Source organism: Streptomyces rhizoryzae, from assembly GCF_023155275.1.
Classification (GTDB): Bacteria; Actinomycetota; Actinomycetes; order Streptomycetales; family Streptomycetaceae; genus Streptomyces; species Streptomyces rhizoryzae.
This window is the reverse complement of the sequence record NZ_JALMUV010000031.1, coordinates 1-56,854: the sequence shown is the minus strand read 5'-3', so window position 1 is coordinate 56,854 and position 56,854 is coordinate 1. Positions and strand designations below refer to the sequence as shown.

The window sequence follows — 56,854 nt, the reverse complement described above, 5'->3', positions numbered from 1 at the left end:
GCTGGACCGGCTGGGGGACGAGCTGGCCTCCCTGGTCCCCGCACTCGCGGCCGTCGACAGCAAGGCGGAGACCACCGCTGCGGAACCCGACCGGCCGCGCGGCGTCCGCAACTCGCTTGGCGACGTCCACGGCACGGCCGTCCAGGCCGGGCGGTACGACAGCCGGCAGAGCGGCGGTTACCGCACCACGACGGGGAGCGGCGGTACCGTCGTCAACGGGGCCACCGGCCCGGTGAACATCGGTGGCGCACAGCACAACGCCCCGGTGTTCTTCGGCGACGGCGCCAATTACGCGGCAGGCGATTTCAACGGCGACGTGCAGCAACGGTTCGGCGAACATCGCGGGCATGAGGGCGACGGCCGGTGAGTGGGGGATCCTTCTTCTCACGGCCGACGGGTCCTGTCCAAGCCGGCGGCCAGCAGACCAATGTCTTCATCAACAACCAACCAGCGGCGGACCGGCCGCGCCAGCGGGATCCCCGGCGCTTCGCTGAGAACGAACTGACCGGTCTCGACCGGCGCTTCGTTCCCCCACCCGGCCTCGGCGCCGCCCGCGAGCTGCTGCGCCGCAACCGCGCGGTGCTGCTCACAGGCGCCCGGGGCAACGGCACCCGCAGCGCAGCGAAGATCCTGTTGCACGAACTCGTCGGGCCGCGAGGACGCTTCCACGAGCTGAGCGCGGCCGTCGAGGACGATGACGGGGACCCACTGCCCGGCCCGGGCGACGTCTCCGACCTCGACCGGATGCTGCTGGATCTGTCAGCTGCCGACGATGCCCTGTTCCGCAGAGTGGAACAACGGCTGAACGCCATCCTCTCCGCCGTGGAGGACCACCGCGCTTATCTCGTGGTGGTCCTCCCCGGTTACCCGGGCCGACCGCGGTCGGGGGAATTGCTGCACCTCGTGTCCGAGATCGGGCGGCCCCGGGAAAGGCCGGTCCTGCGACGGCACTTACGGGCGAATGGGGTGCCGGTCGCCGAGGCGGCGCTCGATTCGCCACAGCTCACCATCGCCTTGACCCGTTCCCGAATGGAGGAGATCGCCAAGCTGGCCGCCCTGTTCCAGCAGGCCCGCGAGCGGGAGCCGGAGGCGGACTTCGCACGGTGGCAGTCGTCGGCCCTCGGCGCGTGGGGCGACCGCACTCCAGAGGTGGCCGAGCAGGTGGCCAACGAGCTCACCACAGCTCCGCAACGCGCCCTGCTGCTGGCTACCGCCATGCTGCACGGTGCCCGTGCGGACGCCGTGCACTGTGCCGCCGGGGCCCTCCTGCAGGCCACGGACCACCCCGGCGACGATACCCAGCTCCTGGAACGGACCGGCCTCGACAACCGGCTGGCAGACATCAAGGCGGTACCCGATTCCGACAGGCGGGTGCGCTTCAGCGCCCTCGCCTACGAACCCGCGGTCCGCACATACTTCTGGAACAACCACCCGCCCGTGCGCGAACCGGTGACCCGGTGGGTGAGCATCTGCCTGAATTTCCCGGCGCTCGACGGGGACGACCGCGACCGCTTGGTCCGCCACTACGCCGAACTTGCGCTGCGCACCGAGCCCCTCGACACTCTGCTCGATCTGGTCGAGCAGTGGGCCACGCAGCCGCAATACGAGCAGGTGGGTGCGCAGGCGGCCACCGTGGGGCTCGAAACCGCCGTGCTGGACGCCCAGCACGGCATGAGGACCCGCCGGAAGATCTACCACTGGGCCCGCGGTGACCTGCCCGTGCGGCTGGCTCGCGTCCTCATCACGGTCTGCACCGACACCCTCGCGATCCATCACCCCGACCAAGCCATGGTCCGCCTGCACCACCTCGCCCGCCACCGGTCACCGACCGCCGCCCTCGCGCGGGAGGCCCTGCTCGGACTGGCCAGCCAGGACAACCGCCTCTACCGTCGTCTGCTCGACCGCGTCACCATCGGCCTGACGGAGCGCCCCTACCATCGGGACGATCAGCTGTTCCTCCAGCTCGCCGACCCCGCCCGGCTCACCGATACCGAGCACCGCACGCAACCCTTCCTCAAGGACGCCTCCGTGCGCGCCCAGCTGACCGAGTGCTGGCGAGCGGTGCTGTCACGCTGGCCGCCCGCTGAGTGGACCGCCCCTGTTCAACGCTGGCTGGCGGGCTGCACGGCCACCGGGCAAACCGACCTGCTGACGCGGATCATCGCGCGAGCCGCACCGGAAACGCTGGCCGGCCGCCTCTACGTCCTCGCCCTCGACTGGGCCGACCAGCCCGACGCCGCTGCCCTCCCAAGCACCCGAGCCACCCGCCTGGCGGTGGCCGACGCCCTTTGGCAGGAGCTGGACCGCCGGGCAACCGCGCCCTCCACCACCGCTGCCCCGGCGTGATGCCGCCCGGTAATCCCGTACTCAGGAGAGACCACACATGAGCTCCGGCCACAAGACCGTGACCGCGCTTCTTGCCCTCATCGGTGCTTTGATTCTCGTCATCGTCGGACTCGTCGCCGCGTGGCCGATGTGGGTCTGGCCCGTGGCGGCCGTACTGCTGGCAGGTACGGCACTGCTGACCGCACGGGCACTGGCACCGAAAGCCGGCCCATACTTGCCACCGGAAGAGCTTCTTCCCCTCCCCCGGGTGTCCCGTCAGGAGCAGCGGGTGACCGATGTGGCGTTACCCAGTGCAGTCGCCGACTACGACTTCCTCTTCTCCGCCACGGTGCGCTGGGACATTCTGGACCCGGCGGACGATGCCCCGCACGTCAACCCTGGCGGGCTCGCCGTGGACGCTGTCCTGGAACGCGCCCGGGCGATCACCGCTCTGGAGCAGCCGCACCGCAGCTCCCTCGTGCAGCATCAACTCAACGGAGCACTCGGCACCATGCGCCACGACGCGAGTGGGCGAGTGGCGGCCATGGCCGCAGATGTCACCCTGTCGCTCTCCCCTCGTGATCAAGAACGCCTGGACAAGCTCTCCAAGGTCCGCAAGGACGAAGACCTGTGGAAGCACGAGCGGAAGTACGAACTCGACCGCCGCAGCTACCTCGGTGAGGATGTCCTGAAGGATCCGGGCCGCGCAGTGGTCTGGTGGCTCGCCAAGAACAATGACCACATCGAGGAGACCGTCGACCGGATCGGGGTGCTCGCCCAGTTGTCTGCAGCGGCCAACAACCGCGAGGTGCCCGAACCGTTCCGCGCTTACGTGGAGCGAGAGCCGGACACCACCCCGACACCGTCGGACGAGGACGAGCCGTCGGCTCCGTTCATCCCCCGGCCCTCGGGCGCGCACCCGCTCAACGGGGCCCCCGTGGGCGACTACCTGAACGGTCTGATGCACGCCGCCGGGGTCACGGAGCCCGGTACATCGGCCATCGCCCGCCGTTTCGCGAACATCCTGGAGACCGACGGATACCGCAGCGCCGCCGAGGAGATCCGGCGCCGCTTCGTCCCGGCCGCTCCGACTGCCGACGACCCCACACCGGACGCCGGGACGGGCACCTAACACTGAGGCCATGCCGAAGGCCCCGGCCCGCCGAAGCGGGCCGGGGCCTTCGGGAGGTGGTGCGGGTGCGTGCCTTACAGGCCCGCGGCCTTGCGGAGGGCCTCGACGCGGTCGGTGCGCTCCCAGGTGAAGTCCTCCAGCTCGCGGCCGAAGTGGCCGTAGGCGGCGGTCTGGGCGTAGATCGGGCGGAGCAGGTCGAGGTCGCGGATGATCGCGGCCGGGCGGAGGTCGAAGACCTCGGCGATGGCCTGCTCGATCTTGTCGGTGTCGATCGCGTTGGTGCCGAAGGTCTCGACGAACAGACCGACCGGCTCGGCCTTGCCGATGGCGTAGGCGACCTGGACCTCGCAGCGCGCGGCCAGGCCGGCGGCGACCACGTTCTTGGCGACCCAGCGCATGGCGTACGCGGCGGAGCGGTCGACCTTGGACGGGTCCTTGCCGGAGAAGGCACCGCCACCGTGGCGGGCCATACCGCCGTAGGTGTCGATGATGATCTTGCGGCCGGTGAGGCCGGCGTCGCCCATCGGGCCGCCGATCTCGAAACGGCCGGTGGGGTTCACCAGCAGGCGGTAGCCCTCGGTGTCCAGCTTGATGCCGTCCTCGACGAGCTGCCCCAGGACGTGCTCCACCACGAACTCGCGGATGTCGGGGGCGAGCAGCGAGTCCAGGTCGATGTCGCTGGCGTGCTGGGAGGAGACCACCACGGTGTCGAGGCGGACGGCCTTGTTGCCGTCGTACTCGATGGTGACCTGGGTCTTGCCGTCGGGGCGGAGGTAGGGGATGGTCCCGTTCTTGCGGACCTCCGAGAGCCGGCGCGAGAGGCGGTGCGCCAGGTAGATCGGGAGCGGCATCAGCTCGGGGGTCTCGTCGCAGGCGAACCCGAACATCAGGCCCTGGTCGCCCGCGCCCTGCCGGTCCAGCTCGTCGTCGTCGCCCTCGACGCGGAACTCGTGGGCGGTGTCGACACCCTGGGCGATGTCCGGGGACTGCGCGCCGATGGACACCGAGACGCCGCAGGAGGCGCCGTCGAAGCCCTTCTTGGACGAGTCGTAGCCGATCTCCAGGATCTTGTTGCGCACGAGGTTGGGGATATCGGCGTACGCCTTCGTCGTCACCTCGCCGGCCACATGCACCAGGCCGGTGGTGATCAACGTCTCCACGGCGACCCGGGAGGTCGGGTCCTCCTTCAGGAGCGCGTCGAGGATGGTGTCGCTGATCTGGTCAGCGATCTTGTCGGGGTGGCCCTCGGTGACGGACTCCGAGGTGAACAGGCGGCGGGACACATCGCTCCCTGGGGTTGCAGCGGCTGCTGGCTGATCATTTAGCGGAACGGCCGAGAGCTGCGCTCGGCCGGACCACTGCCAGTTTATCGGTCGAATGTGGCGCCCGGGCACGCAGTCTCGATTTCCGGAACCCCCGTGACCTGGGACACCACTGCCGTACGGTAGTGACGATCACCTCGGGAAACGGCCCGGTCAAGAGGGCACGCCGATTTTCCGGGGCCCGCCCAGGGGCGGACGGGCCCGTTCCGCGCGCCCGCGCGGGCGTCGGCGCTCAGCCGCGCGGCTGCGCCAGACGGGGCACGACCAGGTCCCACACGGTGTCGGCGAGGGCCTCCTTCGGACCGTACGGGACGGGGGTCTCGGTGCCGTCCGTGGCCAGAATCACGGCTTCGTTCTCGGCCGATCCGAAGGTCTTGTGCTCGCCGACCTCGTTGACGACGAGGAGATCGCAGCCCTTGCGGGCGAGCTTGGCGCGTCCGTTGGCCAGGACGTCGTCGGTCTCCGCGGCGAAGCCGACGACCAGCTGGCCCGGTCGGGCCCGGTCGGCCGAAAGTTCCGCAAGGATGTCCGGATTCCGCACCAGAGCGACCGGTTCCGGCTCCTGCCCCTCCTGCTTCTTGATCTTCCCCGGGGCGTAGACGGCGGGCCGGAAGTCGGCGACCGCAGCGGCCATCACCACCGCGTCGGCGTCCGCCGCGGCCTTCAGCATCGCCTCGCGCAGCTGCCGGGCGGTCCCCACCCGGACCACGTCCACACCGGCCGGGTCGGGCAGCTCGGTGTTGCCGGCGACCAGGGTGACCCGGGCGCCGCGGGCCGCGGCGGTGCGGGCCAGCGCGTAGCCCTGCCGGCCGGAGGAGCGGTTGCCCAGATAGCGCACGGGGTCCAGCGGCTCCCGGGTGCCGCCCGCGCTGACCACCACGTGGCGGCCGGCCAGGTCCTGCGGCAGGCCCCGGGCGCCACGGGCCAGCACCTGGCGGCAGAGGTCGAAGATCTCGGCGGGGTCGGGGAAGCGGCCCTTGCCGGTGTCGGCGCCGGTCAGCCGGCCCACCGCCGGGTCGATGACCAGCGCGCCGCGGCGCCGCAGGGTGGCGACGTTCTCCTGGGTGGCCGCGTTCTCCCACATCTCGGTGTGCATCGCGGGCGCGAAGACCACCGGGCAGCGGGCCGTGAGCAGGGTGTTGGTCAGCAGGTCGTCGGCGAGGCCGTGGGCGGCCTTGGCCAGCATGTCGGCGGTGGCCGGGGCGACCACGACCAGGTCGGCGGCCTGGCCGATGCGGACGTGCGGGACCTCGTGGACGGTCTCCCAGACCTCGGTGGAGGCCGGGTGGCCGGACAGCGCCGACCAGGTGGCCGCGCCGACGAAGTGCAGCGCCGAGGCGGTCGGCACGACCCGGACGTCGTGGCCGGACTCCGTGAACCGGCGCAGCAGCTCGCACGCCTTGTAGGCGGCGATCCCGCCGCTGACCCCCAGGACGACCCTGGGCCGCTCCCGCTTCTCCATCGTCTCCCCGCTCCCCGCGGCCAGTTCCGAACGCATGTCCCTCAACCTATGCCCTGCCGGCACGCCAAGGGCCCGGCAGGTGCCCCCAGCCGATCGCTGGGAGGTGGCCCTGCCGGGCCCTTGGTGAGAAAGCCGGGCCGCTTACTGGCCGACCGGACCCTCGATGGACTCCGAGGTCAGCAGACCCGCGTTGATCTCGCGCAGCGCGATCGACAGCGGCTTCTCGTGGACGTGGGTGTCGACCAGCGGGCCGACGTACTCCAGCAGGCCCTCGCCGAGCTGGGAGTAGTACGCGTTGATCTGGCGCGCGCGCTTGGCGGCGTAGATCACGAGGCTGTACTTGGAGTCGGTGGCCTCGAGAAGCTCATCAATGGGCGGGTTGATGATGCCCTCGGGTGCGGTGATGGAAGAGGACACTCTCTACCTTCCGAAAGGGGATGCAGCAGGTGGCAGCGCCGCGGGCGCTGAAATCCGTGGCGCCGGCGGCGGGACCGGGTCAGTCGCCGGTGGTCCGGTCCTCAGGGCGGCGCAGCATCAAGGCTAGCAGCTCACGGCTGACGTCCTCGACGGAGGTGTTGACAAGCGTCACGTCGAACTCCTTCTCCGCCGCCAGCTCCACCCGGGCGGCGTCCAGGCGCCGCTCGATGACCTCGGGGGCCTCCGTGCCCCGGCCGGTGAGCCGGCGGACCAGCTCCTCCCAGCTCGGCGGGGCCAGGAAGACGAGGTTGGCGTCCGGCATGGACTCGCGGACCTGGCGGGCGCCCTGGAGGTCGATCTCCAGCAGGACCGGCTCGCCGGCCGCCAGCCGGTCCAGCACCGCCCGGCGGGGGGTGCCGTACCGATTGCCCGCGAACTCGGCCCACTCCAGCAGCTCGCCGTTGGCGATGAGCTTGTCGAACTCCTCGTCCTCGACGAAGAAGTACTGGACGCCGTGGCGCTCCCCGGGGCGCGGTTTGCGGGTGGTGGCCGAAACCGAGAGCCAGATTTCGGGGTGGACCTTGCGCAGATGCGCGACGACCGTGCTCTTGCCGACCCCCGAAGGGCCGGAGAGCACGGTCAGGCGCGGTTGTCTGGCCGGGGGTACGGGGGTCGTCCCCCGGGAGACTGCAGAACTCATGCAGCGATTATTCCAGCTACCCGGCAGTGCCGGGAAACTCAGGAACCGGTGCTGCCGAACTCGCGCTCGAGGGAGGCGATCTGGTTGGTACCGAGACCGCGGACCCGGCGGCTCTCGGAGATCCCCAGCCGCTCCATGATCTGCTTCGCGCGGACCTTGCCGACGCCGGGCAGGGACTCCAGCAGCGCCGAGACCTTCATCTTGCCGATGACGTCGTTCTTCTGGCCCTGCTGGATGACCTCGTGGAGGGAGGCACCGGAGTGCTTGAGCCGATTCTTGACCTCGGCGCGCTCCCGGCGAGCCGCGGCGGCCTTTTCGAGCGCGGCAGCGCGCTGTTCAGGGGTAAGGGGCGGAAGAGCCACGCCTACGTCACCTCGGATGTCGAACTGTCGGATACGGACCGGTGTGGAACCTAGTCGCCCCGCCACAGCGGAGCAACGAGCAACGCGCTTACGTGCAGTGCTCTCGTCGGAGACTAGCGGCCGATGGCGCCGGAGTCAGCGAGAACAGACGAAAAGTCCTGGTCAGACTCAGCTGACCAGGACATTTCGGGACCAAATGACCGCGTTATGCGAGGGCCGCGCGCACTTCGTCGGCGCAGCGGGCGGCCGCGGCACGCAGTGCGCCGGCGTCCGGACCGTGCCGGAGCACCCCCCGGCTGACGCTCGGGACCACGTTGCGGACCGCCGCTCCGAAGACCGTGGGCAGGTCCGCGGGGGTGGCGCCCTGCGCCCCGATGCCGGGGGCCAGCAGCGGGCCGTTGATCGCCAGGTCGAAAGCGGAGAGGTCGCCGAGGGTGGCGCCGACGACCGCGCCGAAGGAGCCCAGCGGCCGCGCGCCGGCGTTCTCGGCGGCGAGGTGGCCGAGCACGGTCGCGGCGACCGTGCGGCCGTCCGCGCGCACCGCCCGCTGGACCTCGGCGCCCTCCGGGTTGGAGGTCAGGCCGAGCACGAACAGCCCGGCGCCGTTCTTCCGCGCCAGCTCCACGGCGGGCCTGAGCGAGCCGTAGCCGAGGTACGGGGAGACGGTCAGGGCGTCCGCGAACAGCGGCGACTCCGGGCGCAGGAACGCCTCGGCGTAGGCGCTCATCGTGGAACCGATGTCGCCGCGCTTGGCGTCCATGAGGATCAGCGCGCCGCGCTCCCGGGCCTCCTCGACGGCGGTCTCCAGGACGGCGACGCCGCGCGAGCCGAACCGCTCGAAGAACGCCGCCTGCGGCTTGAACACCGCGACCTGCTCGCCGAGCGCCTCCACGACGGTGCGGGTGAACCGCGCCAGGCCCGCGACGTCGTCGTTCAGGCCCCAGTCGGCCAGCAGCGAGGCGTGCGGGTCGATGCCGACGCAGAGCGGACCACGCGCGTCCATGGCGCGGCGCAGGCGGGCGCCGAAGGGGTCCAAGGTCACCGGGTCACCTTCTTGTGGTCGGCGCCGACCGCGTCGGCGAGGGTGGCGTACGGGCTGGTGCGCAGGCGCGCGGCCAGGCCCTTGTGGAGCGCGCGGCACCAGAACGGGCCCTGGTAGATGAAGGCGCTGTAGCCCTGGACGAGGGTGGCGCCGGCCAGGATGCGCTCCCAGACGTCGTCGGCGGTCTCGATGCCGCCGACGCCGATCAGGGTGATCCGGTCGCCGACCCGGGCGTACAGGCGGCGCAGGACCGCGAGGGAGCGCTCCTTGAGGGGGGCGCCGGACAGGCCGCCGGTCTCGGCGGTCAGCTTCGGGTCGGAGGCCAGGCCCAGGCCGTCGCGGGCGATGGTGGTGTTGGTGGCGATGATGCCGTCCAGGCCCAGTTCCACGGCGAGGTCGGCGACCGCGTCCACGTCCTCGTCGGCGAGGTCGGGGGCGATCTTGACCAGCAGCGGGACCCGGCGGCCGGGGACCGTGCGGTCGGCGGCCTCGCGGACCGCGGTGAGCAGCGGCCGCAGGTGGTCGGTGGCCTGGAGGTTGCGCAGCCCCGGCGTGTTGGGCGAGGAGACGTTGACGACCAGGTAGTCGGCGTACCGGGCGAGGCGCTCGGTGGAAGTGACGTAGTCGCCGACCGCCTCGGACTCCGGGACGATCTTGGTCTTGCCGATGTTGACGCCGACGGTGGTCCGGAAGACCGGGTTGCGGGCCGCCAGGCGGGCGGCGACCGCGGCCGAACCGTCGTTGTTGAAGCCCATGCGGTTGATCAGCGCGCGGTCCGCGACCAGGCGGAACAGGCGCTTCTTGGGGTTGCCGGGCTGCGGCTGGGCGGTGACCGTGCCGATCTCGACGTGGTCGAAGCCGAGCATGGCCATGCCGTCGATGGCGGCGGCGTTCTTGTCGAAGCCGGCGGCCAGGCCGAACGGGCCGTGCATCCGGCGGCCCAGGGCCTCGGTGCGCAGCTCCTTGTGGCGGGGGGCGAGGACGGCCGCGGCGAAGGTGCGCAGCACCGGGACGCGGGCGGCCAGGCGGATCCAGCGGAAGGCCAGGTGGTGGGCCTTCTCGGGGTCCATGCGCTGGAAGAACAGCTGGAAGAACAGGCGGTACATGGTGGTGGCGGGCCTTCGCGGGAGTCGGTGGAGGGGCTCATGAAGAGGGGGACACCGCGTGGTGTCCCCCTCCTGGGCCCTTACTCCTCGCGGGCCGCCGTCAGGCGCCTGGCGTGCTCCTGGAGGGAGCACACCCCGACGTCGCCGCGGGACATCGCCTCGATGCCCTGTACGGCCGCGGCCAGCGCCTGGACGGTGGTCAGGCAGGGGATGCCGCGGGCCACCGAGGCGGTGCGGATGTCGTAGCCGTCGAGCCGGCCGCCGGTCCCGTAGGGGGTGTTGACGATCAGGTCGACCTCGCCGTCGTGGATCAGCTGGACGATGGTCTTCTCGCCGTTCGGGCCCTCGCCCTCGGACTGCTTGCGCACCACGGTGGCGTTGATGCCGTTGCGGCGCAGCACCTCGGCGGTGCCGGAGGTGGCCAGCAGCTCGAAGCCGTGGGCGACCAGTTCGCGGGCCGGGAAGATCATCGAGCGCTTGTCGCGGTTGGCGACGGAGACGAACGCCCGGCCCTTGGTGGGCAGCGCGCCGTACGCGCCGGCCTGCGACTTGGCGTAGGCCGTGCCGAAGACCGAGTCGATGCCCATGACCTCGCCGGTGGAGCGCATCTCCGGGCCGAGGACGGTGTCCACGCCGCGGCCGGAGGCGTCCCGGAACCGCGACCAGGGCAAGACCGCCTCCTTGACGGAGATCGGCGCGTCCATCGGCAGCGTGCCGCCGTCGCCGGTCTTCGGGAGCATGCCCTCGGCGCGGAGTTCGGCGATGGTGGCGCCCAGCGAGATCCGGGCGGCGGCCTTGGCCAGCGGGACCGCGGTGGCCTTCGAGGTGAAGGGCACGGTCCGCGAGGCGCGCGGGTTGGCCTCCAGGACGTAGAGGATGTCCCCGGCCATCGCGAACTGGATGTTGATCAGGCCGCGCACGCCGACGCCCTTGGCGATGGCCTCGGTGGAGGCCCGCAGCCGCTTGATGTCGTAGCCGCCGAGGGTGATCGGGGGCAGTGCGCAGGCGGAGTCGCCGGAGTGGATACCGGCCTCCTCGATGTGCTCCATGACGCCGCCGAGGTAGAGCTCGTGGCCGTCGTAGAGCGCGTCCACGTCGATCTCGATGGCGTCGTCGAGGAACCGGTCGATGAGGACCGGGTGCCGGTCGATCAGGCCGGCGTGCCGCTCCAGGTACGCGCCGAGCGAGGGCTCGTCGTAGACGATCTCCATACCGCGGCCGCCGAGCACGTAGGAGGGGCGGACCATGACCGGGTAGCCGATGCCGGCGGCGATGGCCTTGGCCTCGTCGAAGGAGAAGGCGGTGCCGTACTTGGGGGCCGGCAGCCCGGCCTCGGTCAGCACCCGGCCGAACGCGCCGCGCTCCTCGGCGAGGTCGATGGCCTCCGGCGAGGTGCCGACGATCGGCACGCCGTTGTCCTTCAGCGCCTGCGCCAGGCCCAGCGGGGTCTGGCCGCCGAGCTGGACGATGACGCCGGCGACCGGGCCGGCCTGTGACTCGGCGTGCACGATCTCCAGCACGTCTTCCAGCGTGAGCGGCTCGAAGTACAGGCGGTCGGAGGTGTCGTAGTCCGTCGAGACGGTCTCCGGGTTGCAGTTGACCATCACGGTCTCGTAGCCGGCGTCGCTGAGCGCGAACGAGGCGTGGACGCAGGAGTAGTCGAACTCGATGCCCTGGCCGATGCGGTTGGGCCCGGAGCCGAGGATGATCACCGCGGGCTTCTCGCGGGGCGCGACCTCGGTCTCCTCGTCGTAGGACGAGTAGAAGTACGGGGTCCGGGCCGCGAACTCGGCCGCGCAGGTGTCGACGGTCTTGTAGACCGGGCGGAGGCCGAGCGCGTGCCGCACCTCGCGGACCACGTCCTCGCGCAGCCCGCGCAGCTCCGCGATCTGGGCGTCGGAGAAGCCGTGCCGCTTTGCTTCCGCAAGGATGTCGGGGCCGAGCTGGTCGGCGGCCGCGACCTCGTCGGCGACCTCCTTGATCAGGAAGAGCTGGTCGACGAACCACGGGTCGATCCGGGTGGCCTCGAAGACCTCCTGCGGGGTGGCGCCGGCCCGGATCGCCTGCATGACGGTGTTGATCCGGCCGTCGGTGGGCACCTGGGCGCGGGTCAGCAGCTCGGCCTTGTCGCCGGGGTCGCCGGTGAAGGCGAACTGGCCGCCCTTCTTCTCGATCGAGCGCAGCGCCTTGTTGAGCGCCTCGGTGAAGTTGCGGCCGATGGCCATCGCCTCACCGACCGACTTCATGGTGGTGGTGAGGGTGGCGTCGGCGGCCGGGAACTTCTCGAAGGCGAACCGCGGGACCTTGACCACGACGTAGTCGAGCGTGGGCTCGAAGGACGCCGGGGTCTCCCGGGTGATGTCGTTGGGGATCTCGTCCAGGGTGTAGCCGACCGCCAGCTTCGCGGCGATCTTCGCGATCGGGAAGCCGGTGGCCTTGGAGGCCAGCGCCGAGGAGCGGGAGACCCGGGGGTTCATCTCGATGACGATGACCCGGCCGTCCTCGGGGTTGACCGCGAACTGGATGTTGCAGCCGCCGGTGTCCACGCCGACCTCGCGGATCACGGCGATGCCGATGTCCCGCAGGATCTGGTACTCGCGGTCGGTCAGCGTCATCGCCGGGGCGACGGTGATCGAGTCGCCGGTGTGCACGCCCATCGGGTCGAAGTTCTCGATGGAGCAGACGACCACGACATTGTCGTTCTTGTCGCGCATCAGCTCCAGCTCGTACTCCTTCCAGCCGAGGATGGACTCCTCCAGGAGCACCTCGGTGGTCGGGGAGAGCGTGAGGCCCTGGCCGGCGATGCGGCGCAGCTCCTCCTCGTTGTGCGCGAAGCCGGAGCCGGCGCCGCCCATGGTGAAGGACGGACGGACCACGACCGGGTAGCCGCCCAGCTCCTCGACGCCCTTGAGGACGTCGTCCATGGAGTGGCAGATGTACGAGCGGGCGGACTCGCCGTGGCCGATCTTGCGGCGGACGGCTTCGACGACCTCCTTGAACTGGTCGCGGTCCTCGCCCTTGTGGATCGCCTCGACGTTGGCGCCGATCAGCTCCACGCCGTACTTGTCGAGGGTGCCCGCCTCGTGCAGCGAGATGGCGGTGTTGAGCGCCGTCTGGCCGCCGAGGGTCGGCAGCAGCGCGTCGGGGCGCTCCTTGGCGATGATCTTCTCGACGAACTCCGGGGTGATCGGCTCGACGTAGGTGGCGTCGGCGATCTCCGGGTCGGTCATGATCGTGGCCGGGTTGGAGTTGACCAGGATGACGCGCAGGCCCTCGGACTTGAGGACCCGGCACGCCTGGGTGCCGGAGTAGTCGAACTCGGCGGCCTGACCGATGACGATCGGGCCGGAGCCGATGACCAGGACGGACTGGATATCGGTGCGCTTAGGCACGCTCGCCCTCCATCAGGGATACGAAGCGGTCGAAGAGGTACGCGGCGTCGTGCGGGCCGGCGGCCGCCTCGGGGTGGTACTGGACGCTGAAAGCCGGCTGGTCCAGGAGCTGGAGCCCCTCCACCACGTTGTCATTGAGGCAGACGTGGGTGACCTCGGCACGGCCGAACGGGGTGTCGGAAATCCGGTCGAGCGGCGCGTCCACGGCGAAGCCGTGGTTGTGCGCTGTGACCTCGACCTTGCCGGTGGTGCGGTCCTGCACCGGCTGGTTGATGCCGCGGTGGCCGTACTTGAGCTTGTACGTGCCGAAGCCCAGCGCGCGGCCCAGGATCTGGTTGCCGAAGCAGATGCCGAACAGCGGGGTCCTGCGGGAGAGCACCTCGCGCATCACGCCGACGGCGTGGTCGGCGGTGGCCGGGTCGCCGGGCCCGTTGGAGAAGAACACGCCGTCGGGGGCGACCGCGTAGACGTCCTCGGCGGTGGCGGTGGCCGGCAGCACGTGCACCTCGATGCCGCGCTCGGCCATCCGGTGCGGGGTCATGCCCTTGATGCCGAGGTCGACCGCGGCGACGGTGAACTTCTTCTCCCCGAGGGCGGGGACGACGTACGCCTCCTTGGTGGCGACCTCCGCGGAGAGGTCGGCGCCCTGCATCTCGGGCTGCTGGCGCACCTCGGCGAGCATGGTGCCCTCGTCGGGCAGCGCGTTGCCGGAGAAGATGCCGACCCGCATCGCACCGCGCTCGCGCAGGTGGCGGGTGAGCGCGCGGGTGTCGATACCGCAGATGCCGACGACGCCCTGGCGGCGCAGCTCCTCGTCGAGGGAGCGGCGGGAGCGCCAGTTGGACGGGACCCGGGCGGGGTCGCGGACGACGTAGCCGGAGACCCAGATCCGCTGCGACTCGGGGTCCTCGTCGTTGACGCCGGTGTTCCCGACGTGCGGGGCGGTCATGACGACGACCTGGCGGTGGTACGAGGGGTCGGTCAGCGTCTCCTGGTAGCCGGTCATGCCGGTGGAGAACACCGCTTCGCCGAAGGTCTCCCCCACGGCCCCGTAGGCACGGCCGCGGAAGGTGCGGCCGTCCTCCAGGACGAGGACGGCGGGGATTTTGGCGGTCCCCTGGGTGGAGGTCGTCATCGTGCGCCTTCCGTTTCGGTGTGCTCGGTGGTGTGGTCGTGGGTGCTCCGGCCGAGGGCCTCGACCCAGGCCGGGTGCTCGCCGGCCCGGTCGGACCGGAAGCCGGAGTCGATCAGTTTCCCGCCGTGCTCCCAGGTGACGACCAGCAGGCCGCCCTCGGGGAGGACCTTGCCGGCGATGCCCGCCTCCAGGCGGGCGCCGCGCAGCGCGGCGGCCGGGACGAAGAAGTCCGCGGCGCCGGGCCGGACGACGGCCAGGCCCTGCTCGGTCAGGGTCAGTTCGGCGCGGCTGCGGGTGCCCAGGCCGTGGGCGACGATCCGGTCGAGCCACTGCCCGGCCGTGGTCGAGCCGTGGTAGCGGCCGCTGAGGGTCAGCCGGGCCCCGTCCGCGCCGGCCGCGCCGTCCGGAACGGCCGGCAGCTCGGGCAGGTCGCCCTGGAGGGTGCCGCGCCACTTCCAGCCCTGGCGCATCAGCCAGTAGACGAAGACGACGAAGATCAGCAGTCCGACGACCCAGGCGATCCGCCCGGCCCAGTCGGTGACCGGGGCGGAGTGCGGGGCCGCGGCCAGATGGAACAGGTGAGGAGTCACGCCAGCTTCCCGTCGACGACCGTTGCGCGGCCCCGCAGGAAGGTGTGGGTGACGCGTCCCGGCAGCTCGCGGCCCTCGTAGGGGGTGTTGCGGCTGCGGGAGGCGAAGCCCGCGGGGTCCACCTCTCCACGGTAAGCGGAATCGACCAGCGTGAGATTGGCGGGCTCACCGGCTGAGACGGGGCGGCCGTGGCCGGCCAGCCCGCCGATCCGCGCCGGGGTGAAGGACATCCGGTCGGCGACGCCGGCCCAGTCCAGCAGTCCGGTCTCGACCATGGTGTGCTGGACGACCGAGAGCGCGGTCTCCAGGCCCACCATGCCCATCGCGGCCGCGGCCCACTCGCAGTCCTTGTCCTCGTGCGGGTGCGGGGCGTGGTCGGTGGCGACGATGTCGATCGTGCCGTCGGCCAGGGCCTCGCGCAGCGCCAGCACGTCGCGCTCGGTGCGCAGCGGCGGGTTGACCTTGAAGACCGGGTTGTAGGTGCGCACCAGCTCGTCGGTGAGCAGCAGGTGGTGCGGGGTGACCTCGGCGGTCACGGCGATGCCGCGGGACTTGGCCCAGCGGACGATCTCGACGCTGCCGGCGGTGGAGAGGTGGCAGATGTGGACCCGGGAGCCGACGTGCTCGGCGAGCAGGACGTCCCGGGCGATGATCGACTCCTCGGCGACGGCCGGCCAGCCGCCGAGCCCCAGCTCCGCGGAGACGATGCCCTCGTTCATCTGGGCGCCCTCGGTCAGCCGCGGCTCCTGGGCGTGCTGGGCGATCACGCCGCCGAACGCCTTCACGTACTCCAGCGCCCGCCGCATGATGACCGCGTCGTCCACGCACTTGCCGTCGTCGGAGAAGACGGTCACGCCCGCGGCAGACTCGTGCATCGCACCCAGCTCGGCGAGCTTGCGGCCCTGGAGGCCGACGGTGACGGCGCCGATCGGCTGGACGTCGCAGTAGCCGGACTCCTTGCCCAGCCGGTAGACCTGCTCGACCACGCCGGCGGTGTCGGCGACCGGGAAGGTGTTGGCCATGGCGAACACCGCGGTGTAGCCGCCGCTCGCGGCGGCCCGGGTGCCGGTCAGGACGGTCTCGGAGTCCTCCCGGCCGGGCTCGCGCAGATGGGTGTGCAGGTCGACCAGGCCCGGCAGCAGGACCTGGCCCGCCGCCTCGACGACCTCGGCGCCCTCGGCGGACAGCCCGCTGCCCACCGCCTCGATGACCTCGCCGTCGATCAGTACGTCCTGCGGCGCGCCGCCGAGCACCTGCGCACCGCGGATCAGGATCTTGCGCATTCTTCTACTTCTCCTCGGTACGGGGGTTGGTGACGGCGGGCTCGTTGCCGCCCAGCAGCAGGTAGAGGACCGCCATCCGGATGGAGACGCCGTTGGCGACCTGCTCGACGGCGGTGCAGCGCGGGGAGTCGGCGACCTCGGCGGTGATCTCCATCCCGCGGACCATCGGCCCGGGGTGCATGACCAGGGCGTGCTGCGGCATCCGGGCCATCCGGTCGGCGTCCAGGCCGTAGCGGCGCGAGTACTCCCGCTCGGTGGGGAAGAAGGCGGCGTTCATCCGCTCCCGCTGGACCCGCAGCATCATCACCGCGTCGGACTTGGGCAGCACGCTGTCGAGGTCGTAGGAGACCTCGCACGGCCAGTGCTCGGCGCCGACCGGCACCAGGGTGGGCGGCGCGACGAGGGTGACCTCGGCGCCCAGGGTGTGCAGCAGATCGACGTTGGAGCGGGCGACCCGGCTGTGCAGGACGTCGCCGACGAGGGTGATGCGCTTGCCGGAGAGGTCCTGGCCGAGGCCGGCGTCCGGGCCGATCAGCCGGCGCCGCATGGTGAAGGCGTCCAGCAGGGCCTGGGTGGGGTGCTGGTGGGTGCCGTCGCCGGCGTTGATGACCGGGGCGTCGATCCAGCCGGAGGTGGCGAGCCGGTAGGGGGCGCCGGAGGCGCCGTGCCGGATGACGACGGCGTCCACGCCCATCGCCTCCAGCGTTTGGGCGGTGTCCTTGAGGGACTCCCCCTTGGAGACGCTGGATCCCTTGGCGGCGAAGTTGATGACGTCCGCGGAGAGCCGCTTCTCGGCGGCCTCGAACGAGATCCGGGTCCGCGTGGAGTCCTCGAAGAAGAGGTTGCAGACGGTGCGCCCGCGCAGCGCGGGGAGCTTCTTGATCGGCCGGTCGGCGACCCGGGCCATTTCCTCGGCGGTGTCGAGGATCAGCACGGCGTCGTCCCGCGTGAGGTCGGCGGCCGAGATGAGGTGACGCTTCATCCGGTTTTCTCCGGGGGTGAGGGAGGTGTACGGGAATGTCCGTTGAGCAGGCATGGGTGCGGGCCCGGGGCCACCGGGTGTCCGTACGCGGGTGCGCTAGCGCTCGCCGGCCGGGGCGGTCTCCCGCACGCCGAGCAGCACGGCGTCGCGGCCGTCCTCCTCGGTCAGCTGGACCTTGACCGCCTCCCGCAGCGACGTGGGGAGGTTCTTGCCGACGTAGTCGGCGCGGATGGGCAGCTCGCGGTGGCCGCGGTCGACCAGGACGGCGAGCTGCACGGCGCGCGGGCGCCCGATGTCACCCAGGGCGTCCAGGGCGGCGCGGATGGTGCGGCCGGAGAAGAGCACGTCGTCGACGAGGAGGACCAGCCGGCCCTCGATGCCGTCACCCGGGATCTCCGTGCGGGCCAGCGTGCGGGCCGGGCCCAGCCGCAGGTCGTCGCGGTACATGGTGATGTCGAGCGAGCCCACCGGGATCGCGCGGCCGGTGATCTCCTCCAGCTTGGCGGCCAGCCGCCGGGCGAGGAAGACTCCGCGGGTGGGGATCCCCAGCAGCACCACGTCGTCCGCGCCCTTGGCGCGCTCGACGATCTCGTGGGCGATGCGGGTGAGCATCCGCGCGATGTCCGGGCCTTCGAGCACCGGTCGCGCGGGGGCTTGCGTGCGCGGGTCGGAATGCGTCGCGTCCATACGAAACGGACCTCCTTCTCCGCCTCACGGGACGGACCTTAAAGGACGTCGAATTACAGGGCTCAGGCTACCAGGAGGCCCCCGGCGGCCCACACACCCCCCTGACGGGTGAGGCTCTGCCCCATTCGGCTTGACGAAGTGAGATTACGCTGCGTAACCTCACAGTGAGTTACCAGCCACGCGGCAGCGCCGCATGTCGATACAGCCGTCTGGGGAGCTTTATGTCCAGCGAATACGCCAAACAGCTCGGGGCCAAGCTCCGCGCCATCCGTACCCAGCAGGGCCTCTCTCTCCATGGCGTCGAGGAGAAGTCCCAGGGCCGCTGGAAGGCCGTGGTGGTGGGGTCCTACGAACGCGGCGACCGCGCCGTTACCGTTCAGCGCCTCGCCGAGCTGGCGGACTTCTACGGCGTGCCGGTGCAGGAGCTGCTGCCCGGCACGACGCCGGGAGGTGCCGCCGAGCCGCCGCCGAAGCTGGTGCTGGACCTGGAGCGCCTGGCCCACGTCCCGCAGGAGAAGGCCGGCCCGCTCCAGCGCTATGCCGCCACCATCCAGAGCCAGCGCGGTGATTACAACGGCAAGGTCCTCTCGATCCGCCAGGACGACCTGCGCACCCTCGCGGTGATCTACGACCAGTCGCCCTCGGTGCTCACCGAGCAGCTGATCAGCTGGGGCGTGCTGGACGCGGACGCCCGCCGGGCCGTGCAGCACGAGGAAATCTGAGGATCCTGCCCTCCGCTTCACACGCAGAAACGTACCGCCGCTCCGGGATCTCCCGGGGCGGCGGTCGTCGTCTGCGCACCCTCCGCGCCACCGGGCCCCGCCCCGGACGCACCACGGGCCCGGAGCGACGGTACTGCGTCGCTCCGGGCCCGTCGGGGTCTCCGGGACCGCGGCCGGCCGGCGGCCGGTCAGCCGCCGCGCGGGCGGCTCAGCGCGTCTCCTCGCGGCGCAGCCCCGGCTTGAGCTCCTTCAGCCGGGCCAGCAGGCCGTTGACGAAGGCCGGGGAGTCGTCCGTGGAGAATTCCTTGGCCAGCTGCACGGCCTCGTCGATCGCCACCGCGTCCGGCGTACCGTCCACCCACAGCAGCTCGTAGGCACCGAGCCGGAGGATCGAGCGGTCGGCCGCCGGCATCCGGTCCAGGTCCCAGTCGACGGAGTAGGTGGAGATCAGCTCGTCGATGCGGGCGACGTGGTCCGCGTACCCCTCGACCAGTTCGAGGGTGTACTCGTGCACCGGCGGCTGCCGGGGGTCGGTCCGGGCATGGCGCATCCAGTCCGCGAGCACGGACTGCACATCAGCACCGCGCTGGTCGGCCTCGAAGAGGATCTGGAAGGCGCGCTTACGGGCCTTGGTGCGGGCAGCCACGGTTAGCTGTTCACCCGGCCGAGGTAGTCGCCGGTACGGGTGTCGACCTTGATCTTCTCACCGGTGGTGATGAAGAGCGGGACCTGGATCTCGTAGCCGGTCTCCAGCTTGGCGGGCTTGGTGCCGCCGGTGGAGCGGTCGCCCTGGACGCCCGGCTCGGTCTCCGAGATGGTCAGCTCGACCGCGGCCGGCAGCTCGACGTAGAGGACCTGGCCCTCGTTCTGCGCGACGACCGCCTCGAAGCCCTCCAGGAGGAAGTTCGCGGCGTCACCGACGGTCTTGCGGTCGACGTGCAGCTGGTCGTAGGTGTCCATGTCCATGAAGACGAAGTAGTCGCCGTCCATGTACGAGAACTGCATGCCGCGCTTGTCGACGTTGGCCGTCTCGACCTTGACGCCGGCGTTGAAGGTCTTGTCCACCACCTTGCCGGAGAGCACGTTCTTGAGCTTGGTACGGACGAAGGCCGGGCCCTTACCGGGCTTGACGTGCTGGAACTCGACGACGGACCAGAGCTGGCCGCCTTCGAGCTTGAGCACCATGCCGTTCTTGAGGTCGTTCGTGGAAGCCACGGTTGCGGAATCTCCTGGACTACAGGTGGTGGGTACCTCGAAACCGCCCGCAGCGAGCCGGGTGGCTCACAGGGCGAGCAGCTCCTTGGTCGTGATCGTGAGTAGCTCGGGTCCGCCGTCCGCCTCGGGGCGGACGACGAGGGTGTCGTCGATCCGGACACCCCCACGGCCCGGGATGTGGACCCCTGGCTCGACGGTGACCGGCACGCAAGCGTCCAGTTTACCCATGGCGCCGGGCGACAACTGAGGGTCCTCGTCGATTTCCAGTCCGACCCCGTGCCCGGTCCACGGGCCGAGGCCCTCCCCGTGGCCCGCCGCCTCCAGGACCTGGCGGGTCACCCGGTCCACGTCGCGGCACTCCACACCCGGGGCCAGCGCCTCCCGGCCGGCCTTCTGCGCGGCGAAGACCAGGTCGTACAGCTCGATCTGCCAGTCCGCCGGGGTGGTGCCGATGACGAAGGTCCGGCCGATCTCGCAGCGGTAGCCGCGGTAGTTGGCGCCCAGGTTGACGGTGAGGAAGTCGCCCTCCTCGACCCGGCGGTCGGTGGGCAGGTGCCCGTGGCGGCCGGAGTTCGGGCCGGTGGCGACCGAGGTGGGGAACGCCGGGCCGTCCGCGCCGTGATCGACCAGCCGGCGCTCCAGCTCCAGCGCGAGGTGCCGTTCGGTGCGGCCGACCAGGATGGATTCGAGCAGCTCGCCCAGCGCCTGGTCGCTGATCTCCGCGGCGATCCGCAGGCAGGCGATCTCGTCGTCGTCCTTGACCAGCCGCTGCGCCTCGACCGCGCAGGCCAGGTCGGTCAGGCGGAGGCGGGGCGCGACCCGGGAGAGCGCGCGGTGGCGGGTAACGGTGAGGTGGTGCTCCTCGACGGCCAGGGTCTCGGCGCCCGCCTCGTCGGCCAGCCCCGCGGCGGCCGCGACCGGGTCGCCGCCGCGGGCGGGCAGCACCGAGACCCGGACGTCGTCGGCGGGCCGGCCCTCGGTGGGGTCGCCGGTCAGCGGGCGCGCGCACAGCAGCACGTCGGCGCCGGGGCCCAGCAGCAGGGCCGCGCCGAGCGGGGCGCTGCCGGTGAGGTAGCGGACGTTGGCGGGGCGCGAGATCAGGGCGGCGGTGGATCCGGTTGCGGCGCAGCGGTCGCGCAGCCGCGCGCGTCGGACCGCGTACAACTCGGACATATCGCCAGCCTACGACCGCTCTCCCGGAGCGGCCGTCCGGGACGGCCGCCCGGGGGACGGGCCGGGCCGCGGGCGGGTGGCCGCTACCAGCTGGGCGGGCTGGTGAGGCTGCGCGCCACCACCTCGTCCAGCGCCCGCACGGTGGTGGCCACGTCGTGCTGGGAGTTGTCGATGATCGGCAGGCCGGAGCCGTACCAGCCGGCCATCCGGCCGTGGATCCGGGCCACCTCCTCGTCGGAGAGGCGGCGGTTGCCGGAGCGGCGGGCGTTGCGCTCCAGGACGACCTCCAGACCGGGCAGCAGCACGATCGGCAGCAGACCGGGGCCGACATGGCGCTTCCAGCCGCCGAGGCCGACGACCGGGCGGTCCGGGAAGACGGCGTCGTCGAGGATGCAGGAGATGCCGTTGGCGAGGAAGTTGCGGGCGGCGAAACCGCAGGTGCGGCGGGCCAGGCGGTACTGCGCCTCGGAGTGGTCGTTCCAGCCGGACTGCGGATCGGCGAAACCGGAGCGCACCCACTCCCGGACGTCGTCCAGGCTGATGTGCGCGGTCGGCACCCGCCGGGTGTCGGCCCAGTGCCGGGCGACGCTGGTCTTCCCGGCGCCCGCCGGGCCGATCAGCAGCACCGCGACGGCGGCGTGCGCGGCGTCCGGGGCGGTGTTGCCCGGCGGCGGGCTGGGCAGCGGGACGGGGGCGCCGGGCGGCAGCTGGACATGACCGGTGATGTCACCGGTGCTGTGCGGGGCGGGCGGAGCCTGGTGGGGCTGCGGCGCGGGGGCCGGCCAGCCCTGGCCCGGGGCGGGCGGCGGGCCGGTGGGCGCGGGCGGGGCCGCGGGCGGGACCGCGGGGGCGGGCGGCGGGCCGGGCCGGCCGGCCCCGCCGGGGGGCGGCGTCCAGTGCAGGGTCGGGCCGGCCCCCGGGCCGGGAAGCGGGCCGCGGGGCGGTGGCAGCGGAGCCCCCACTGCGTACTGCATCCGGTGGCTCTCCGTCTCGTGCGGTCGACGTGGTGCGGGCGGTGCACCGGGCCGGGGCGGCCGGTGCGCCGGGGCGGCAACTGCGGGGCGGCCACGGGCCGTTGCCGCCCCGCCGCCGGGTGGTCCTGCGCAAACCGTACCCTCCCGGCGGCTGCCAGGAGGTTTCCCTACCCCGGCGTCCGCTCGAATGAACGGCCGAGGGCCCGGCCACCGGGACGGCGCACCGGGTCAGCCGTTCAGTTCCTCGGCGAGCGCGCGCAGTGCCAGGCGGTACGAGCCGATGCCGAAACCGGCCACCGTCCCGCTGGCGACCGCCGCGATGACCGAGGTGTGGCGGAACTCCTCACGGGCGTACGGGTTGGAGATGTGCACCTCGATCAGCGGGGCGGTGCGCTGGGCCGCCGCGTCCCGCATCGCGTACGAATAGTGCGTGAACGCGCCGGGGTTGATGACGACCGGCAGGGCGCCGTCGGCCGCCTCGTGCAGCCAGCGGACCATCTCGCCCTCGTCGTTGGTCTCCCGGACGTCGGTCTCGAAGCCCAGTTCCTTGCCGAGCCGGGCGCACTCGGCGACCAGCCCGGCGTAGGAGGTGGCACCGTAGACGTCGGGCTCCCGGGAGCCGAGCCGGCCGAGGTTGGGCCCGTTGAGGACCAGGACGCGTCGGTTCACCGGGCTCACGCCGCGATCTCGGCGTGCGCCGCGAGCAGCATCGCCGGGTCCGGGCCCTCCAGGACGGTGGGCCTGGCCAGGCCGTCCAGGACGATGAAGCGCAGCCGGTCGCCGCGGGACTTCTTGTCGACCTTCATGGTCTCCAGCAGCTTGGGCCACTGGTCGCCGCGGTAGGTCAGCGGCAGGCCGACGGAGGCCAGCACGGCGCGGTGCCGGTCGGCGGTGGCGTCGTCCAGGCGGCCCGCGATCCGGCCCAGTTCGGCGGCGAAGACCATGCCGACGGAGACCGCGGCGCCGTGCCGCCAGTTGTAGCGCTCGTTCTTCTCGATGGCGTGCGCCAGGGTGTGGCCGTAGTTGAGGATCTCCCGCAGACCGGACTCCTTGAGGTCGGCGGAGACCACCTCGGCCTTGACCCGGATCGCCCGCTCGATCAGCTCGGCGGTGTGCGGGCCGTCGGGCCGCTTGGCGCCCTCGGGGTCGGACTCGATCAGGTCCAGGATCGCGGGGTCGGCGATGAAGCCGGCCTTGATGACCTCGGCCAGCCCCGAGACGTAGTCGTGGACCGGGAGGGTGTCCAGCGCGGCCAGGTCGCACAGCACACCGGCCGGCGGGTGGAAGGCGCCGACGAGGTTCTTGCCCTCGGCGGTGTTGATGCCGGTCTTGCCGCCGACCGCGGCGTCCACCATGCCCAGCACGGTGGTCGGCACAGCGATCCAGCGCACCCCGCGCAGCCAGGTCGCGGCGACGAAGCCGGCCAGGTCGGTGGTGGCGCCGCCGCCCACGCCGACGAGCACGTCGGTGCGGGTGAAACCGGTCTGGCCGAGCGCCTTCCAGCAGTAGGCGGCGACCTCGGCGGTCTTGGCCTCCTCGGCGTTCGGCAGCTGGATGGCGATCGCCTCGTAGCCCTGGTCGGCGAGGTCCGCGCGCAGCGCCTCGCCGGTGGCGGCCAGCGCCTCCGGGTGCAGCACCGCGACCCGCTTGGCCGCCGTCCCGATCAGGGCGGGGAGTTCGCCCAGCAGCTGCCGCCCGACGAGGACCTCGTAGGGATCGGTACCGGCGGTCCCGCCGACCTGGATCCGGGTGGCGTGCTCCGTCATGGCTGTTCCTCCCTGCCGGCGGGGTGCGCGGGGTCCGCCGCGGCCGGCCGTAGCTCCAAAGCGTCCGCGATCGCGTCGGCGACCTCCTCGGGGGTGCGGCCCCCGGTGGCGATCACGGCGCGTGCGACCTCGGTGTAGAGCGGGCGGCGCCGCTCCATCAGTTCGCGCCACTGCTTGCGCGGGTTGACCGCGAGCAGCGGGCGGGGCGCGTCGAGGCCCACCCGCTTGACGGCGTCGGCCAGTTCGACGTCCAGGAAGACCACCGGCAGGCCGGTCAGCAGCTTCCGCGTGGTGTCGTCCATGATCGCGCCGCCGCCGAGCGAGAGCACACCGGGGTGGCTCTCCAGGGCGGTGCGGACCGCCGTCCGCTCCAGCGCGCGGAACCGCTCCTCGCCGTCCTCGACGAAGATGTCGGAGATCGGCTTGCCGGCGGTGGTGACGATATCGGCGTCGGTGTCGCGGTAGCCGACGCCCAGGCGCCCGGCCAGCAGCGCGCCCACGGTGGACTTGCCGGCGCCGGGCGGGCCGACGAGTACGACGACCGGCGCGGTCACTTGATCGCCAGGTTGTCGAGGAAGGCGCGGACGTTGCGCCGGGTCTCCGGCACGCTGTCGCCGCCGAACTTCTCCACCACGGCGTCGGCCAGCACCAGCGCCACCATCGCCTCGGCGACGATCCCGGCGGCCGGCACCGCGCAGACGTCGGAGCGCTGGTGGTGCGCCTTGGCCGCCTCGCCGGTGCTGACGTCGACCGTCGCCAGGGCCCGCGGGACGGTCGCGATCGGCTTCATCGCGGCCCGTACGCGCAGCAGCTCACCGGTGGTCAGGCCGCCCTCGGTGCCGCCGGAGCGGCCGGAGGCCCGCTTGATCCCGTCGCCGGTGGCCAGGATCTCGTCGTGCGCCTTGGAGCCGGGCACCCGCGCCAGGTCGAAACCGTCACCGACCTCGACGCCCTTGATGGCCTGGATGCCCATCAGCGCGGCGGCCAGCCGGGCGTCCAGGCGGCGGTCCCAGTGGACGTGCGAGCCGAGGCCGACCGGGACGCCGTAGGCGAGGACCTCGACGACGCCGCCGAGGGTGTCGCCGTCCTTGTGGGCCTGGTCGATCTCGGCGACCATCGCCTTCGAGGCGTCGGCGTCCAGGCAGCGCACCGGGTCGGCGTCCAGCTTCTCGACGTCGGCGGGGGTCGGGTAGACGCCGTAGGGCGCCTTGGCGGCGGCCAGCTCGACGACATGCGAGACGATCTCGATGCCGGCGGTCTCCTTCAGGAAGGAGCGGGCGACGGCGCCGAGCGCGACCCGGGCCGCGGTCTCCCGGGCGGAGGCGCGCTCCAGGACCGGGCGGGCCTCGTCGAAGCCGTACTTCTGCATGCCGGCGAGGTCGGCGTGGCCGGGGCGGGGGCGGGTCAGCGGGGCGTTGCGGGCCAGACCGGCCAGCACCTCCGTATCGACCGGGTCGGCCGCCATGACCTGCTCCCACTTGGGCCACTCGGTGTTGCCCACCATGATCGCCAGCGGGGAGCCGAGCGACCGGCCGTGCCGGACGCCGCCGAGGAAGGTGACCTCGTCCTGCTCGAACTTCATCCGGGCACCGCGGCCGTAGCCGAGCCGGCGGCGGGCCAGGGCGTCCGCCACCATCTCCGTGGTGACCGGCACGCCGGCGGGAAGGCCCTCCAGCGTCGCCACGAGTGCGGGGCCGTGCGACTCCCCCGCCGTCAGCCAGCGCAACCTGCTCAACGGTGCTCCTCAGTTACTGCTCATGTGCTCATCCGCGTACGGTCTCCTTAGATCCTCCCACGTCGGGCGGGCCGGGCGGCGCGCCGTCCAGGGTGCGGACCGCGGGCGTCCGGGCGGGGCCGTCAGCGGGCCGCGAGCGCCGCCTCGCCGGCCCGGCGCATCGCCGCCAGCGGCGCCGGCGCCCGGCCGGTCATCTGCTCGACCTGGAGGACGGCCTGGTGGACCAGGAGGTCCAGGCCGCCGACGACGGCGCCGCCGCGGCCGGCCCAGGCGGCGGCCAGCGGGGTCGGCCAGGGCTCGTAGAGGACGTCGAAGAGGGTGCCGGGCCGGGCGGGGACGGCTCCGGCCAGCGGGTCGGTGCTGCCGGCCGGGGTGGTGGCGATGACCAGCGGCGCCGCCAGGGCCGCGGCGGCGTCCTCCCAGGGGGCGGTGCGGACGGTGACGCCGAGCCGGTCGCCCCAGCCGCGCATCTCCTCGGCGCGCGCCGCGCTGCGGACGTACGCGGTGACCTCGCCGGTGCAGATCCGGGCGAGCGCGGCGAGGGCGGAGGAGGCGGTGGCGCCGGCGCCGAGGACGGCGGCCCGCTCGACCTGGCCGACCCCGCGCTCGCGCAGCGCGGCGAGCATGCCGGGGATGTCGGTGTTGTCGCCGCGCCGGCGGCCGTCGGGGGTGAACACCACGGTGTTGACCGCCTCGACCGAGGCCGCGGTGGCGCTGATCTCGTCCAGCAGCGGGATCACGGCGCGCTTGAGCGGCATGGTCAGTGACAGGCCGGCCCATTCGGGGCCGAGCTGGGCCAGGAACGCCGGGAGCGCGGCCTCGTCGACCTCGTGGCGGCCGTACTCCCAGCCGGTGAGGCCGAGTTCCCCGTAGGCGGCGCGGTGCAGCACCGGGGAGAGGGAGTGCGCGATGGGCGAGCCGAGGACGGCCGCCTTCTTGGTGTCTGGGCTGTGGGGCACTGCCTTGCCTTCAGTTTCCGTTCTGCTTCTGCTCTTGCTGCCGCTTGTTGAATTCCTGGACGAGCTTCATGTGGTCGTTCAGATTGGTGGTGAAATCGGTCTTCTTGCCGTCCACCGAAATGAAGTAGAGCCACTTCTGGGAATTGTCCGGATTGATCGTCGCCTTCAGCGCGTCCGCGCCGGGATTACCGATCGGTCCGGGCGGCAGCCCCCGGTAGAAGTACGTGTTGTAGGGATCGTCGTAGTGCCGGATCTCCTGCGTACTGATATTGATCTTGCTCTGGTTCTTGAGGTAGTTGAACGTCGAGTCGAATTCCAGCTTCTGGTTCGTGTCCGTATTGGACGGGGCCAGCCGGTTGTAGACGACCGCGGCCATCTTGCGGAAGTCGTCGTGCGTCATGCCCTCGGCCTGGGTGAGGCTGGCGACCGTGAGGAGCTGGAGCGGAGACGTCAGGTTGAATTTCCTGGCGTTCTCCTCGAGATCGTACTTCCGGTATTCCTGGTTGGCCCGCGCGACCATCTGCCGGAGCACGTCCGCCGGTTTGGCGTGGTCGCCGACGCTGTACGTGGACGGGTAGAGGAAGCCCTCCAGCGGGTCCTTGATCTTCGGGGAGTCGTCGGCCCAGGACGGCAGTCCGAGGTTCTTCGCCTGGCTGTGCGCGACGTCCTTGGTGGTGCCCGGCTGGAGCTTGAGCTTCTTGTCGATCAGCTGGTAGACCGCGGCGGCCCGCAGGCCCTCCCGGATGGTCAGGCCGTTGCGGCTCTTGGGGTCCAGCATCAGGTCGATGGCGGCCGCCGCCGACATCTGCTTGCGCAGGGTGTACGTACCGGGCTGGAGGGAGCGGGACTGCTTGTTGTCGGCGGCCGCCTCGGTGAACGCACCGGCGCTCTTGATCACGCCGTCCCGGGCCAGGATCGACCCCATCTCGGACAGCGGCACCCCGTCCGGGATCTCCACCTGCACCTCGCCGCTGCCCGCGCCCTCGAAGTCGGGCGACGAGCCGAAGTGCCGCATGAAGAAGTCGTAGCCGAAGTAGCCGACGGTGCCGACGACACCGGCCAGCGCGAGGGTCATGACCAGGCAGGCGGTGCCGCTGCGCCGCTTGTTCTTGCGCCCCCGGCGCTCCCGGCCGCGCCGGCCGTCCTCCGGGCCGTCCTCGCCGGGGCCGTCGTCCGCGTCGTCCCGCTCCCCGGCGAAGAACGGATGCTCCGGTTCCGGTGCGGGCGGCCCGGCCTCGCCGGCGTCAGGCACCGCCCGCCAGTCGTCCCCGGCGGCGGCCGGGTCCTCGTAGGGCGGCCCGTCCTGGGGGTGGGGCCCGCCGAGGGCTTCCCCGGGAGGGCCGTCCGGCTGCCGGTGGTGCGGCGGCGCCTGCTGGGCGGGGATCTGCTGGGTCTCCTGGAGCCCGTAGCCGTCCTGGCCGCCGTAGGTCTCCTGGCCGGCGTAGCCCTCCTGGCCGCCGTAGTGATCCTGGCCCGCGTAGTGCCGGCCGGTGTCGTGCGGCGCCGGGTAGTCCTGGCCGGACCGGCCGTACGGATCGGCCGGCGGCTGCTGCCCGTAGGGGTCGTACGGGTCGTACGCCGGCCGGCCGGTCTGCTGCGGCGCCCCGTCCCAGCCGCCGTCGCCCCCCGGATACTGCTGCTGGTACTGCTCGGGGTGGTGCGGCTGCTGCCCGGAGTGGTGCGGGTACTGCCCGGGATGCTGCGGGTACTGCTCGGGGTGGTGCGGGTGCTGCTCGTACTGCTGCGGGTGCTGCTCGTACTGCTGCGGGTGCTGCTCGTACTGCTGGGGGTGCTGCTCCTGGGGATATCCGGCGGACTGCTGCCCGGTCCACTGCGGGTGCTGCGCCTGGCCTCCGTACGAACCCCGGTCTCCGTAGAGCGGGTCGTCGGGATGCCACGGTTCGGAGCCGTAGCCCCGGCCATACTCGGTCATCGATCCCCTAGAGCCGAGAGGCGGGGCGCACCGTCCGGGCAGCGCCTGTCGTACCGTTCCGCCTCTGCTTGCACGTGCGGCTGTTCGAACCGCCGCCACAACGCGGGGCACGTTACCGTACCGCGATCAGATGCCCACTTCGACGTTCTCCCCCGGGGGCTGCCCGGAGGTGCGTTCGGTTTCCAGTGCGCTCTGGAGGATCACCACCGCGGCGGCCTGGTCGACCACCGAGCGGCCCTTCTTGCTGCGGACGCCGGAGGCGCGCAGCCCGTGGGTGGCGGTGACCGTGGACATCCGCTCGTCGACCAGCCGGACCCCGACCGGGGCGATGTTCCCGGCCAGCTCCCGGGCGAAGGCCCGGACCTTGGCCGCGGCCGGCCCCTCTCCCCCGCTCAGGGAGCGGGGCAGGCCGACCACGACCTCCAGCGGCTCGTACTCCTCGACGATCGCCTTCAGCCGCCGGTGCGCGGCCGGGACGTCCCGTCCCGGCACGGTCTCGACGGGGGTGGCGAGGACCCCGTCGGGGTCGCACGAGGCGACCCCGATCCGGGCGTCCCCGACATCCACCGCGATGCGGCGGCCGCGTCGCATCTCCGCCACCGCGTCAGGCCGCCTCGGCCACGAGCCGCTCGACGGCCTCGATGGCCTCGGGCACGGCGGCCGGGTTCTGGCCGCCGCCCTGGGCGACGTCGGGCTTGCCGCCGCCCCCGCCGCCGAGCGTCTTGGCGGCCGTGCGGACCAGGTCGCCGGCCTTGATACCGCGCTCGCGGGCGGCCTCGTTGGTGGCGATGACGGTGACCGGGCGGCCGTTGGCCACCGCGAAGAGCGCGACCACGGCGGGCCGGCCGCCCTGGATCCGGCCCCGCACGTCGAGGACCAGCTTGCGCAGGTCGTCGGCGGTGGTGCCGTCCGGGACCTGCCCGGTGGCCAGCGCCACCCCGCGGACGTCCTTGGCGCCCTCGGCCAGCCCGGCCGCGGCCTGCAAGACCTTCTCCGCGCGGAACTTCTCGATCTCCTTCTCGGCGTCCTTGAGCTTGGCCAGGACACCGGAGATCTTCTCCGGCAGCTCCTCGGGGCGGCCCTTGACCAGCTCGGTGAGCTGCGAGACGACCGTGTGCTCGCGGGCCAGGAAGCGGTAGGCGTCCACGCCGACCAGGGCCTCGACGCGGCGCACGCCGGAGCCGATGGAGGACTCGCCGAGCAGCTTCACCAGGCCCAGCTGGGCGGTGTTGTGGACGTGCGTACCGCCGCACAGCTCCTTGGAGAAGTCACCGATGGTGACCACGCGGACCCGCTCGCCGTACTTCTCGCCGAACTCGGCGATGGCGCCCTGCTTCTTGGCCTCGTCCATGCTCATGACCTCGGCGTGCACGTCGAGTTCGCGGGCCAGCACGTCGTTGATCTTCTGCTCGACGTCGGTGAGGACCGAGCCGGGCACCGCGGTCGGCGAGCCGAAGTCGAAGCGGAAGCGGCCCGGGGAGTTCTCCGAACCGGCCTGGGCGGCGGTCGGGCCCAGGGCGTCGCGCAGCGCCTGGTGGGTGAGGTGGGTGGCGCTGTGCGCACGGGCGATGGCCCGGCGGCGCTGCACGTCGATGACGGCGTACGCGGTGGAGCCGAGCACCACCTCGCCGACCTGCACCGTGCCCTTGTGGACGATGACGCCGGGGACCGGCTGCTGGACGTCGCGCACCTCGACGACGGCGCCGTTGTCGAGCTTGATCCGGCCGGTGTCGGCGAGCTGGCCGCCGCCCTCGGCGTAGAACGGCGTGCGGTCGAGCACCACCTCGATGTCGTCGCCCTCGTGGGCGGCCGGGGCGGAGACGCCGTTCACGACCAGGCCGACGACACTGGACTCGCCCTCGGTGTCGGTGTAGCCGGTGAAGACCGAGGAGCCGGCCTGGTCGGCGATCTCGCGGTAGGCCGACATGTCGGCGTGGCCGTGCTTCTTGGCCTGGGCGTCGGCCTTGGCGCGCTCCCGCTGCTCCTTCATCAGGCGGCGGAAGCCGTCCTCGTCCACCGACAGGCCCTGCTCGGCGGCCATTTCGAGGGTGAGGTCGATCGGGAAGCCCCAGGTGTCGTGGAGCAGGAACGCCTTGTCGCCGGCCAGTACGGTGCCACCGGCGGCCTTGGTCTCGGTGACGGCGCTGTCGAGGATGTTGGTGCCGGCCTTGAGGGTCTTGAGGAAGGCGGCCTCCTCGGCGAGGGCGACCGTCTCGATCCGGCGGCGGTCCTCCAGCAGCTCCGGGTACTGCTGGCCCATCGTGCGGATGACCACGTCGAGCAGGTCGCCGACGACCGGGCCGGTGGCGCCCAGCAGCCGCATGTTGCGGATGGCGCGGCGCATGATGCGGCGCAGGACGTAGCCGCGGCCCTCGTTGCCGGGGGTGACGCCGTCGCCGATGAGCATGGTGGAGGTGCGCATGTGGTCGGCGACCACGCGCAGCGAGACGTCGGAGTCGTCGGCGGTGCCGTAGCGGACGCCGGTCAGCTCGCCGGCCTTGTCGATGACCACGCGCAGGGTGTCGGTCTCGTACATGTTGTGCACGCCCTGGAGGATCATGGCGAGCCGCTCCAGGCCGAGGCCGGTGTCGATGTTCTTCGACGGCAGCTCGCCGAGGATCTCGAAGTCCTCCTTGCCGATGCCGGCCCCGCGCTCGTACTGCATGAAGACGAGGTTCCAGATCTCCACGTAGCGCTCGTCGTTGACGGCCGGGCCGCCCTCGACGCCGAACTCGGGACCGCGGTCGTAGTTGATCTCCGAGCAGGGGCCGCAGGGGCCCGGGACGCCCATCGACCAGTAGTTCTCCTTCTTGCCCAGGCGCTGGATGCGCTCCTTGGGCACGCCCACGACCTCGTGCCAGATGCGCTCGGCCTCGTCGTCGTCGAGGTAGACGGTGATCCAGAGCTTCTCCGGCTCCAGGCCGTAGCCGCCGTCCGCCACGGGAGTCGTCAGCAGCTCCCAGGCGTGCTTGATGGCGCCTTCCTTGAAGTAGTCGCCGAAGGAGAAGTTGCCGCACATCTGGAAGAACGTGCCGTGCCGGGTGGTCTTGCCGACCTCTTCGATGTCCGGGGTGCGCACGCACTTCTGGACGCTGGTGGCGGTCTTGAAGGGCGGCTTGACCTCGCCGAGGAAGTACGGCTTGAAGGGGACCATGCCCGCGGGGACCAGCAGCAGCGTCGGGTCGTCCGCGATGAGCGACGCCGACGGCACGACGGTGTGCCCGCGCTCTTCGAAGAAGCGCAGCCAGCGGCGGCGGATTTCAGCCGACTCCATCAGTGGTCCTCATTTCCGGTCGGTCCGGTCAGTCCGGGGGTTCTCGTGGTTCGGTACGGCGTGTCGAGCACCGCGCGGCGCGGTGCGGGCAGCTCACGCACCTCGGCGGGCTCGGAGAGTCCGAGGGCGTCCTGTAGTTGCTCCTCACGGTCCGCCATTCCGGCCCGTACGTCCAATGCAAATTGGCGCAGCCGGTGTCCGGTCTCGACGGCCTTCTCCGCGGCCTGCGCGGCGAGGCTGTCCGGCTGGAGCCGGCGGAGCTTTTGGTGGACCTTGGTGGTGGCCCAGACCCCGGCGGCGGCGCCGGTGGTGAACCAGAATGCGCGGCGGAACATCGCGGTGATCAGTCCTTGGAGCGACGGGGGCGGCGCCCGCCGCGGCGGGCGCCGGGCAGGGTGCGGCCGACGATGACGGTGCGGTCCGGCTCGGGCTTGCCCTTCTTGCCGATCGCACGCCGTACGCCGTAGCCGAACGCGGCCACCTTGACCAGCGGGCCGCCGAAGGCGGAGGAGACGGTCGAGGAGAGCGCGGAGGCGTTGGCCGTGACCTCCTGGACGTCGGCGGCGATGGCGTCGACGCGGGCGAGCTGGGTGTGCGCGGAGCGGACGGTCGCGGAGGCGTCGGCGAGGAGCGGAACGGCCTGCTCGGACACCTCGGACACCATCTTGGTGGTCGCCTTGAGGGTCTGTGCGAGCCTCACCAGCACGAGGGCGAGGAACGACACGAGGATCGCCCAGAAGACGGCCACGAGGATCCCGGCCACCTCTCCACCGGACACGCTGGCACCACTCTCCGACTGGTCTGGTCTGGTTTCGTCCTGCTCGAACGGCAACGTTGACCTTATCGCGCCGCGGGGCCGCGGCCGTACCGCGATGCGGCTTCCCCGTGCGGCGCCGGAAACGGCGATTGTACGGTGCGTGCCGCCACCGCTACGCACCCGGCCCCGCTCCGTACCCGGCCCCGCTCCGCACCTGCCCCCTGATACGCACCGGCCCGCCGCCTCCCCGTCCGCGGGCGGAGGGGAGTCGGCGGGCTGAGCGGTGCGCCGGCCGAGTGGATCAGCGGGCGTAGTACTCGACGACCAGCTGCTCGTCGCAGATGACCGGGATCTCCTTGCGGTTGGGGTCCCGGTCCAGGCGGAACGCCAGGGCCTGGAGGTTGACCTCCAGGTAGCGCGGGGTCTCGCCGTCGGTGGCGTAGCCGCCCTCGCGGGCCACCTGGAAGGGGTGCTTGTCGCGGCTGCGCTCGCGGACCATCACCACGTCGCCGGGGCGGACGCGGAACGACGGCTTGTCCACCTTGCGGTCGTTGACCGAGATGTGGCCGTGGACCACCATCTGGCGGGCCTGGTAGATCGTCCGGGCCAGGCCCGAACGCAGGACGAGCGCGTCCAGACGGCGCTCAAGCTCGACGATCAGGGCTTCGCCCGTCTTGCCTTCGACCTTCCGAGCGCGGTCGTAGGCACGGACCATCTGGCGCTCGCTGATGTCGTACTGGGCGCGCAGACGCTGCTTCTCCAGCAGGCGGACCTTGTAGTCGCTGTTCTGCTTGCGGCCGCGGCCGTGCTCGCCGGGCGGGTAGGGACGGGCCTCGAAGTACTTGACGGCCTTGGGGGTCAGCGCGATGCCGAGCGCGCGCGACTTCTTGACCTTGGGACGCGACTGGTTCACGTGGAACGTTCCTCCATGTAAGTTAGGTGAGGCTTACCTTAGCGCGAGGAGAACGCATGTTTCGACCTGGGATCCCCCTGCCCGATGCGGAGCGCACCGGGACGGGTCAGCCGCGTCCCGTGGAAGACGCCCAGCGGCCCTCGGCGGCTGAGCGTGTACGTACTCTCGTCGCCTCCCATGGTATGGCGTCGCTGGAGGTCCCCGGAGTCGAGGACCCGGACCCCAGCGGGCTCTCCGGCCCCGTCTGCCGGACCGTGACGCCCGACGGGGACGTGCTGCTGCTCGTCCCCGGGGACTGCGCGGCCGCCCGGGCCGCCGCGCACGCCCAGGACGACGACCTGCCCGCCGTGATGGAGATCACCGATGTGGCACCGGTCGCCGTCCCGCACCGGATCCGCGGCCGCGCCTGGGTCGCCGGCTGGCTCACCCCCGTACCCGGCGCGCAGCGCGCCCGGGCCGCGCGGATGCTGGCCGCGCGGCACCCGGCCGGCGAACTCCTCGGCCTCGGCGAGGCGCTGGCCGCCGCCCCGGAGCCGTCCGGCCGGCCCGCCTGGGCGCTGCTGCGGCTGGAGGTCGGCGAGGGGGCGGTGGACGACCTGTGGGGCGCGGAGCCCTTCGAACCGGAGGAGTTCGCCGCCGCGGAGCCCGATCCGCTCGTCGAGCACGAGGCCGAACTGCTCCAGCACCTGGACAGCGCGCACGCCGCGCAGGTGCGCGGGCTGTGCGCCCTGCTGGGCGAGCGCGGCGCCGGGGTCTGCGGGGCGCGCGACCGGGCCGTGCCGGTGGGCCTGGACCGTTTCGGGCTGCGGGTCCGCTTCGTACCGGAAGCCGGGGGCCGGCGGACCTTCGACGCCCGCTTCGACTTCCCCGAGCCGGTCCGGGACGTGGCCGGACTGCGCCGGGCCCTGCACGCCCTCTTCGACGCCGCGGCGGACTGACCGCCGCGGCGCCCCTCACTCGCCCCGCTCGCCGGCCTCCCCGCGCAGCCGGGCCCGGACCCGCTCGGCGACATCGGCGTAGCGCGCCTCGGCGCCGTGCCGGGTGGGGGTGTAGTAGCGCGTGCCGTGCACCGCGTCGGGGGCGTACTGCTGGGCGGCGATCCCGCCGGGCAGGTCGTGGGGGTAGCGGTACCCCTGGCCGTGGCCGAGTTTCTGGGCGCCCTGGTAGTGGCTGTCCCGCAGGTGCGCGGGGACCGGTCCGGCCTTGCCGGCCCGGACGTCGGCGAGCGCGGCGTCTATCGCCAGGTACGCGGCGTTGGACTTCGGCGCCAACGCGAGCGCGATGGTGGCCTGGCTCAGCGTGATCCGGGCCTCGGGGAAGCCGATCAGCGCCACCGCCTGGGCCGCGGCCACCGCGGTCTGTAGCGCCGTCGGATCGGCCAGGCCGATGTCCTCGCTGGCGGAGATCATCAGCCGGCGGGCGATGAACCGCGGGTCCTCCCCCGCCTCGATCATCCGCGCGAGGTAGTGCAGCGCGGCATCGACGTCGGAGCCGCGGATCGACTTGATCAGCGCGCTGGCCACGTCGTAGTGCTGGTCGCCGGCCCGGTCGTACTTCACCGCCGCCCGGTCCACCGCCTCCTCCAGCGTCCGAAGGGTGATCTCCTGCTCCCCCTTGGCCAGCGCGGAGCCGGCCCCGGCCTCCAGCGCCGTCAGGGCCCGCCGGGCGTCCCCGCCGGCGATCCGCAGCAGGTGCGCCTCGGTGTCCTCGGGCAGCGTGACCGCCCCGGCCAGTCCGCGCGCGTCGGTCAGCGCGCGCCGCAGCAGGCCCCGCAGGTCGTCGTCGGTCAGCGGCTCCAGCGTCAGCAGCAGGGAGCGGGAGAGCAGCGGGGAGATCACCGAGAAGTAGGGGTTCTCGGTCGTGGCGGCGATCAGGGTGACCCAGCGGTTCTCCACCGCGGGCAGCAGGGAGTCCTGCTGGGCCTTGCTGAAGCGGTGGATCTCGTCGAGGAAGAGGACGGTCTCCTTGCCGTAGCCGCCCGAGGCGCGGCGGGCACCGTCGATGACCGCCCGGACCTCCTTGACGCCCGCGGTGATCGCGGACAGCTCGACGAAGCGCTTGTTCGTCGCCTGGCTGACGACGTAGGCCAGGGTCGTCTTGCCGATACCGGGCGGGCCCCACAGGAACACCGACGACGGGCCGGCCGGACCCCCGCTGCCCTCGCCCACCAGCCGCCGCAGCGGCGACCCGGGCTTGAGCAGATGCTGCTGGCCGACGACTTCGTCGAGGGTGCGCGGGCGCATGCGTACGGCGAGAGGGGACCTCGCCGGGTCCTTCTCCTGACGGGCTTCCGCGGCGGCGGTGAACAGGTCGGGCTCCACGTCTACGGAGCCTATGCCACCCCACTGACAACGCCCCGGCCCGCCGGGTGCGGCGGGCCGGGGCGCGAAGGATTCCGGACAGTCCGGGACGGCTCCCGGGCGGCACGGCTCAGAGCAGGCTGCTCCAGTACGACCACCAGCGGGTCAGGATCAGCAGCGCGATCACGCCGTACCAGAGCACCGGGACCACCCAGTGGAACTCCACCACCGCCTCGCGCAGGCCCCGGGGCGCCGGGAGGATGCCGTGCTTGAGGTTGTGGACCGTGGTGTACCAGAACATCAGGACCGTCACGCACCAGGTCAGCGTGCACCACAGGCAGAGCGCGTTGATGTCGTAGAGCGACTGGGTCATCAGCCACATGCAGAAGACCGACGCCAGCAGCGTGCCGGCGTTGAGGCCGAGCCAGTACCAGCGGCGGAAGCGGGCGCCCGCCAGCACGGCCATGCCGATCGCGATCACCACCGCGAAGCCGAGCAGCCCGGCCATCGGGTTGGGGAAGCCGAACACCTCCGCCTGCTTGCTCTGCATCACGCTGCCGCAGGAGATGATCGGGCTGAGGCTGCACGCCGGCTTGAAGTTCGGGTCCTTCAGCAGCTCGAACTTGTCCAGCGTGATGGCCCAGGCGGCCAGCCCGCCGAGCGCACCGGTGATCACCAGGAGCAGGGCGAGGCCGCGGCCGGCGCCGATGGGCTCCGCGGCGCCCCGCACCCGGTCGTCGTCGGTGGACACGTCGTCAAGCGCTGTCGTCGTCATATGGCCGTTCCGTCGGTCCGTGGGAAGGGGCGCCGTCAAGGCGTGGCGCGGCCGGCGGACCCGGCCGCGTCCCTCATTGTGCCGCACCTCCCTGTGGACCCGGGCTGTCCTGGGGGGATCCGGGGTGATTCCGCGGCCGGGGCGTTGACGCCGCGAGTCCCGGAAAGCGCCGGGGGCCCGGACGGCGCGCTGCCGTCCGGGCCCCCGGGGAAGCGGGGCGGGCCGCTCAGCCCAGCGCCCGCCGGACCTCCTCGACCACCGCGTCCAGCGCGACCGGCGTCTGCTCGCCGCTGGCCAGGTCCTTGAGCTGGACCACGCCCTCGGCCAGATCCCGCTCACCGGCCACCAGCGCCAGCCGGGCGCCGGAGCGGTTGGCGGACTTCATGGCGTTCTTCAGGCCCTTGCCGCCGTACGCGAAGTCGGTGGCGACACCGGCCAGGCGCAGCTCGGTGACCTTGCCGAACAGCACCCGGCGGGCCTCCTCGCCCAGCGGGACGGCGTAGACGGAGGTGGCGGCCGGGATGTCGAGGGCGATGCCCTCGGCCTCCAGGGCCAGCACCGTGCGGTCCACGCCCAGCGCCCAGCCGACGGACGGCAGCGCGGGCCCGCCGATCATCTCGGACAGGCCGTCGTAGCGGCCGCCGCCGCCCACCGCGGACTGCGAGCCCAGGCCGTCGTGGACGAACTCGAAGGTGGTGCGGGTGTAGTAGTCCAGGCCGCGGACCAGCTTCGGGTCGTCCTCGAAGGCCACCCCCGCCGCGGTCAGCAGCTCGCGGACCTGCTCGTGGTAGGTCTTGCACGCCTCGCAGAGGTAGTCGCGCAGCATCGGCGCGCCGATCAGCTGCTCCTGGACCGACTCGCGCTTGTCGTCCAGCACCCGCAGCGGGTTGATCTCGATCCGGCGGCGGGTGTCCTCGTCGAGCTCCAGACCGCGCAGGAAGTCCTGGAGCGCGGCGCGGTAGACGGGGCGGCACTCCTTGTCGCCGAGGGAGTTCAGCAGGATCCGGAAGTCGCGCAGGCCCAGCGACCGGTACGCCTGGTGGGCCAGGATGATCAGCTCGGCGTCCAGCGCCGGGTCCTCGGCACCGATCGCCTCCGCGCCGACCTGCGAGAAGTGCCGGTAGCGGCCCTTCTGCGGGCGCTCGTAGCGGTAGTAGGAGCCGGAGTACCACAGCTTGACCGGGAGGTTGCCGCCCTTGTGGAGGTTGGCCTCCAGCGCGGCGCGCAGCACCGAGGCGGTGCCCTCGGGGCGCAGCGCGAGCCGGTCCCCGCCCTTGGTCTCGAAGGCGTACATCTCCTTGGTGACGATGTCGGTGGACTCGCCGACACCGCGGGCGAACAGCTCGACGTTCTCGAAGCCGGGCGTCTCGATGTAGCCGTAGCCGGAGTTGCGCAGCGGCGCGGCGATCGCCTCGCGGACCGCCAGATACGTCGCGGAGTTCGGCGGGATCAGGTCGTAGGTGCCCTTGGGGGCCTGAAAGGTGCTCACGGAAGGTCTCGTCACATTCCTCGTCGCGGAGCGGCGGTCGGGTCGCCGTCTCCGAGGCCGGCGGCCACCTGCCGGAGGAAGGGGTTGGTGGCGCGCTCGCGGCCGATGGTGGTCTGGGGGCCGTGGCCGGAGAGCACCACGGTCGAGTCGTCCAGCGGGAGGCACACGCGCTCCAGCGACTGGAGGATCTCGGCGTGGTCGCCGCCCGGCAGGTCGGTGCGTCCGATGGAGCCGGCGAACAGCAGGTCGCCCGAGAAGAAGACCGGCGGAACGTCCGCCTGCTCGGGCAGCCGGAAGGTCACCGACCCCTTGGTATGGCCCGGTGCGTGCGCGACCGAGAACGCCATCCCGGCCAGTTCCAGGGCGCTGCCATCGGCCAGCTCCTTGACGTCGTCCGGCTCGCCCACGGTCAGCTCGCCCATGAGCTGCTGACCGATGGAGCGGCCGAGGGCCTTCTCCGGGTCGCTCATCATGTAGCGGTCCTCGGGGTGGATCCAGGCGGGGACGCCGTGCGCCCCGCACACCGGGACGACCGACGCGACGTGGTCGAGGTGGCCGTGGGTGAGGATGACCGCGACGGGCTTGAGCCGATGCTTCCTGAGCGTCTCCTCGACGCCGGGGGCCGCCTGGTGGCCCGGGTCGATGATCACGCACTCCTCGCCTGCGGCGGGGGCGACCAGGTAGCAGTTGGTCCCCCAGGCCCCGGCGGGGAACCCGGCAATCAGCACGTTCGTCCTTAAAGATCGGCGGGGGGCGGTCGGCGGGACCGCGCCCGGAACATCTCGGCAGCTCCAGAGCCTACCGGCGGGACTCCCGGCAGGGCGAACCCGTATACGGTACGGCCACGGCAGACGGCAGCGACGGATGGCGTCAGAGAGGGGACGACCGGTGGTCAGCAAGGACCGGCGGCGGCGCGAGCTCGCCCGGCAGAAATACGCCCGCCAGCAGCAGCGGCGGACCGAGTCCGCCCGGCGGACCAGGCGCCGCAACGTCATCCTCGCCGGGGTGGTGGCCCTCGCGCTGGCCGCCGGCGCCGCCGCGTACGCCTCCGTCTCGCTGTCCGGCGGCGACCGCACGCGCTCGGACGGGGCCGCCCCGCCGGCCGACCCGTGCGCCCGTCCCGCCAAGGGCGCCCCGGCGGCGAAGACGTGGCCCGAGGAGCCCGCGATGACCGTCGACACCTCGGCGTCGTACACCGCCGAGCTGTCCACCACCTGCGGCCGGATCGCCTTCGCCATGGACGCGGCCAAGGCGCCGCACACCGTCAACTCCTTCGCGTTCCTGGCCGGTCAGGGCTACTTCGACCACACCCGCTGCCACCGCCTGGTCGACCAGGGGATCCACATCCTGCAATGCGGCGACCCGAAGGGCACCGGCCAGGGCACACCCGGCTACACCCTCCCCGACGAGAACCTCCGCGACCCTCGGATCAAGGGCGGTGTCTATCCGGCGGGCACGGTCGCCATGGCCAACCGCTACGACGGCAAGGACCCCAAGACCCGGAATTCCGGCGGGAGTCAGTTCTTCCTCGTCTACGAGGACAGCCGGCTGCCCGCGGACTACACGCCGTTCGGCCGGATCACCGGCGGCCTGGACGTGCTGCGCAAGATCGCCGCCGCCGGTTCGCACCCCGACCCGGCGCACGGCAGCACCGCGCCCGACGCCACGGTCGTCATCGACCGGGCGGCGGTCCGCAAGAGCTGACCGGCGGCGGCCGGCACGGGTGCGCCTCCCGGCGTCCCCACCGCAAGTCCGGTCGTGCTGGATGCGGACAGCCGACCGCCGGTCGCCTAGATTGGCGTTGTGTAGGGTGCCTGCTCCGACGGCCTGCCACCCTCACCGCAATTCAGCCCGTCGGCCGGCCGGGGCGCTGCCCCGCCGGACAGAAACTGTGGACGATGCCGGGGGGCCGCACGCCCGCGCCGGCATCATGTGGAGGAGGCGCTGTGAGCAGCGACCCATGGGGCCGCGTCGATGAGACGGGGACCGTGTACGTGCGTACCGCCGACGGCGAGCAGGTCGTCGGATCGTGGCAGGCGGGCACTCCCGAGGAGGCTCTCGCCTACTTCGAGCGCAAGTATGAGGGCCTGGTCGTGGAGATCGGCCTCCTGGAGCGGCGGGTCAGGACCACCGACCTCTCGGCGAAGGACGCCCTGACCGCGATCGAGCACCTGCGGACGCAGGTCGACGAGCACCACGCGGTGGGTGATCTCCAGGCCCTGCGCGAGCGCCTGGACGCCCTGGTCAGCACGGTCGAGTCGCGGCGCGAGGAGCGCAAGGCGGCCAAGGCCCGGCAGGCCGACGAGGCGCGGCAGGCCAAGGAGAAGCTGGTCGCCGAGGCCGAGGAGCTGGCGGCCAGCGAGCAGTGGCGGGCGGCCGGTGAGCGGCTGCGCGCACTGGTGGACACCTGGAAGGGCCTGCCCCGCCTGGACCGCAAGACCGACGACGAGCTGTGGCACCGCTTCTCGCACGCCCGGTCGGCGTTCTCCAAGCGGCGCAAGGCGCACTTCGCGTCGCTGGACGCGCAGCGCGAGGAGGCCCGCAAGGCCAAGGAGAAGCTGGTCGCCGAGGCCGAGGCGCTGTCCGGTTCGACGGACTGGGCCGCCACCGCGGCCCGCTACCGCGAGCTGATGCAGGAGTGGAAGGCCGCCGGCCGCGCCCAGCGCGAGCACGAGGACGACCTGTGGAACCGTTTCCGCGGCGCCCAGGACGTCTTCTTCCAGGCGCGCAGCGAGGTCTTCGCCGAGCGCGACGCCGAGCAGCGGGAGAACCTCACCCGCAAGGAGGAGCTGGCCGCCGAGGCCGAGAAGCTGCTCCCGGTCACCGACCTGAAGGCGGCCCGGGCCGCGTTCCGGGGGATCAACGAGCGGTGGGAGGCCATCGGCCACGTGCCGCGCGACGCCCGCCCCCGGATCGAGGGCCGGATGCACGCCGTGGAGCGGGCCATCCAGGACGCCGAGGAGGCCGAGTGGCGGCGGACCAACCCTGAGGCGCGGGCCCGCGCCGCGGGGCTGACCGGGCAGCTCCAGGACGCCGTCGACAAGCTGCGGCAGCAGATCGACGCGGCCCGGGCGGCCGGCAACACCGCCAAGGCCGACAAGCTCGGCCGGGAGCTGGAGGGCCGCCAGGCGCTGCTGGACCAGGCGCTCAAGGGCCTGGAGGAGTTCGGCGGCTGAGGGCCGCACCGTGCCGTACGCGACGGCCCGCCGGGAGGTTCCGGCGGGCCGTCGCGCGTCTCGCGCCCCGGTCAGCCGCGGCTGCGCCGGCCGGTCTCCAGCAGGTCCAGGGCGTGCTTGAGCACCTCGCACGCCTGGATGTGGTTGCCGGACTCCTGGAGCAGGTCCGCCAGCCGCCGGCAGACCAGCACCGCCTCCGGGCCGTAGACCTGGCGGGCCTGGTGGAACGCCTGCTCCAGGACCTCGATGGCCTCCCTGGTCTGCCCGGTCTCGGCGAGGAGTTCGGAGAGTTCCAGCTGGACCGGCAGCAGGCCGTCCCCGCCGCCCGGACCGCGCTCCTGGAGGGCGAGCCGGAGCACCGGCAGCGCGTCCCGGTGGTCGCCGGCCGCGCGCAGCATCCGGGCCAGGCCCAGGCCGGACGCGACCATGGCGGCGCGGACCTCGGAGTCCAGCACCGGGCCGGCGGGAGCCCGGCGGCGCTGTGCCAGCGCGCGGTTGCGGGCCAGGGGCAGCCGGCCGACGCCGTTCTCCTGGGCGCGCTGCGGCTGCGGCCGGTTCTTCGCGCGCAGCCGCTCGTCCAGGGCCCGGTAGAGGGTGTCCAGGTCGATCAGCTCGGGGCCGTCGGCGATGCCGTGCTGGAGGATGCCGAGGAGTTCGCCGGTGAAGGCGGTGTGGCGTTCGCCGTCCGGGGCCAGCGCGACCCGGTCGCGCGGCGAGGCGGTCAGCACGTACGCGCCGTCCACCGCGGCCTGGGCGGCCAGTACGCCGTCGCCGCCGGCGAGCGTGCGGGCGGCCCGGCCGCTGAAGCAGCAGTCCAGTACGACGATCTTGCGGCGGGCGCGGGCGCCCCGGATGGCGCCGCGCAGGTGCTGGTAGGCGACCGCGGTGTAACCGACACTGTCGCGGGAGCCGGTCAGGCCGAGGTAGAGGTCGGCCGACTCGGAGTCCCGCATGCCGTGGCCCGCGAAGTAGACGACGAGGGTGTCGGTGGCCTCGTCGCCGGCGCGGTGCACGGGATCGAGCATCGCGGCGGCGTGCGCCGGGTCGAGCACCACCTCGCAGTGCTGCGCGGGCAGGCCCCAGACCGTGGGGTCGCCGAGCAGTCCGGCCAGGTCGCGGAGGTTGGCGGCGACGGCCGGGAGGGCGTCGAGGTGGCGGTAGGCGGCGGTGCCGAGCAGCACGGCCCGGGAGGCGGCCGGATCAGGCAGTTGGGCCATCGCCCCCGGGCTCCCCGCTTCCCGCGCCCCCCGGACCCGTGCCGCCGCCGTCCGCCGGACCGGCGGTGCCGTCGAGCAGGGCGATGATGCGGCGGACGGTCTCCGCGTCGCCGGGCGCGCCGCGCTCGATGCGGATCTCCACGCCCCGGGAGCGCAGGGTCAGTCCGGGGGCGCGGCGGCGGCTGTCCCGCCACTGGAGGATCGAGACCGCCAGCGAACCGGCCGACACCGCGGTGGTGACGGCCAGTTGGAGCAGGTCGAAGCCGAGGCCCATCTCGCCGGGCCGGGGCGCGCGGCCGGCGGCCAGGGTGCCGCCCACCTGGCGGCGCAGCTCCTCGTCGTTGCGCAGCCACTGGAGCAGGGACCGGAGTTCGGCCTCCGCGTCGCCCCCCGGCTCGGTCTCCGCCCGTACGTCGAGATCAGTCATGATCCCTCCCCCTCTTCCGCTCGGTCCCGGCGTTGACCCGGGAGAACAGTTCCAGTGCTTCCGCGCCGGCGCCCAGCCGCGCCAGGCACACGGCCTGCCAGTACTGGCTGGTCAGCGTGGTCGGATGGTCCGGGCCCAGCGCCGAGGCGCACACCTGGGAGACCGCGGTGAGCATCCGCACCGCCTCCTGGAGGTCGCCGCGCAGGACGAGGTTGACCGCCTCGCGCTGCCGGGACCGGGCGCTGGCCGCGGTCATGCTGCTGAGCATCAGCTGGCGGGTGCCGTCGCTGAGGGTCAGCGGCCGCTGGACGTCCCCGGCGGCGGTCCTCGACTGCGGGATCGCGGCCCAGTCCAGCACCTCCATCCCGGAGGACTCCAGGACCGGCGGGCTGTAGACGAACTCCACGGCCTGCTCGCGGACGCGGTCGGCGACCAGTGCGACCAGCGCGTCCTCACCGCCCGTGGCGGCCTCGCCGAGCACCGCCTCGGCCTCGGCGGCCGTCGGCCGCCGCCCCGGGTCCTGCCGGCACAGCGCGTCCACCAGCCGCGCCAGGGAGTCCGGGACACCGGTGTCCGCCCGCCCGGCCAGCGGCGGGACGCCCGGGCCGACCGCCAGCTCCACCAGCGCGCCGACGTCGACGGCCCCGGTGCCCAGCGGCGGCGTCCCGGTCAGCATGAGGTACAGGCAGGCCCCCAGGCCGTACAAGTCAGCCGGCGAGCCCGGGAGTTGGCCCTGTATCAGCTCGGGCGGCATGTACTGCGGGGTGCCCAGCAGCGCGCCGGCGCGGGTGATGGCCGGCTCCTCGGCGAGCCGGGCGAGCCCAAAGTCCTGGAGCACCACCCGGCCGGCCCGGGTGACGGAGACGTTGGTCGGTTTCACATCGCGGTGCAGCACCCCGGCCGCGTGGGCGGCGGCCAGCGCCCGGCACATCCCCAGGGCGACGCCGGCGGCCACCGGCGGCGGCAGCGGCCCCTGGCCGGCCACCAGGTCGGCGAGGTTCACCCCGTCCAGCAGCTCCATGACGAAGTACGGCGCGCCCTCGTGGACACCGCTGTCGTAGACCTGCACCACGCCCGGGTGGCTGACCCGGGCCAGTGCCTGGGCCTCCCGCCGGAAGCGGTGCAGGGCCTCCGAACCGTCGTCCAGGCCGCCGGCGGCCAGCAGCCGCTTGACCGCGACCCGGCGCTCCAGCGCGGTGTCCACCGCCTCGTGGACGGCGCCCATCCCGCCCCGCCCGATCAGCCGGACCAGGCGGTACCGGCCGCCGAGCACGTCCTCCCCCATCGTCTGCTCCCCCTCGCCCGTGCCGGGCCGCGTGCGGTCAGGGCCTGCGGGCCGACGTCACCCGGTAGACGTCGTAGACGCCTTCCACGCTCCGGACGGCCTTCAGGACGTGGCCCAGGTGCTTGGGATCGCCCATCTCGAAGGTGAAACGCGAGGTGGCGACCCGGTCCCGGGAGGTCTGCACCGCCGCGGAGAGGATGTTGACGTGCTGGTCGGACAGCACCCGGGTGACGTCCGACAGCAGCCGGGAGCGGTCCAGCGCCTCCACCTGGATGGCGACCAGGAAGACCGAGGACTGGGTCGGCGCCCACTCGACCTCCAGGATCCGCTCGGGCTGCCGGGACAGCGAGTCCACGTTGACGCAGTCCGCGCGGTGCACCGAGACGCCGCTGCCGCGGGTGACGAACCCGATGATCGGGTCCCCGGGCACCGGCGTGCAGCAGCGCGCCAGCTTGACCCACACATCGTCCACGCCCTTGACGACCACGCCCGGGTCGGCGCTGGACCGGCGCTTGGAGCGCGGCCGGATCGGCGTGGACTCGGCGATGTCCTCGGTGGCCTCGTCCTGCCCGCCGAGCGCCTGCACCAGCTTCTGGACGACGCCCTGCGCGGCGACGTGGCCCTCACCGATGGCGGCGTAGAGCGAGGAGATGTCCGGGTAGCGCATCTCGTGCGCCAGGGTGACCAGGGAGTCGCCGGTCAGGATCCGCTGGATCGGGAGGTTCTGCTTGCGCATCGCGCGGGCGATGGCGTCCTTGCCCTGCTCGATGGCCTCGTCGCGGCGCTCCTTGGAGAACCACGCGCGGATCTTGTTGCGGGCCCGCGGGGACTTCACGAAGCTCAGCCAGTCGCGGGACGGGCCCGCGCCGGGCGCCTTGGAGGTGAAGACCTCCACCAGGTCGCCGTTGTCCAGCGTCGATTCGAGCGGGACCAGCCGCCCGTTGACCCGCGCCCCTATCGTGCGGTGGCCGACCTCGGTGTGCACCGCGTAGGCGAAGTCGACCGGGGTGGCGCCGGCCGGCAGCGCTATCACGTCGCCCTTGGGCGTGAAGACGAAGACCTCGTTGCGGGAGAGGTCGAAGCGCAGCGACTCCAGGAACTCGCCCGGGTCCTCGGTCTCCTTCTGCCAGTCCAGCAGCTGCCGCAGCCAGGCCATGTCGTTGACGGTGTCCTGGCCGGCGCCCTTGCCGGTGCCCCTGGGCGCGTCGGTGCGCACCTTGGAGGCGCCGGCGACCGCCTCCTGCTTGTACTTCCAGTGTGCGGCGATGCCGTACTCGGCGCGCCGGTGCATGTCGAAGGTGCGGATCTGGAGTTCCACGGGCTTGCCGTTGGGCCCGATCACCGTCGTGTGCAGCGACTGGTACATGTTGAACTTCGGCATCGCGATGTAGTCCTTGAACCGGCCGGGGACCGGATTCCACCGCGCGTGGATGGTGCCGAGGGCCGCGTAGCAGTCCCGGACGGTGTCGACGAGGACGCGGATGCCCACCAGGTCGTAGATCTCGGCGAAGTCGCGGCCGCGCACGATCATCTTCTGGTAGACGCTGTAGTAGTGCTTGGGGCGGCCGGTGACGGTGGCCTTGATGCGGGCGGCGCGCAGATCGGCCTGGACCTCGTCGGTCACTATCGCGAGGTACTCGTCGCGCTTGGGGGCGCGCTCGGCGACCAGCCGGACGATCTCGTCGTACATCTTGGGGTAGAGGATCGCGAAGGCGAGGTCCTCCAGCTCCCACTTGATGGTGTTCATGCCCAGCCGGTGCGCCAGCGGGGCGTAGATCTCCAGGGTCTCGCGGGCCTTCTTCTCCTGCTTCTCCCGCTTGAGGTAGCGCATGGTGCGCATGTTGTGGAGCCGGTCGGCGAGCTTGATGACCAGCACGCGCGGGTCCTTGGCCATCGCCACGACCATCTTGCGGACGGTCTCGGCCTGCGCGGCCTCGCCGAACTTGACCTTGTCCAGCTTGGTGACGCCGTCCACCAGCAGCGCGACCTGGTCGCCGAAGTCCCGGCGCAGGGTGTCCAGGCCGTACTCGGTGTCCTCGACGGTGTCGTGCAGCAGCCCCGCCATCAGCGTCGCCGGGTCCATGCCCAGCTCGGCGAGGATGGTGGTGACCGCGAGCGGGTGGGTGATGTACGGGTCGCCGCTCTTGCGCTTCTGGCCGCGGTGCCAGCGCTCGGCGACCTGGTAGGCCCGTTCGACCTGGCGCAGCGTGGCCGTCTCGATCTTGGGGTCGTTGGCGCGCACCGCGCGCAGCAGCGGCTCCAGGACCGGGTTGTACGGGCTGGAGCGCTGGACGCCCAGCCGGGCGAGGCGGGCCCGGACGCGGTTGGGCGAGCCGGAGCGGCCGGGCGGGGCGGGCGGCAGCGGCTTGGCCGGCTGCTGCGGCGCGGGGGCCGGGCGGGACCGGCCGGCGGGCGCGGCGGGTCCGTCGGCCGCGCCCGGCCGCTCGGGCTTCGGCGCGTCGGAGGAAGCCGCGGGCTGCGGCTTCGGCTCGTCCGGGCGCACGGCGGGGGTGCCCGCCGGACGCGGTCCGGGGGAGAGCGGCTGGGCCTCGTCTGGCAAGGGCACTCCTCATGCGGGTACGGACCCCGTGGCCTAGAAGCGGCCGGGGTGCCATGGTATCGAGCCCATGGCCACAGCTGCCGGGTGGCCATGGTTCCGTACATGACACAGCAGCGGGGGCACCCGGAATGTTCCGGATGCCCCCGCTGCGCGGACGGCTGCCGGGCGGGTGCCCGGCGGCGGCTCAGACCGTGATCAGAGCCTCCAGCGGAGCACCCTTCAGGCCCGGCTCCAGCCGCTCCCGGCCGGCCAGGAAGCCCAGCTCCAGGAGCACCGCCAGGCCCGCGACCTCGGCGCCGGCCCGGCGGATGAGCTGGAGCGACGCGTCGGCGGTGCCGCCGGTGGCGAGCACGTCGTCGATCACCAGGACCCGGTCACCGGGCGCCAGCGCGTCGGCGTGCACCTCGATCTCGGCGGTGCCGTACTCCAGCTCGTACGCCTGGCCGAGCGTCGCGCCGGGCAGCTTGCCGGCCTTGCGGACCGGTACGAAACCGATACCGGCGGCCACCGCGACCGGCGCGGCGAGGATGAAGCCGCGGGCTTCCAGACCCACCACCTTGTCGGCCCGGAAGCGCGCGCAGAGGTCGGCGAAGGCCCCGGTCAGCGCGCGGAACGCGGCCGGGTCGGCGAGCAGCGGGGTGATGTCCTTGAACATCACACCCGGCTGCGGATAGTCCGGGACGTCCGAGATCCGGCTGAGCAGCAGCTCGCGGAGTTCGGCGGGGGCGGTCACCGGCGCCTCCCGGAGGGACGGCCGCGGCCACCGCGGTTGCGGGCGGTCGGCTGCGGGCCGACGACCGCGGCACCCGCGTCGTCGTCGCCGTCCTCCGCCGCGTCCGGGTCCGCCTGGCGGGCGGCCTCCTTGGCGGCGGCCGAGGCGCGCTTGGCGGCGACCCGCTTGGCCAGCGCCTTCATCTGCGGCTCGCCGTTCTTCAGGTCGGCGACCAGCGGCGTCGCGATGAAGATCGACGAGTAGGCACCGGCGGCCAGACCCACGAAGAGGGCCAGCGAGATGTCGTTGAGCATGCCCGCGCCGAGGACCCCGCCGCCGACGAACAGCAGCCCGGCGACCGGCAGCAGCGCCACCACCGTGGTGTTGATCGAACGGACCAGGGTGCCGTTGATGCTGCGGTTGGCGACCTCGCTGTACGTGAAGCGGGTCTGCTTGGTGATGTCCTTGGAGGCTTCCTTGAGGCTGTCGAAGACCACGACGGTGTCGTAGAGCGAGTAGCCGAGGATGGTCAGCAGGCCGATGACCGTGCCGGGGGTGACCTCGAAGCCGACCAGGGCGTAGACGCCGACGGTGATCGTCAGGTCGTGGACCAGCGCGACCAGCGCGGCGACCGCCATCCGCCACTCGAAGGCGATGGCGAGGTAGAGCACCACGAGGACCATGAAGATCCCCAGGCCCAGCCACGCCTTGTCGGCGATCTGCTCGCCCCAGCTCGGGCCGACCAGCTGGGTGTTGACGTCCTTGACCGGGACCTTGAGGTCCTTGGCGATCTCCTCCTGCACCGGCAGCGACTGCTTGGTGTCCAGACCGCTGATCTGGATGCGCAGCGCACCGCCGCCGAGCTGCTGCACCATCGCCTGGTGGCCGGGGGCCGCGGACTCGGCGTGGTGCTGGGCCTCGGTGGTGGAGACCGAGGTCTTCGGGGTGGTGAAGACCGCGCCGCCGGAGAACTCGATGCCCATGTTCAGGCCGCGCACCGCCAGGCCGACGATGGCCGTGATGGTGATGAGGATCGAGATGCCGTACCAGATCTTCCGCTTGCCGATGAAGTCGTAGCCGACCTCACCGCGGTAGAGCCGGGCGCCGAGGTTGCCGAGCTTGGACATCTCACGCCTCCTTCGTCTGGGTGGGGGCGGTGCGACGACGGCGCAGCGGCGGCCGGGCGCCCAGGCGCCGGGGATCCAGACCGGACCAGGGGTGGCCGTCGTGGAAGAACGTCCGCCGGGCCAGCAGCGTCATCAGGGGCTTGGTGAAGAGGAAGACCACGACCACGTCGAGCAGGGTGGTCAGGCCCAGCGTGAACGCGAAGCCCTGCACCTTGCCGACGGTGACGATGAACAGCACCGCCGCGGCCAGGAACGACACGAAGTCGGAGACCAGGATCGTGCGGCGGGCCCGCGGCCAGCCGCGCTCCACGGCCGGGCGCAGCGTGCGGCCCTCGCGGATCTCGTCCCGGATGCGCTCGAAGTAGACGATGAACGAGTCGGCGGTGATACCGATGGCGACGATGGCGCCGCAGACCGCCGGGAGGTTCAGCGCGAATCCGATGGCCGGGCCGAGCAGCGTCATGATCGTGTACGTCAGGACCGCCGAGACGCCCAGGCTCGCCAGGGCGACCAGCGCCAGCCCGCGGTAGTAGGCGACGAGGTAGATGACGACCAGCGCCAGGCCGATGGCACCGGCGATCAGGCCGGCCCGCAGCTGCTCGCCGCCGAGCGCCGCGGTGACCGTGGTCTCGTCGTCGATCTTGAAGGACAGCGGCAGGGCACCGTACGACAGCATGTTGCCGAGGTCCTCGGCGGACTGCTGGGTGAAACCGCCGGAGATCGTGGCGTTGCCGCCGTTGAGCCGCTCGCTGACGCGCGGGTCGGAGACCACCGCGCCGTCCAGCACGATCGCGAACTGGTTCTGCGGCTGCGCCTTGGTGGCGAGCTTGCCGGTGACGTCCGCGAACTTCTTGCCGCCGTCGGAGGTGAAGTCCATCTGGACGATCCAGCCCTGGCCCTGCTGGCTGTCGAAGACGGCCTTGGCGTCCTTGACGTCGGTGCCCTCGACGCCGACCGGGCCGAGCACGTACTTCTGCGTACCGTCGTCCTTGCAGGCCACGACCGGGTCGCCGGGCTTGGCACCGGCGGCCTGCTCATTGGCCTGGGCCAGGCTCTTCTTGCTGGAGCAGTCCAGCGCGGCGTACTGCTTCTGCAGGGCCGGCGGGATGTCGGCGCCGCCGGGGACCGGCGGGGTGGGCTGCGCGGACGGCTTGTCCGACGCGGAGCCGGACGGCGAGGCGGACGGCTTCTTCAGCGCGTCGGTGACCGCGCGGCCCTGAGTGGTGGCGCTGGCGCTGGGCGTCGGCGAGGCGCTCTGCTGCGCGCCGGACTTGCCGCCGGTGGACTTCTCGCCGCCCTTGCCGCTCTGGGAGGGGCTCGGGGTGGGCTCGGGCGCCTTGGCGCCGGGACCGGTGGTCAGCACCGGCCGGAAGGCGAGCTGGGCGGTGGTCCCGACCTGCTGGCGGGCCTGCTTCGCGTCCGTCCCCTTGGGGATGTTCACGATGATGTGGTTGCTGCCCTGCGTCTGGACCTCGGACTCGGTCACACCGAGACCGTTGACCCGCCGCTCCATGATGCCGGCGGCGGTGTTCATGTTGGTCTCGTTGATCGCGTTGGGCCTGCCCGGCTGGTTCTGCGCCGCCAGCGTGAAGCTGGTGCCGCCCGCGAGGTCGATGCCCAGTCTCGGGGTCAGCGTGCCGGAGTAGAACATGCCTCCGACCAGCGCCGCCATCGCGATCAGGACCAGGATCAGGGTGCGCCCCGGATGCCCCTGGCTCGCGGGCGCCCGCCGGCCCTTTTTCGCTGCTGCCACCTTGTCGTTTCTCCCTGTCCAACCCCTCGGCCTGGGGTGTCTGCCGAGCGGCCACGAAGTGTTGTGGGGACGTGCCCCCGCCGGAGCCTAAACCGTCCGGGAACCGCGGTGCGCCCGATCGGGGGTGCGCCGCGGTTCCCCGCTACGGAACGGACTACTTCGCGTCGGCGCCGCCGGCCTTCTTGCCGTCCTCGGCGGCACCGGCCTCGCCGGCCGCGGCGTCCTCGGCGTCGGCATCCTTGGCGTCCTTGGCGTCCTTGACGTCCTTGGCCTCGTCGGCGGCGGGCTCGGCGGCGTCACCGGTGCCGGCCTTGCCCAGGTCGATCTTGCCGGCCGCGTCACCCTTTTCGGTGGCCTCGTCGGCGGCGGTCAGCGACGAGACGTCGTCCGGCACGGCCGGGTGGTCCTCGGCGGCCGGCTCGGCACCGTCCAGGATGCGGTTGTACTCCTCATCCGCGAGCACCGCGCCGATGGCGTTCTTGGCGTAGATGGCGTGCACGCCGGGGGCGACCTCCAGGAGGACGGTGTCCTCGTGGATTTCCTTGACGGTGGCGTACATGCCGCCGATCGTCCGGACGCCGGTGCCGGGCTGCATCTCATCGCGCATCTGCTGGGCCGCCTGCTGCTTCTTCTTGGCGGACCGCGTCATCAGGAACATGGCCCCGATGAGGACGATGAAGGGGAGGAGAGTCACGATATTGGGCACGGGACGGAAATCCTTCGCACGACCGCGCTCTCGCGGTCTCTTATAGCGGGGTGGAAATACCGTCCATACGGACGGCATCGGCGGAGTCTAAGCGAGTCCGCACCACAGGAACAACGCCCAGCATCGCACCGCAGTTCCTGACCGGGCGAGTCCCCGCGCCGTCAGGCCCCGAACAGGCCGGGCTGGCCGGCGCCGCCCGCCTGCTGCGGCGGTACCAACCCCAGGTGCGCCCAGGCCGCCGGGGTCGCGACCCGGCCGCGCGGCGTACGGGCCAGCAGCCCCTCCCGCACCAGGAACGGCTCGGCGACCTCCTCGACCGTCTCCCGCTCCTCCCCCACCGCGACCGCGAGGGTGGACAGCCCCACCGGACCGCCGCCGAAGAGCTTGAGCAGCGCGGTGAGCACCGCGCGGTCCAGCCGGTCCAGCCCGCGGGCATCGACCTCGTAGACGCCCAGCGCCTGCGCGGCGACCTCGCGGGTGATCACGCCGTCGGCCTTGACCTGGGCGTAGTCGCGGACCCGGCGCAGCAGGCGGTTGGCGATACGGGGCGTGCCCCGGGAGCGGCCGGCGATCTCCGCGGCGCCCTCGGTCTCTATCGCCACGTCCAGCAGACCGGCGGAGCGGTGGAGGACGCGCTCCAGCTCGGCGGGGGCGTAGAACTCCATGTGGCCGGTGAAGCCGAACCGGTCGCGCAGCGGCGGCGGCAGCAGACCGGCCCGGGTGGTCGCCCCGACCAGGGTGAAGGGCGGCAGCTCCAGCGGGATGGCGGTGGCGCCCGGGCCCTTGCCGACGATCACGTCGACCCGGAAGTCCTCCATCGCCATGTAGAGCATCTCCTCGGCCGGCCGGGACATCCGGTGGATCTCGTCGAGGAAGAGCACCTCGCCCTCCTGGAGGGAGGAGAGGATGGCCGCCAGATCGCCGGCGTGCTGGATGGCCGGGCCCGAGGTGATCCGGATCGGGGCGCCCATCTCGGCCGCGATGATCATGGACAGGGTGGTCTTGCCCAGGCCGGGCGCGCCGGAGAGCAGCACGTGGTCGGCGGTGGCCCCGCGCGCGCGGGCCGCCTTCAGCACCAGGTCGAGCTGCTCGCGGACCCGCTCCTGGCCGACGAACTCCGCCAGGTCCTTGGGCCGCAGCGCGGCCTCGACGGCGGTCTCCTCGCCGTCGGCGTCGGCCGCCACCAGCCGGTCGGCCGGCGCACCGGCGGTCTCCTCGGCGGACGGTGCGGTGTCGTCCCAGTTCACTGCGGAATGCCTCGCGGGGTCGGGGCGGCCGGGCCGCCTGCGGGGTGGTCGTGCGGTCGGGGGCGCGGGGCCGGGGCGGCGGGCCGCCGGGGGCCGCTCATCGCGCGCGGTTGAGCGTCTGCAGCGCCGCCCTCAGCAGCTGCGGCACCTGCGGGGTGCCGCCCGCGGCGGCGGCCGCCTCGGCCTGCGGCGCGACCGCCGCGACCGCCTCGTCGGCCTCCCGGGCGGCGTAGCCCAGGCCGACCAGCGCGGCCTGGAGCTGGTCACGCCAGCCGGCCGGCACCGCGGCCCCGGCGGCCGGGCGGGCACCGCCGGTGGGCGCACCGAGCCGATCCTTCAGCTCCAGCAGCAGCTTCTGGGCGCCCTTCTTGCCGATGCCCGGTACGGCTGTCAGCGCCTTCTCGTCGCCGGTGGACACCGCCAGCCGCAGCGCGTCCGGGGAGTGCACCGCGAGCATCGCCTGGGCCAGCCGGGGGCCGACGCCGCTGGCGGTCTGGAGCAGCTCGAAGGTCTGCCGCTCGTCGTCGTCGGCGAAGCCGTAGAGGGTGAGGGAGTCCTCGCGGACGACGAGGGAGGTGGCGAGCCGGGCGGGCTCGCCGACCCGGAGGCCGGAGAGGGTGTTCGGCGTGCACTGGACGGCCATGCCGATGCCGCCGACCTCGACGACGGCGGTGTCCGGTGCCAGGGCCGCGACCGGGCCGGAGACGAAGGCGATCATCGGGTGGTGCCCTTCAGCGTGCGTACGGGAACGGGGGTGCGGCGGGCGGCGGCCCGGGCCTGCTGGAGGCGGTTGACCGCGGGGGCGCGCCAGATGTGGCAGATGGCCAGGGCGAGGGCGTCGGCGGCGTCGGCCGGCTTGGGCGGCGCGGTGAGCCGCAGCAGCCGGGTGACCATGGCACCGACCTGGGCCTTGTCGGCCCGCCCCGAGCCGGTGACCGCGGCCTTGACCTCGCTGGGCGTGTGCAGGGCGACCGGCAGGCCGCGGCGGGCCGCGCACAGCATGGCGACCGCGCTGGCCTGGGCGGTGCCCATGACCGTACGGACGTTGTGCTGGCTGAAGACCCGCTCGACGGCGACGTACTCGGGGCGGTGGGTGTCGAGCCACTCCTCTATACCGCGCTCGATCAGCACCAGGCGGTGCGCGGTGTCGGCGTCCGCCGGGGTCCGCACGACGCCGACGCCGGCCATCGTCAGCGGCCGCCCGGCCACCCCGTCCACCACGCCGACCCCGCACCGGGTCAGCCCCGGGTCCACCCCCAGCACCCTCATCGGCCCGCCCCTCGCCGTCGTTCGGTCGTCTGTTCCTTACGTTCTTGCAGGTTAGTGGGTGCCACTGACAAACCGACGGGCCGGCGGGGTGTGTCCCCGCCGGCCCGTCGCGACCGGTGCGCCTGGCGCGGCCGTCAGGCGTCGACCTTGGCCATGACCTCGTCGGACACGTCGAAGTTGGCGAAGACGTTCTGCACGTCGTCGCTGTCCTCCAGCGCGTCGATCAGCTTGAAGATCTTGCGCGCGGCCTCTTCCTCCAGCTCGACCTGCATGGTCGGGACGAAGTTGGCCTCGGCCGAGTCGTAGTCGATACCGGCCTCCTGGAGCGCGGTGCGGACCGCGACCAGGTCGGTGGCCTCGCTGAGCACCTCGAAGGACTCACCGAGGTCGTTGACCTCCTCGGCACCGGCGTCCAGGACCGCGCCCAGCACGTCGTCCTCGGTCAGCTCACCCTTGGGGACGATCACCACGCCCTTGCGGTTGAACAGGTACGACACCGAGCCCGGGTCGGCCATCGAGCCGCCGTTGCGGGTCATCGCGACCCGGACGTCGGACGCGGCGCGGTTGCGGTTGTCGGTGAGGCACTCGATGAGCACCGCGACGCCGTTGGGGCCGTAGCCCTCGTACATGATCGTCTCGTAGTCGGCGCCACCGGCCTCCAGGCCGGCGCCGCGCTTGACCGCGGAGTCGATGTTCTTGTTCGGGACCGACTGCTTCTTCGCCTTCTGGATGGCGTCGTACAGCGTCGGGTTGCCGTCCGGGTCGGCACCGCCCATCCGGGCCGCGACCTCGATGTTCTTGATCAGCTTCGCGAAGAGCTTGCCGCGCTTGGCATCGATCACGGCCTTCTTGTGCTTCGTCGTAGCCCATTTAGAGTGGCCGGACATCCGCCTGTCTCCTTCGCGTAACCAAATTCAGAAACGATCGCCCCAGATCCTACCGGGAGGGCCGGCGCTCCCCCGAACTCCACCCCTCGGCGGAGCGCTTACGCCCGCTCCCCCGCGGCGGCGGCCGCGCGCACCATCTCCACGAACAGCGCGTGGATCCGGTGGTCGCCGGTCAGCTCCGGGTGGAACGACGTGGCCAGGACGTTACCCTGCCGCACGGCCACCGTGTGACCACCGTACGTCGCCAGGACCTCCGCCGAGGCGCCGACCGACTCGACCCAGGGCGCCCGGATGAAGACGCCCTCCACCGGGCCGCCGCCGATTCCGGCGACCTCGATGGCCGCCTCGAACGACTCGTTCTGCCGCCCGAAGGCGTTGCGGCGCACGATCATGTCGATGCCGCCGAGGGTCTCCTGGTCGTCGCGGCCGTCCAGCAGCTTGTCGGCGACCATGATCATGCCGGCGCAGGTGCCGTAGACCGGCCGGCCCGCCCGCACGAAGGCGCGCAGCGGCTCCAGCATGCCGAAGGAGACCGCCAGCTTGGACATGGTGGTGGACTCGCCGCCCGGGATGACCAGGCCGCCGATCTCGGCGAGCTCCTCGGGGCGGCGCACCGGCCGGGCCGGGGCGCCGGCGTCCGCGAGCGCCCCGAGGTGCTCGCGGACGTCGCCCTGGAGCGCCAGCACACCGATGGTGGGAGTGGTGCTCATGTCGTCTCTGCGTCCTTACCAGCCGCGGTTGGCGTAGCGCTCGGTCTCGGGGAGGGTGTCGCAGTTGATGCCGACCATGGCCTCGCCGAGGTTGCGCGAGACGTCCGCGATGACCTTCGGGTCGTCGTAGAAGGTGGTGGCCTTCACGATCGCGGCGGCGCGCTTGGCCGGGTCGCCGGACTTGAAGATGCCGGAGCCGACGAACACGCCCTCGGCGCCGAGCTGGCGCATCAGCGCGGCGTCGGCCGGGGTGGCCACCCCGCCGGCGGAGAACAGCACGACCGGCAGCTTGCCCAGCTCGGCGACCTCCTTGACCAGCTCGTACGGGGCGCGCAGCTCCTTGGCGGCGGCGAACAGCTCGTTGTTGTCGCAGCCGCGCAGCTTGGCGATCTCGCCCTTGATCTGGCGCAGGTGGCGGACCGCCTCGACGACGTTGCCGGTGCCGGCCTCGCCCTTCGAACGGATCATGGCCGCGCCCTCGGCGATCCGGCGCAGGGCCTCACCGAGGTTGGTGGCGCCGCACACGAAGGGGGTGGTGAAGGCCCACTTGTCGGAGTGGTTGACCTCGTCGGCCGGGGTGAGGACCTCGGACTCGTCGATGTAGTCGACGCCGAGGGACTGGAGGACCTGGGCCTCGACGAAGTGGCCGATGCGGGACTTGGCCATCACCGGGATCGAGACGGCGTTGATGATGCCCTCGATCATGTCGGGGTCGGACATCCGGGCCACGCCGCCGTCCTTGCGGATGTCGGCCGGGACCCGCTCCAGGGCCATGACGGCGACCGCACCGGCGTCCTCGGCGATCTTCGCCTCTTCCGGCGTGACGACGTCCATGATCACGCCGCCCTTGAGCTGCTCGGCCATACCGCGCTTGACGCGCGCGGTTCCGGTCTCGGGGGTCTGGGGCGTGGTGGGCGTGCTGGACACGTTGACCTCACTCAATGCGGGTGGTTGTGCTTCGACGCCTACGTAACCGCTGGTGAGCGCCCCGGGGAAAGGGCCAATTAGAGGCCGGTGGCTTGTCCGGCGTGCGGTCTCAGCATCCGGACATTCCCCGCCCGGTCCGCGGCCGGTCAGCTCCCGGCCGAGCGGTCGTCCAGCACCGCCGGCGGCTCGTCGTCCATCTCGAACGCCATCGGGAACGGCGCGTGCCCGGCCAGCCGCAGGTAGCGGACCACCCGGTGCCGCCGGACCGCCCGCGCGGCGCGCACCGCGTCGTTGTGGAACCGGCGCGCCATCGGCACCCGCCGCACCGCCGCGGTCAGCTCCACCACCGTCCGCTCACCACCCGGCGCCTCCCGCACCGCCGCCAGCTGCCCCTCCTCCCCGAACACCGCGCGCAGCGCCTGGCTCAGCTCGCTCTCCGCGACCTCCCGGTGGTCCTCCTCCGCCTGCCGGGCGTCGTGCGCGGCCTGGTAGAGCACGATCGACGCCGCCGGGTCCAGCACCCCCGAGGTGCCCACCTCCTGCGCCACCGACGCCCGCCGCAGCAGCTGGGCGTCCAGCGCCGCCCGGGCCGCGTCGATGCGCGCGTGCAGACGGTCCAGCCGGCCGGCCGTCCAGCTCAGGTAGACACCGAGGAGAACGATCGCCGCGGCGATCCAGAAGATGGTGGTCACGGGCCGTTACGTTACCGCCCACGGGGGGCGGCGAACGTTGTCGGGTTTCCCGCCGTGCGCCTGTGGCGGGGCGCTTCCCACGTTGTCGGCTTTCCCGCCGTGGGGGTGCCTGTGCGTTGCGCCTCCGGCGCTCTGGGGCCCCTCGCTGCGCGGGGCGGGTCCCCGCTTCGCGGGGATTGGTGCCGCTGCGCGGGGCTGTTCGGCAGCGGTGCCGGGTCTGTGGGGTGGGGGGTGTTC

The 56,854-nt window shown here is 72.4% G+C and carries 54 protein-coding genes (1 of these 54 cut by a window edge); 7 read left to right on the top strand and 47 right to left on the bottom strand.

What is annotated here, in order from left to right; translation table 11 throughout:
- The 3 genes in view from MUU72_RS23165 to MUU72_RS23155 are tightly spaced (at most 37 nt apart) and all read left to right on the top strand, a layout consistent with a single transcriptional unit that may run on beyond the window.
- Window positions 1-367, top strand: partial view of a toll/interleukin-1 receptor domain-containing protein gene (locus MUU72_RS23165; protein ID WP_248015288.1) — the 3' end only. It extends 461 nt beyond the left edge of the window; the window shows 367 of its 828 coding nt (coding positions 462-828); the start codon falls outside the window, past its left edge; its stop codon occupies window positions 365-367.
- A complete protein-coding gene (locus tag MUU72_RS23160; protein WP_248015287.1) occupies window positions 364-2,346 on the top strand; it encodes a hypothetical protein in 1,983 nt (660 codons plus the stop codon). The genes MUU72_RS23165 and MUU72_RS23160 overlap by 4 nt, the downstream gene beginning before the upstream one ends.
- Window positions 2,347-2,383: 37 nt before the next feature.
- Entirely contained in the window at window positions 2,384-3,457 is a 1,074-nt protein-coding gene (locus MUU72_RS23155) for a hypothetical protein (RefSeq protein ID WP_248015286.1), read from the top strand.
- Window positions 3,458-3,531: 74 nt separating this feature from the next.
- On the opposite strand, the gene metK is transcribed toward MUU72_RS23155, so the two are convergent.
- The 13 genes from metK to pyrR form a co-directional block, all read right to left on the bottom strand.
- On the bottom strand, window positions 3,532-4,740 hold the full coding sequence (gene metK / locus MUU72_RS23150; RefSeq protein ID WP_248015285.1) for a methionine adenosyltransferase: 1,209 nt from the start codon (window positions 4,738-4,740) through the stop codon (window positions 3,532-3,534).
- Between the two features lie 271 nt (window positions 4,741-5,011).
- Window positions 5,012-6,277: a bifunctional phosphopantothenoylcysteine decarboxylase/phosphopantothenate--cysteine ligase CoaBC gene (gene coaBC / locus MUU72_RS23145; protein WP_372503243.1), complete on the bottom strand. Its 1,266-nt coding sequence runs from the start codon at window positions 6,275-6,277 to the stop codon at window positions 5,012-5,014.
- Window positions 6,278-6,382: 105 nt separating this feature from the next.
- Window positions 6,383-6,658 carry a DNA-directed RNA polymerase subunit omega gene (gene rpoZ, locus MUU72_RS23140; protein WP_248015284.1) on the bottom strand — a complete coding sequence of 92 codons (276 nt, stop codon included), beginning with the start codon at window positions 6,656-6,658 and terminating at the stop codon, window positions 6,383-6,385.
- Window positions 6,659-6,737: 79 nt separating this feature from the next.
- Window positions 6,738-7,358: a guanylate kinase gene (gmk, locus tag MUU72_RS23135; RefSeq protein WP_248015283.1), complete on the bottom strand. Its 621-nt coding sequence runs from the start codon at window positions 7,356-7,358 to the stop codon at window positions 6,738-6,740.
- 38 nt (window positions 7,359-7,396) lie between these two features.
- Window positions 7,397-7,720: an integration host factor gene (locus MUU72_RS23130; RefSeq protein ID WP_066985710.1), complete on the bottom strand. Its 324-nt coding sequence runs from the start codon at window positions 7,718-7,720 to the stop codon at window positions 7,397-7,399.
- Between the two features lie 205 nt (window positions 7,721-7,925).
- The gene (gene pyrF, locus MUU72_RS23125; protein ID WP_248015282.1) at window positions 7,926-8,762 is read right to left on the bottom strand and encodes an orotidine-5'-phosphate decarboxylase; all 837 of its coding nucleotides are present in this window, start codon (window positions 8,760-8,762) and stop codon (window positions 7,926-7,928) included.
- Window positions 8,759-9,868 (bottom strand): quinone-dependent dihydroorotate dehydrogenase, encoded by a 1,110-nt coding sequence (locus MUU72_RS23120; RefSeq protein ID WP_248015281.1) that lies wholly within the window; start codon window positions 9,866-9,868, stop codon window positions 8,759-8,761. Before MUU72_RS23120 ends, pyrF begins: the two co-directional genes overlap by 4 nt.
- An 80-nt stretch (window positions 9,869-9,948) precedes the next feature.
- The gene (gene carB / locus MUU72_RS23115) at window positions 9,949-13,260 is read right to left on the bottom strand and encodes a carbamoyl-phosphate synthase large subunit (protein ID WP_248015280.1); all 3,312 of its coding nucleotides are present in this window, start codon (window positions 13,258-13,260) and stop codon (window positions 9,949-9,951) included.
- The gene (gene carA / locus MUU72_RS23110; protein ID WP_248015279.1) at window positions 13,253-14,395 is read right to left on the bottom strand and encodes a glutamine-hydrolyzing carbamoyl-phosphate synthase small subunit; all 1,143 of its coding nucleotides are present in this window, start codon (window positions 14,393-14,395) and stop codon (window positions 13,253-13,255) included. Before carA ends, carB begins: the two co-directional genes overlap by 8 nt.
- Window positions 14,392-14,985, bottom strand: coding sequence for a PH-like domain-containing protein (locus MUU72_RS23105; RefSeq protein WP_248015278.1), 594 nt, complete (start codon window positions 14,983-14,985; stop codon window positions 14,392-14,394). Before MUU72_RS23105 ends, carA begins: the two co-directional genes overlap by 4 nt.
- Window positions 14,982-16,268 carry a dihydroorotase gene (locus tag MUU72_RS23100; protein WP_248015277.1) on the bottom strand — a complete coding sequence of 429 codons (1,287 nt, stop codon included), beginning with the start codon at window positions 16,266-16,268 and terminating at the stop codon, window positions 14,982-14,984. The genes MUU72_RS23105 and MUU72_RS23100 overlap by 4 nt, the downstream gene beginning before the upstream one ends.
- Window positions 16,269-16,272: 4 nt before the next feature.
- Window positions 16,273-17,250, bottom strand: a complete 978-nt coding sequence (locus MUU72_RS23095; protein WP_248015276.1) for an aspartate carbamoyltransferase catalytic subunit — start codon at window positions 17,248-17,250, stop codon at window positions 16,273-16,275.
- 96 nt (window positions 17,251-17,346) lie between these two features.
- Entirely contained in the window at window positions 17,347-17,937 is a 591-nt protein-coding gene (pyrR, locus tag MUU72_RS23090) for a bifunctional pyr operon transcriptional regulator/uracil phosphoribosyltransferase PyrR (RefSeq protein ID WP_248015275.1), read from the bottom strand.
- Window positions 17,938-18,158: 221 nt separating this feature from the next.
- Between pyrR and bldD the strand changes: the two genes are divergently transcribed.
- Complete coding sequence (gene bldD, locus MUU72_RS23085; protein ID WP_018539834.1) at window positions 18,159-18,659, top strand: transcriptional regulator BldD; 501 nt, start codon at window positions 18,159-18,161, stop codon at window positions 18,657-18,659.
- 208 nt (window positions 18,660-18,867) lie between these two features.
- On the opposite strand, the gene nusB is transcribed toward bldD, so the two are convergent.
- The 15 genes from nusB to rpsD all read right to left on the bottom strand — a co-directional run bounded on the left by nusB (window position 18,868) and on the right by rpsD (window position 33,358).
- The gene (nusB, locus tag MUU72_RS23080) at window positions 18,868-19,305 is read right to left on the bottom strand and encodes a transcription antitermination factor NusB (RefSeq protein WP_248015274.1); all 438 of its coding nucleotides are present in this window, start codon (window positions 19,303-19,305) and stop codon (window positions 18,868-18,870) included.
- Window positions 19,306-19,307: 2 nt separating this feature from the next.
- The gene (efp, locus tag MUU72_RS23075) at window positions 19,308-19,874 is read right to left on the bottom strand and encodes an elongation factor P (protein ID WP_248015273.1); all 567 of its coding nucleotides are present in this window, start codon (window positions 19,872-19,874) and stop codon (window positions 19,308-19,310) included.
- Window positions 19,875-19,940: 66 nt separating this feature from the next.
- Window positions 19,941-21,047: an aminopeptidase P family protein gene (locus tag MUU72_RS23070; RefSeq protein ID WP_248015272.1), complete on the bottom strand. Its 1,107-nt coding sequence runs from the start codon at window positions 21,045-21,047 to the stop codon at window positions 19,941-19,943.
- An 83-nt stretch (window positions 21,048-21,130) separates the two neighbouring features.
- Entirely contained in the window at window positions 21,131-22,021 is an 891-nt protein-coding gene (locus MUU72_RS23065; protein ID WP_248015271.1) for a Pro-rich N-terminal domain-containing protein, read from the bottom strand.
- Between the two features lie 228 nt (window positions 22,022-22,249).
- Window positions 22,250-22,690 (bottom strand): type II 3-dehydroquinate dehydratase, encoded by a 441-nt coding sequence (gene aroQ / locus MUU72_RS23060; RefSeq protein ID WP_248015327.1) that lies wholly within the window; start codon window positions 22,688-22,690, stop codon window positions 22,250-22,252.
- Window positions 22,691-22,695: 5 nt separating this feature from the next.
- Window positions 22,696-23,787, bottom strand: a complete 1,092-nt coding sequence (gene aroB / locus MUU72_RS23055; RefSeq protein ID WP_248015270.1) for a 3-dehydroquinate synthase — start codon at window positions 23,785-23,787, stop codon at window positions 22,696-22,698.
- Window positions 23,784-24,341, bottom strand: coding sequence for a shikimate kinase (locus MUU72_RS23050; RefSeq protein ID WP_248015269.1), 558 nt, complete (start codon window positions 24,339-24,341; stop codon window positions 23,784-23,786). Before MUU72_RS23050 ends, aroB begins: the two co-directional genes overlap by 4 nt.
- Window positions 24,338-25,522 carry a chorismate synthase gene (aroC, locus tag MUU72_RS23045; RefSeq protein ID WP_248015268.1) on the bottom strand — a complete coding sequence of 395 codons (1,185 nt, stop codon included), beginning with the start codon at window positions 25,520-25,522 and terminating at the stop codon, window positions 24,338-24,340. Before aroC ends, MUU72_RS23050 begins: the two co-directional genes overlap by 4 nt.
- A 122-nt stretch (window positions 25,523-25,644) precedes the next feature.
- Window positions 25,645-26,481 (bottom strand): shikimate dehydrogenase, encoded by an 837-nt coding sequence (locus MUU72_RS23040; RefSeq protein WP_248015267.1) that lies wholly within the window; start codon window positions 26,479-26,481, stop codon window positions 25,645-25,647.
- A 10-nt stretch (window positions 26,482-26,491) separates the two neighbouring features.
- Entirely contained in the window at window positions 26,492-28,414 is a 1,923-nt protein-coding gene (mltG, locus tag MUU72_RS23035) for an endolytic transglycosylase MltG (RefSeq protein WP_248015266.1), read from the bottom strand.
- 126 nt (window positions 28,415-28,540) lie between these two features.
- Window positions 28,541-29,005: a Holliday junction resolvase RuvX gene (ruvX, locus tag MUU72_RS23030; protein ID WP_248015326.1), complete on the bottom strand. Its 465-nt coding sequence runs from the start codon at window positions 29,003-29,005 to the stop codon at window positions 28,541-28,543.
- A 13-nt stretch (window positions 29,006-29,018) separates the two neighbouring features.
- Window positions 29,019-31,688: an alanine--tRNA ligase gene (gene alaS, locus MUU72_RS23025; RefSeq protein ID WP_248015265.1), complete on the bottom strand. Its 2,670-nt coding sequence runs from the start codon at window positions 31,686-31,688 to the stop codon at window positions 29,019-29,021.
- On the bottom strand, window positions 31,688-32,023 hold the full coding sequence (locus tag MUU72_RS23020) for a DUF6167 family protein (protein ID WP_248015264.1): 336 nt from the start codon (window positions 32,021-32,023) through the stop codon (window positions 31,688-31,690). Before MUU72_RS23020 ends, alaS begins: the two co-directional genes overlap by 1 nt.
- An 8-nt stretch (window positions 32,024-32,031) precedes the next feature.
- Window positions 32,032-32,466 (bottom strand): DUF948 domain-containing protein, encoded by a 435-nt coding sequence (locus MUU72_RS23015; RefSeq protein WP_248015263.1) that lies wholly within the window; start codon window positions 32,464-32,466, stop codon window positions 32,032-32,034.
- Window positions 32,467-32,746: 280 nt separating this feature from the next.
- Window positions 32,747-33,358, bottom strand: coding sequence for a 30S ribosomal protein S4 (gene rpsD, locus MUU72_RS23010; protein ID WP_248015262.1), 612 nt, complete (start codon window positions 33,356-33,358; stop codon window positions 32,747-32,749).
- Window positions 33,359-33,540: 182 nt separating this feature from the next.
- On the opposite strand from rpsD, the gene MUU72_RS23005 reads away from it, so the two are divergent.
- The gene (locus MUU72_RS23005) at window positions 33,541-34,296 is read left to right on the top strand and encodes a DUF2470 domain-containing protein (protein ID WP_248015261.1); all 756 of its coding nucleotides are present in this window, start codon (window positions 33,541-33,543) and stop codon (window positions 34,294-34,296) included.
- Window positions 34,297-34,311: 15 nt separating this feature from the next.
- Here the strand turns inward: MUU72_RS23005 and MUU72_RS23000 are convergent, their stop codons facing one another.
- From MUU72_RS23000 to MUU72_RS22985, 4 genes are all read right to left on the bottom strand, one after another.
- On the bottom strand, window positions 34,312-35,679 hold the full coding sequence (locus MUU72_RS23000) for a replication-associated recombination protein A (RefSeq protein WP_248015260.1): 1,368 nt from the start codon (window positions 35,677-35,679) through the stop codon (window positions 34,312-34,314).
- A 109-nt stretch (window positions 35,680-35,788) separates the two neighbouring features.
- The gene (locus MUU72_RS22995) at window positions 35,789-36,433 is read right to left on the bottom strand and encodes a vitamin K epoxide reductase family protein (RefSeq protein WP_248015259.1); all 645 of its coding nucleotides are present in this window, start codon (window positions 36,431-36,433) and stop codon (window positions 35,789-35,791) included.
- Window positions 36,434-36,659: 226 nt separating this feature from the next.
- Window positions 36,660-37,922 carry a histidine--tRNA ligase gene (gene hisS, locus MUU72_RS22990; RefSeq protein WP_248015258.1) on the bottom strand — a complete coding sequence of 421 codons (1,263 nt, stop codon included), beginning with the start codon at window positions 37,920-37,922 and terminating at the stop codon, window positions 36,660-36,662.
- Window positions 37,923-37,933: 11 nt separating this feature from the next.
- On the bottom strand, window positions 37,934-38,650 hold the full coding sequence (locus tag MUU72_RS22985; protein ID WP_248015257.1) for an MBL fold metallo-hydrolase: 717 nt from the start codon (window positions 38,648-38,650) through the stop codon (window positions 37,934-37,936).
- 160 nt (window positions 38,651-38,810) lie between these two features.
- Between MUU72_RS22985 and MUU72_RS22980 the strand changes: the two genes are divergently transcribed.
- Entirely contained in the window at window positions 38,811-39,626 is an 816-nt protein-coding gene (locus MUU72_RS22980) for a peptidylprolyl isomerase (RefSeq protein WP_248015256.1), read from the top strand.
- A 242-nt stretch (window positions 39,627-39,868) separates the two neighbouring features.
- Window positions 39,869-41,098, top strand: a complete 1,230-nt coding sequence (locus MUU72_RS22975; protein WP_248015255.1) for a DUF349 domain-containing protein — start codon at window positions 39,869-39,871, stop codon at window positions 41,096-41,098.
- A gap of 71 nt (window positions 41,099-41,169) precedes the next feature.
- Here MUU72_RS22975 and MUU72_RS22970 read toward each other — a convergent pair whose 3' ends face one another.
- The 15 genes from MUU72_RS22970 to MUU72_RS22900 form a co-directional block, all read right to left on the bottom strand.
- The gene (locus MUU72_RS22970) at window positions 41,170-42,315 is read right to left on the bottom strand and encodes a caspase, EACC1-associated type (RefSeq protein ID WP_248015254.1); all 1,146 of its coding nucleotides are present in this window, start codon (window positions 42,313-42,315) and stop codon (window positions 41,170-41,172) included.
- Entirely contained in the window at window positions 42,299-42,742 is a 444-nt protein-coding gene (locus MUU72_RS22965; RefSeq protein ID WP_248015253.1) for an effector-associated constant component EACC1, read from the bottom strand. Before MUU72_RS22965 ends, MUU72_RS22970 begins: the two co-directional genes overlap by 17 nt.
- Entirely contained in the window at window positions 42,735-44,027 is a 1,293-nt protein-coding gene (locus MUU72_RS22960) for a serine/threonine-protein kinase (RefSeq protein ID WP_248015252.1), read from the bottom strand. Before MUU72_RS22960 ends, MUU72_RS22965 begins: the two co-directional genes overlap by 8 nt.
- A gap of 37 nt (window positions 44,028-44,064) precedes the next feature.
- Entirely contained in the window at window positions 44,065-46,587 is a 2,523-nt protein-coding gene (locus MUU72_RS22955; RefSeq protein WP_248015251.1) for a RelA/SpoT family protein, read from the bottom strand.
- A 184-nt stretch (window positions 46,588-46,771) separates the two neighbouring features.
- Window positions 46,772-47,320 carry an adenine phosphoribosyltransferase gene (locus MUU72_RS22950; RefSeq protein WP_248015250.1) on the bottom strand — a complete coding sequence of 183 codons (549 nt, stop codon included), beginning with the start codon at window positions 47,318-47,320 and terminating at the stop codon, window positions 46,772-46,774.
- A complete protein-coding gene (gene secF / locus MUU72_RS22945) occupies window positions 47,317-48,426 on the bottom strand; it encodes a protein translocase subunit SecF (RefSeq protein WP_248015249.1) in 1,110 nt (369 codons plus the stop codon). The genes MUU72_RS22950 and secF overlap by 4 nt, the downstream gene beginning before the upstream one ends.
- A 1-nt stretch (window position 48,427) precedes the next feature.
- On the bottom strand, window positions 48,428-50,179 hold the full coding sequence (gene secD, locus MUU72_RS22940) for a protein translocase subunit SecD (RefSeq protein WP_248015248.1): 1,752 nt from the start codon (window positions 50,177-50,179) through the stop codon (window positions 48,428-48,430).
- 154 nt (window positions 50,180-50,333) lie between these two features.
- Window positions 50,334-50,885, bottom strand: coding sequence for a preprotein translocase subunit YajC (gene yajC / locus MUU72_RS22935; protein ID WP_308403851.1), 552 nt, complete (start codon window positions 50,883-50,885; stop codon window positions 50,334-50,336).
- A 161-nt stretch (window positions 50,886-51,046) separates the two neighbouring features.
- A complete protein-coding gene (gene ruvB / locus MUU72_RS22930) occupies window positions 51,047-52,132 on the bottom strand; it encodes a Holliday junction branch migration DNA helicase RuvB (protein ID WP_248015247.1) in 1,086 nt (361 codons plus the stop codon).
- A 97-nt stretch (window positions 52,133-52,229) separates the two neighbouring features.
- Window positions 52,230-52,850: a Holliday junction branch migration protein RuvA gene (ruvA, locus tag MUU72_RS22925; RefSeq protein WP_248015246.1), complete on the bottom strand. Its 621-nt coding sequence runs from the start codon at window positions 52,848-52,850 to the stop codon at window positions 52,230-52,232.
- On the bottom strand, window positions 52,847-53,401 hold the full coding sequence (ruvC, locus tag MUU72_RS22920) for a crossover junction endodeoxyribonuclease RuvC (RefSeq protein WP_248015245.1): 555 nt from the start codon (window positions 53,399-53,401) through the stop codon (window positions 52,847-52,849). The genes ruvA and ruvC overlap by 4 nt, the downstream gene beginning before the upstream one ends.
- A 134-nt stretch (window positions 53,402-53,535) precedes the next feature.
- Complete coding sequence (locus MUU72_RS22915; RefSeq protein ID WP_248015244.1) at window positions 53,536-54,288, bottom strand: YebC/PmpR family DNA-binding transcriptional regulator; 753 nt, start codon at window positions 54,286-54,288, stop codon at window positions 53,536-53,538.
- Between the two features lie 98 nt (window positions 54,289-54,386).
- Window positions 54,387-54,998 (bottom strand): pyridoxal 5'-phosphate synthase glutaminase subunit PdxT, encoded by a 612-nt coding sequence (pdxT, locus tag MUU72_RS22910; RefSeq protein WP_248015243.1) that lies wholly within the window; start codon window positions 54,996-54,998, stop codon window positions 54,387-54,389.
- 15 nt (window positions 54,999-55,013) lie between these two features.
- On the bottom strand, window positions 55,014-55,925 hold the full coding sequence (pdxS, locus tag MUU72_RS22905; protein WP_308403850.1) for a pyridoxal 5'-phosphate synthase lyase subunit PdxS: 912 nt from the start codon (window positions 55,923-55,925) through the stop codon (window positions 55,014-55,016).
- Between the two features lie 146 nt (window positions 55,926-56,071).
- On the bottom strand, window positions 56,072-56,617 hold the full coding sequence (locus MUU72_RS22900) for a LemA family protein (RefSeq protein ID WP_248015242.1): 546 nt from the start codon (window positions 56,615-56,617) through the stop codon (window positions 56,072-56,074).
- Window positions 56,618-56,854: the final 237 nt, after the last annotated feature.

What these genes read in the sequence shown, in the direction of transcription:
- MUU72_RS23070 (WP_248015272.1), bottom strand. Translation starts at nt 21,047, where the DNA reads ATGTCCGAGTTGTACGCGGTCCGACGCGCGCGGCTGCGCGACCGCTGC.
- MUU72_RS23020 (WP_248015264.1), bottom strand. Translation starts at nt 32,023, where the DNA reads ATGTTCCGCCGCGCATTCTGGTTCACCACCGGCGCCGCCGCCGGGGTC.
- MUU72_RS22970 (WP_248015254.1), bottom strand. Translation starts at nt 42,315, where the DNA reads ATGGCCCAACTGCCTGATCCGGCCGCCTCCCGGGCCGTGCTGCTCGGC.
- bldD (WP_018539834.1), top strand. Translation starts at nt 18,159, where the DNA reads ATGTCCAGCGAATACGCCAAACAGCTCGGGGCCAAGCTCCGCGCCATC.
- ruvC (WP_248015245.1), bottom strand. Translation starts at nt 53,401, where the DNA reads ATGAGGGTGCTGGGGGTGGACCCGGGGCTGACCCGGTGCGGGGTCGGC.
- mltG (WP_248015266.1), bottom strand. Translation starts at nt 28,414, where the DNA reads ATGACCGAGTATGGCCGGGGCTACGGCTCCGAACCGTGGCATCCCGAC.
- MUU72_RS22960 (WP_248015252.1), bottom strand. Translation starts at nt 44,027, where the DNA reads ATGGGGGAGGACGTGCTCGGCGGCCGGTACCGCCTGGTCCGGCTGATC.
- MUU72_RS22915 (WP_248015244.1), bottom strand. Translation starts at nt 54,288, where the DNA reads ATGTCCGGCCACTCTAAATGGGCTACGACGAAGCACAAGAAGGCCGTG.
- pyrR (WP_248015275.1), bottom strand. Translation starts at nt 17,937, where the DNA reads ATGGACGCGACGCATTCCGACCCGCGCACGCAAGCCCCCGCGCGACCG.
- ruvX (WP_248015326.1), bottom strand. Translation starts at nt 29,005, where the DNA reads ATGCGACGCGGCCGCCGCATCGCGGTGGATGTCGGGGACGCCCGGATC.
- aroB (WP_248015270.1), bottom strand. Translation starts at nt 23,787, where the DNA reads ATGACGGAGCACGCCACCCGGATCCAGGTCGGCGGGACCGCCGGTACC.
- MUU72_RS23095 (WP_248015276.1), bottom strand. Translation starts at nt 17,250, where the DNA reads ATGAAGCGTCACCTCATCTCGGCCGCCGACCTCACGCGGGACGACGCC.
- MUU72_RS23120 (WP_248015281.1), bottom strand. Translation starts at nt 9,868, where the DNA reads ATGTACCGCCTGTTCTTCCAGCTGTTCTTCCAGCGCATGGACCCCGAG.
- ruvA (WP_248015246.1), bottom strand. Translation starts at nt 52,850, where the DNA reads ATGATCGCCTTCGTCTCCGGCCCGGTCGCGGCCCTGGCACCGGACACC.
- secF (WP_248015249.1), bottom strand. Translation starts at nt 48,426, where the DNA reads ATGTCCAAGCTCGGCAACCTCGGCGCCCGGCTCTACCGCGGTGAGGTC.
- carA (WP_248015279.1), bottom strand. Translation starts at nt 14,395, where the DNA reads ATGACGACCTCCACCCAGGGGACCGCCAAAATCCCCGCCGTCCTCGTC.
- alaS (WP_248015265.1), bottom strand. Translation starts at nt 31,688, where the DNA reads ATGGAGTCGGCTGAAATCCGCCGCCGCTGGCTGCGCTTCTTCGAAGAG.
- MUU72_RS23100 (WP_248015277.1), bottom strand. Translation starts at nt 16,268, where the DNA reads ATGCGCAAGATCCTGATCCGCGGTGCGCAGGTGCTCGGCGGCGCGCCG.
- coaBC (WP_372503243.1), bottom strand. Translation starts at nt 6,277, where the DNA reads ATGCGTTCGGAACTGGCCGCGGGGAGCGGGGAGACGATGGAGAAGCGG.
- MUU72_RS22995 (WP_248015259.1), bottom strand. Translation starts at nt 36,433, where the DNA reads ATGACGACGACAGCGCTTGACGACGTGTCCACCGACGACGACCGGGTG.
- MUU72_RS23155 (WP_248015286.1), top strand. Translation starts at nt 2,384, where the DNA reads ATGAGCTCCGGCCACAAGACCGTGACCGCGCTTCTTGCCCTCATCGGT.
- MUU72_RS22965 (WP_248015253.1), bottom strand. Translation starts at nt 42,742, where the DNA reads ATGACTGATCTCGACGTACGGGCGGAGACCGAGCCGGGGGGCGACGCG.
- MUU72_RS23065 (WP_248015271.1), bottom strand. Translation starts at nt 22,021, where the DNA reads ATGCAGTACGCAGTGGGGGCTCCGCTGCCACCGCCCCGCGGCCCGCTT.
- gmk (WP_248015283.1), bottom strand. Translation starts at nt 7,358, where the DNA reads ATGAGTTCTGCAGTCTCCCGGGGGACGACCCCCGTACCCCCGGCCAGA.
- pdxT (WP_248015243.1), bottom strand. Translation starts at nt 54,998, where the DNA reads ATGAGCACCACTCCCACCATCGGTGTGCTGGCGCTCCAGGGCGACGTC.
- MUU72_RS23005 (WP_248015261.1), top strand. Translation starts at nt 33,541, where the DNA reads ATGGCGTCGCTGGAGGTCCCCGGAGTCGAGGACCCGGACCCCAGCGGG.